This window comes from Saccharothrix carnea (assembly GCF_003014735.1).
GTDB lineage: Bacteria > Actinomycetota > Actinomycetes > Mycobacteriales > Pseudonocardiaceae > Actinosynnema > Actinosynnema carneum.
This window is the reverse complement of record NZ_PYAX01000019.1, coordinates 57,672-114,297: the sequence shown is the minus strand read 5'-3', so window position 1 is coordinate 114,297 and position 56,626 is coordinate 57,672. Positions and strand designations below refer to the sequence as shown.

The following is a 56,626-nucleotide window of genomic DNA, read 5'->3' as shown; positions in this document are numbered from 1 at the left end:
CACGACCGGGATCGCCTCGCCCTTCGGTCCGGTGACCACGACCAGCTCGTTCAGCTCGCCGATCCGGCCCAGCAGGACGTCCTCGACCTCCAGGCTGCTCTGCACGCCCGGGATCATGTCCACCTCGCGGTCGAGCATGTGCAGGCAGCCGAGCTTGGTGAAGTAGCCGACGTCGCCGGTGCGCCACCACTTGCCGCGCAGGTTCTCGTCGAACCGCTCCTGCTCGCCGAAGTAGGTCTGGGCGTTGCCCTTCCAGCGGACCTCGATGAAGCCGGGGTTGTCCTTGGACGGGCGCTTGCCGTCCCGGCTCACCACGCGGACCCGCGCGCAGCCCGGCATGGCCCAGCCGACGCACCGCCCGTCTGCCTTGTGCGCCGACCGCAGGAAGTACGGCCTGCCGACGGCCGGGCCGACCTCGCTCTGGCCGTAGATCTGGAAGAACAGCGGCGAGCGCCGTTCGGACGACTTGAGCAGCCTGCTGATCGTGCGCGGGTGGATCGCGTCGAAGGTGGTGCTGAAGTACTTGATCGACGCGAACGGCTTGCGCTCGTCCTCGGCGAGGTCCTCCCACTCCATCAACGAGTTGGGCAGCACCTCCAGGAACCCGGGCCGGTGCTCGCGGAACAGGTCGGTGACGGCGTCCGGGTCGGACTGCTTGACCAGCAGCACGGGCATCGCCCGCACCAGCGCCAGCGCCATCGCGGCGAACATCCGCGAGTGCACGAACGGGATGTGGATCGCGACCGTCTCCCGGTTGCGCATCAACGCCAGCAGCCACTGCTGCGGCCGCAACCGCAGGCGCATGCTCTGCGGCGTGTGCACGACGAGCTTGGGCAGGCCGGTGGTGCCGGAGGTGTGCGTGATGAGCGCGGGTTCCTCCGGGACGCGGAACACCGGTCGCACGCGCGGCGACCCGGCCAGCTCGGACAGCGACGCCGTGCCCGGCCTGCTCCCGGCGACGATGATCACGCTCGCGGTGCGCTCCGCCAGCGGCACCTCGGCCAGGGGCCCGTCGAGCTTGGGCACGTCGGTGAGCAGGTGCGGCCGTTCCAGCCGGTCGAGCAGGGCGCCCACGGTCGGGCCCTTCAGGGCGGGCGACAGCATCACCGGCACCGCCCCGATCCGGGACGTCGCGCTGGCGAGCACCCACGCGTCGAAGTTGGCGGTCTTGTAGATCGCGACGTGCTCCGCGGGCCGGACACCGGCCGCCCACAGGCGCCCGGCCAGGTCGTCCACGTGACCGGCCAGGTCGGCCACGGTCATCCGCCGACCGGCCTCGGGCAGCACGTCCAGGTCGTGGTCGAGGGTGAGCGGCGTCGAACCGTTCCTGGCGGCGGCCACCTCCGGCACGATGCCGGGGTAGAGACCGCGCTTCCACATCGAGTCGTGGATCATGGACCCCTTCATCCAGACTTGCTCCTTCCGGGTGTTCGACGAGGAGTCGGGCCGTCACCGGCTCGGCGGAGCGCGAGGGCACGCGCGGGCGAGCGCCGAGGTGCGGCCGCACCGCTCGCCGAGAACCGGGCACGACGTGATCGCGGCGACCTGGCCTTCGCGCTGCCCGCCCTAGCATCGACACCCGGACTTGGCCGGGACTGTCGAACGGGTTGGCCCCGACTTGGCGGCACCTTGGCGCAGCGGCCGCGACCGGCCGAACGGATCACCGCGCACGGTCCCCGGCGGCCCTGCGGCGCACCGGAAAGCCTTGGTGGCGCGAGAAGCCCGCGCCAAGTCGATCACAAGCGCGATGGGGGACAGTCAGGGCGTATGCCCGAGCCGACCCTCGAACCGCGCCGTCGCAGCCGCACCACGCTGTTCCGCAGACGGGTGGCGTCGGGGTTTCGAGGACCACTCTTACGTGCAGGGGGTTGCGGCCAGACATGCCCATCTTGTGCAAGCCGTCGGTGCGCGTGCCGGAACACGTGATCACCATGGAACAGACCCTGGAGTTCGCCGAGAGGGTGCACGCAGGGAAGCCGCAGCTCCCGCTGGCGCTGAGGTTGATCCAGAACACGGGCGTGCTGAAGCGGCACATCGTGCAGCCCATCGAGGAGACCCTGCGCCACCCCGGTTTCGAGGAGCGCAACCGCATCTACGAGATCGAGTCCAAGAAGCGCTGCCCCGAGGTCATCGAGGAGGCCCTGGCCAACGCCGGCATCGTGGCGCACGACGTGGACGCCATCATCTACGTGTCGTGCACCGGTTTCCTGATGCCGTCGCTGACCGCGTGGCTGATCAACACCATGGGCTTCCGGTCCAACACCCGCCAGATCCCCATCGCGCAGCTGGGTTGCGCGGCCGGTGGCGCGGCGATCGGCCGGGCCCACGACTTCTGCACCGCCTACCCCGAGGCCAACGTCCTGATCGTCTCCTGCGAGCTGTGCTCGCTGTGCTACCAGCCGGATGACGACGGCGTGGGTTCGCTGTTGTCCGATGGGTTGTTCGGCGACGCGGTCGCGGCGGCCGTGGTGCGGGGCAGCGGTGGCACCGGTGTGTCGCTGGAGCGCAACGCCTCCTACCTCATCCCGAACACCGAGGAGTGGATCTCCTACGCGGTGCGGTCCACCGGCTTCCACTTCCAGCTCGACCGCCGGGTGCCCGGGACGATGGAACCGCTCGCCCCCGTGCTGCGCGAGCTGGCCTCCGACCACGGCTGGGACGTCGCCGACCTCGACTTCTACATCATCCACGCGGGCGGGCCGCGGATCCTGGACGACCTGAGCAAGTTCCTCGGCGTCGACCGCACCGCGTTCCGGCACAGCTGGGCGACGTTGACCGAGCACGGGAACATCGCCAGCGCGGTCGTCCTGGACGCGCTGCGCAGGCTGTTCGAGGAAGACCTGGTCACGCCCGGGGCCACCGGCGTGATCGCGGGGTTCGGCCCGGGCATCACCGCGGAGATGGCGGTGGGCCGCTGGGCCGTCGACATCCCGGGCCGACGTGGTGCGTCGGCGATCCACTCCGAGCGGGACTTCGCGCACGACGCAGGGAGGCAAGCCACATGGACGGCCTGATCGTCCCACCAGGCCAGGGTCGGAAGCTGACCACGAAGGCGCAGGACGTCACCTTCAAGGTCACCGGCGCGGACGGCTCCGCCGTGTCGACCTTCGAGGTGGTGGTGCCGCCCGGGTTCGACGTCGGCGCGCACGTCCACGAGCGCACCGGCGAGTTCTTCTACATCCTCGACGGCGAGCTCGAGCTCCTGGCGTTCGAACCGGTCGAGCGCAAGGGGGACCGTTGGCAGGACTGGGAATCGCCGAACGGCGACCGGGTCGTCCGGGCCGGCACGGGTAGCTGCATGTTCGTCCCGACCGGCACGCCGCACGCGTTCCGCAACCCCACCGACAAGCCGACGCGCATGCTGTTCCAGAGCTACCCGGCACCCGACCACGAGCGGTACTTCGAGGAGATCTGCGAGATCTTCGCGGCCGGTGACGACGTGGACCCCGAGGCCGTGCAACGGCTGCGCGACCGCTACGACGTCAAGCAGATCACGCCGCTGCGCTACGAACCGCCCGCACTCGAGCACGTAGGCGCGCCACTGGTGAGCGAGAGGTGACCGCGGTGGACCCGATCCCCCTCGTCAAGGCGAGCCTGGGCGAGCAGGAGCTGGCGGCCGTCGCGGAGGTGTTCGCCTCCGGCTGGCAGGCCGGTCAGGGCCCGAAGGGCAAGGCGCTGGAGGCAGCGCTGATCGAGCGCTACGGCGTCGGTGACGCGGTCGCGCTGAACAACTGCGGCTCCGCGCTCCACCTGGCCCTGCTCGAACTCGGCGTGGAGCCGGGCGACGAGGTGATCGTCGCCGACTACACGTTCCCGGCCCCGGCCCACGCGGTGCACTACGTCGGCGGGGTGCCCGTCTTCGCCGACGTGCGCGCCGACACCGGCACGGTGGACCCGGCGGCGGTGGAGGCACTCATCACCCCGCGCACGGTCGGCGTGATCGCGGTGGACACCGTGGGGCTGCCCGCCGACTACGCGGAGCTGAACGCGATCACGGAACGCCACGGGCTGTTCCTCGTCGAGGACGCCGCCTGTGCCGTCGGCGCGACGTACCGGGGACAGGAGGCGGGCGCGCTGGCGCCGGTGGCCTGCCTGTCGTTCCACGGGCGCAAGGGCATCACCAGCGGCGAGGGCGGTGCGCTGCTCACGGCCGACCCGGCGCTCGCGGCCGGTGCGCGGCTGCGGTCGTCGTTCGGCATCGGCAGCATCTTCGACAAGGCGCAGGTGGTCGGCCTGCCGATCCCCGAGTTCACCGGGATCGGCTACAACTACAAGCTGTCCGACATCGCCGCCGCGATCCTGCTGGTGCAGCTGGGCCGCATCGGCGAGCTGCTGGAACGCAGGCGCGCGGTCGCGGCCCGGTACGCCGAGCTGCTCGCCGACGAGGATCTCGTCACCCTGCCGCACGTGCCCTCGGACCGCACCCACGCCTGGCAGTCCTACCTGCTGACGCTGGACCCGGACGTGGACCGCGCCGGGGTCGCCGCCGACCTGCGTGCCCAGGGGATCGGCTGCGGGCACGGCACCTGGGCCAGCCACCTGCAGCCCGTGTACGAGGCGAAGCAGCAGTGCCCGACCTCGGCGGACCTCTTCCGGCGCCAGTTCGCCGTCCCGATGCACGCCGAGCTGAGCCTGGACCAGGTCGAACGCGTCGTGGCGAGCTTGCGCGTCGCGCTCCGCGCCCACGCCTCGACCCGGGTGTAGTGCCGCGGCCGGTGCCCGTGCCTCGCACGGGCACCGGCCGCGTGGTCAGCAGGGTGCGGAGATCACCTCGAACCGGCGGGCCAGCTCGACCGCGCCACGCACCTTCGCCAGCCACGGCACGGCGCCGATCCGCCGGATCGTGTCGGTGGCGACGGCGAGGTCGGCCAGGGCCGCGTCCGGGTCGCCGAGGGCCAGGGCCGCCTCGGCGGTGAAGTAGGCCACCGACCCGCTGATCACCAGATCCGGCGCCGAGCACGTCAGGTGGCGGTAGGGCAGCAGCCGGGCCCGCCACCGGGCCACCAGTTCGGTCTCGCCGAGCCGTGCCGCGGCCAGCAGCGCCCAGCAGCGGCCGTAGAGCCACAGGTGGTCCTCTTCCGGCCCGCGCGGGAAGCGGTGCAGGGCGATGCGGGCGTCCCGCATCCGGCCCGCCTCCACCAGCGCCATCACCAGCACGGCCTGCAACGCGGGCCGGCCGGACGATTCCGCGGTGGCGCGCAGCTCGTCGACCAGGTGCCGTCCCTCACCGGTGAGGTACGCGGCCTCCCAGCGCTGGATCGCGCGGTTGAACCGGGCGTCGGCCCAGGACATCCGGGCACACCGGTCGTAGGTCGTCAGGCTCAACTCGTCGGCTTCCGCCCAACGACCGCCGAGCAGCAGCAAACCGGCCCGGGACCAGCGCAGCCGGGTCGCCAGGGCCGGGCTGCGCCGCTCCGCGTACTCGGCCGCTCGGTCCAGTTCGGCGGCGGCCTCGCCGACCCGGCCGAGGGCGACGAGCACCTGGGCCCGGATCCGCCTGGCCCGCGCCTCGGTCGACGGCGGCAGGTCCGGCAGCGCCAGCAGCTCGGTGGCCGCTTGGAGGCGCTGGTCGAGGTGGTCGGGCCCGTCCAGCGCCACGGCGCGCAGGTGCAGGAGCTGGGCCAGCTCCGCGTTCTCGGTCGAGAGCCACGCGATGGCCAGGGCTTCGTCCGACAGCGCGGCCCGGCCCGCCGCGTCACCGTCGTGGCGGCGGGCGACGGCCAGGCAGGACAGCAGGAGCGCGTGCTGGACGGGGTCCGTGACGTGCGGCCGTGCGCGTTGCAGCACGTCGACGAGCCGTTGGTCGACCTCACCCCGGCCGGTGGACCCCAGGTCGAACTCGGCCACGGCCGCGAGCGCGGTGGTGACGAGCCGGGACGTGTCCGGTGCGCCGGGTGCCGCGAGGAGGTCCTCCATCGCCTGGCTGAACACCGCCAGCCCGTCGCGGAAGTCCTCGGCCCGGTACAGGGCCGCGCCCAGGCCGACGAGCAGCGGGTGCCGGTCCACGTCGTCCTGGCCGGCCAGGTCGGCGGCGGCCACGGCCTGCCGCCACAGCCGTGCCGCGTCCTCGGGTGCGAGCTCGGTGTCGGCGACGCGGGCCGCGGTGGCGGCGTGGGCGGCGGCCTGCGCGGCGGCGGACGGGTCGAGTTCGGCGGCGGGCAGCCAGTGCCGGGCGATCTCGGCCGCCCGCTCGGTGCTGTCGGTCCACGCCTTGGCCGCCGCCGCGCCGATCCGCCGGTGCACCAGCGCACGGCGCAGCCGCCCGGTCGTCCCGTACAGCACCTCGGCGGTCAGGGCGTGGGTGAACCGGAACCAGCCCAGCCGTTGCTGCTCCTCCACCACCAGCCCCGCCGCGACCGCCGTGTCGAGGGCTTCCAGCGCCGCCTCGACGTCGACCGACGCGACCTCGGCGACGACCTCGATGTCGAACTGCCGACCGGCGATGGCCGCCACCGTCAACAGCTCGGCCGCCGTCCGGGGCAGCCGGGCGACGCGTCGCAGCACCACTTCGCGCACCGGCACGGGCACCGGCACCGTGTGCGGCTGGTCCAGGCGCTGCTCACTGGTCAACAGCTTGACGAGTTCCCGCAGGAAGAACGGGTTGCCCTCGGTGCGGGCCCACAGCTCCTGCGCGGTGCGCCCGCCGACCTCGCGGCCGAGGACGGCGCACGCCAGGCTCCGGGTCTGGCGCAGGTCGAGGCCGGTGAGCTCGATCCGGGTCATCTCCGCGCGGGCCAACGCGGCCAACGTCCGGGACAGGACCGCCGCCTCCTCCGACCGGTAGGACACGACCAGCAGCAGCCGGCTCGCCGGCACGGACTCCGCCAGGTGCGCCAGCAACCGCAGCGAGCACGGGTCCGCCCGGTGCAGGTGGTCGAGCACCACCGCGAACGGCGCCGCGTCCGACGCGGCGGTGAGGTAGTGGACGATCGCCTCGAACCGGCGCAGCTCGGCACCGGCCACGTCGGCGTCGTCCGCCGGCCGCCGGTCACCGTCCAGCAGCCGTGCGACCGGTTCCGGCGTCGAGGCCGGCGGGAAGTGGGTGACCGCGGCGCGCAGCACCTGCTCCCACGGCCACAGCGGCGGTGCGTCGACATGCTCCGGGCAGGTGCCCCAGAGCACCGGTACGCCCGCTCGTTCGGCGAACCGCCGCAGCAGGCTGGTCTTGCCGATCTCCGGCTCGCCGGACACCGTGACCACCCGACCGCTTCCGGTCGCGGCCGCGGCCAGCGCGTCGGCCAGTTGCCGCAGTTCCGCCTCGCGGCCGACGAAGACCTCACCGTCCGCGACCGGCGGCGGGGATGCGCTGGTCGTGACGATCGCGACCGGCGCGGGCGGGGCGTCGTCGTGTGTGACGACGGGCTCGTCGGTGGCCACGAGCGTCGGGGTCGGCTGCCAGTCCAGCGTCGGCGACTGGTTCAGGATCTCGTGCTCGAGCTGCTTCAGCGCGGGCCGGGGATCGACGCCCAGTTCCTCCGCCAGCCGCATCTGGATGGTCCGCAGCACCTTCAGCGCGTCGGCCTGCCGCCCGGCGCGGTACAACGCCAGGGTGAGCAGTTCGCAGCCGTATTCGCGCAGTGGGTGCGCCTGCACGAAGGCTTCCAATTCGGCCACCGCGACTTCGTGCGCGCCCACCGCGAGCAGTGCCGCGCAACGCGCTTCGACCACTGATAATCGCAATTCGTCCAGTCGCGCCACCTCGGGCGCGACCCAGGTGGCGCCGGCGACTTCCGAGTAGGGCCGCCCCCGCCACAGCGCCAACCCCGCCTCGAACTCGCGCAACGCCTGCCGGGAATCACCCCGTTCCAATGCCTGCCAGCCCGCTGTGGCGTGTTCGCCGAACCGGTGGACGTCGACGTCCACGGCGTGGCCGTCCAGCACATAGCCCTGGGAACAGGTGCGTAAAACGGTCGCCGGTGTCCGCGGCGCCCGCTGCGGTTCCAGCACCTTGCGCAGATTCGCCACGTACGCCTGCAACGAGGTGATGGCCGAGGGCGGCGGGTGGCCCGCCCACAGCGCTTCCAGCATCACGTCCACCGCCACCGGCTGGCCGACCCGGCTGACCAGCAGTGCGAGCAGCGCGCGTTGCTTGGGCGTGCCCAGGTCCACCGGCTGTTCGGCGACCACCGCTTCGAGCGGGCCCAACGCGCGCAGCTCCACCGCCGCGCGTGCGGCACCGGGTCGGCCCGGCGGCGGTGCCTCGGTCCACCGGACGGAGCCGGGCAGCGTGCCGGGGGTCGTGGCGGTCACTGTCGCTTCGGTCGTGCGCCGGGTCCTCATGCAAATTCCGGGGCGTTTCGGAAGAGCGGTCGGGTTGTCGCGTCTGAGTGCACGGAATTGGTCCTACCTTTCCCATGACTCCACAACTCGTCGTCAACGACACAGCCGGGGCGACTGCGGCAAGGAGCGAGCCGCCTGATTTGGACTCACCTACATCTATAGCACCACCTCGGCGACGGCGTATACGACGTGCCGAACCTGCCTGAGCCTCGTCAATGCCGATCCGGGCGCCATTCGACGATTCGAATGGGCCGTGCGTGCGACCGGGACCGCAGCACCCGCCGATTGGCGTGGTGATGTGCACGTCGCGCGCGAATCACCCGCGATCGGTCGGTTCGGCGCAAGCGTCGATGCCTGGCTCACCGCGCCGTCGGCGGGTTTCCGTTCGGGTCCGGACGTGCGTCGGTTCGGCGCCGCGAAGGGTGCCCTACCACCGCCCGGTCGGGCTCGTCGGTCTGCCGGAACGGGTGCGATACGCCCGGTGGCCCAGGGCGCACCCGCCCGTGTCATCCGCTTCGCCCGTCCGCTTGGCTGTCACCAGGACCTACCCCCAGCAGGTGTTCACAGAGCCGAAACGTGCGGGCCAAGGATTTCAACTCGGTTACCGGATCGCAAGCCCTGGCACAGCACTGTGCCAAGGCCTGGGCACGCACGGTAATCGGGCGGGAGTGCGGTCGTGGGTGGGGGCGGGGTGGGTTCGGCTGGCCCGGGGCGGTCGGGCGGGTGATGCTGGGGGGTGATGGCAGTCCAGCGGGATCCGACCGGTTCGGCGCTGGCCGATCTTGTCGCACGCCAGCGTGACGAGATCGACCGGCTGAGGGCGGCTGCCCGCAGGCAGGCGGTGGTCGAGCAGGCGAAGGGCGTGCTGGCCGAGCGGCTCTCCTGCCGTCCCGACGAGGCGTTCGAGGACATGGTCCGGCTCGCCCAGGCGACGGGCAGCGACCTGGCCGTCATCGCGGCGGGGGTGCTCGGCGTGCCGGCGCCGCCCGGGCCGCCGTCCGACTCGCCCACCGAGCCCACCGACGCCCTCTTCGTCCCGGACCGGTCCCTGCGGCAGGTCGACATCCCGAAACCCTCGCCGGCGCCCCTGCGCGAACGCACGCCGCAGCCGGTGGCGCTCGCGGCGATCGGCACCGCGGCCGACCCCGAGGACCTGGCCGACCTCGTCCGCGAGCACGTCGGCTGCGACGGCGTGCTCGTCTACCTGCTCGAACCCGATGGCGGGCTGCGGTTGGAAGCCGTCGCGAACGTGCCCGCCAAGGTGCGGCTGGAATGGGAGCGCGTGCCGTTGCGGCTCGAGACGGGCGCGCTCGCCTCGGTCCTCAGCGGCCTGCCGCAGTGGTTGCCGGACCTGGAGGACGCTCGTCGGCGGTACGTCCTGATCGGTGAACCGGCCACGGTGTGGAGGTCGCGCGCGTGGCTGCCGTTCCAGGACCAGACGCGCGTCGCCGGTGTCATCGGGCTGTTGTGGTCGGTGGACCACGACTTCTCGGCCGAGGAGCGGTGGGAGCTGGAGGTGCTGGTCCGGGCCGCGGGGTCCACGCTCTTGGCGCTGGTGAGCGCGGAAGCCGCCAGGCAGGGCCGCAACTGGACGCTCTGGGTGCAGCACCTGCTGGACGTGCTGCCCGGCTCGGTGGCGCTGCTGGGCGCGGTGCACGGCGCGGACGGGGAGGTGGTCGACTTCCGGTTCGAGGCGGCCAGCCCCGACGCCACGGACTTCTCCGGCCGCCGGTACCAGCAGCTGGTCGGGCGGACCGTCCTCACCAGCTACCCGACCGTCGCGGGCACCGAGCTGTGGGACGCCTACCACCGCGTCCTGCGCACCGGGGTCCGGGAGGTGGTCAGCATCTTCGACTACGAGGAGAACACGCCCGGCCTGCCGCAGCACGGCCGCTACACGTTGACCATCGGCAAGTTCGGCGACGGACTGATCCTGGCCTGGCACGAGCACGAGGACCCGTTGCAGCTCGAACGGCTGCGCAGCGTCCAGCGCCTGGGCAACATCGGCTGGGGCGAGTGGAACCTGGTGACCAACGAGATCGACTGGTCCGACCAGCTCTACGTCATCTTCGACCGCGACCCGGCGCTGGGACCCATGTCGCTGGACGAGATCCGCGCGTCCGTCCTCCGCGAGGACCTGCCGATCCTGCAGAACGCCGTGCGGCGGATGCTGGAACGGGGCGAGGGCGCCGACTCCGAGCTGCGCCTGATGGCGGGCGACCAGATCAGGTGCGGCCGGTTCATCGGCGAACCGGTGCTGGACGTCGAGGGCCGTCCCGTGCGGCTGGACGTGGTGCTGCAGGACGTGACCGCGATGCGGCGGGCGGAGAAGCGGGTGTTCGACCTCAGCGAGCAGTTCGCGCAGGAGCACCAGGTGGCGGACCACCTGCGCTCCGCCGTGCTGCCGCTGCCGAGCCGTCCGCTCGACCTGCCGGGGATGAAGGTCGCCGTGCGCTACCTCGCGGCCGAGCAGTGGGCGGAGGTCGGCGGCGACTGGTACCACGCGTTCCCGATCGACGACGGCAGCACGCTGCTGGCCATCGGTGACGTCGCCGGTCACGGCCTGGCGACCGCGGCGGCGATGGCGAAGCTGAGGTACGCGGCCACCGGTGCCGCGCTGACCAACCCCGACCCGGCCGGTGTCCTCGACGTGCTCAACCGCATGCTGACCGGCGGTGGGGGAGTGACGCTGGCCTCGGCGATCGTCGGCAGGTTCGAGCCGACCACCCGCCGGCTGTCGTGGGCACAGGCGGGCCACCCCGCGCCGCTGCTGCTTCGGTCGCACGAAGTGCACCGGCTGGACCGTCCGGACGGCCCGATCCTCGGTGCCGTGCGGGGAGCGGTGTACGCGACGGCGCGGATGCTGCTGGCGCCCGGTGACACGGTGCTGATGTTCACCGATGGCCTGATCGAGCGCCGTCCGTCCGCGGGCGCCCGCGGTGACGACCTGGAACGCCTGATGGACGAGATCCGGGGGTTCATCGCGGACCTCGACCCGGAGGAGATGCCCGAGGCGCTGACCTCGCGCCTGGTGCCCGCGACCCCGTTGGACGACACGTGCATCGTGGCCGCGACGATCACGGCCTGATCGTGCGGGGCCGATTGCGGCCGGCCGGAACGGGTACACGTCCGGTATGAGCACGGAGGACCTGAACTCGTACGCGGAACCGCAGGCCACCGGGTCGCCCGACGCGGTCGAGACCGATCCGGCGGGCCTGAACAGCGCCGAGGACCTGGACGAGGACCGGATCAGGAAGGACCCGCTGGAGTCCGGGATGGACCCGCCGGAGGGGTGGTCCGGGGTCACGAAGTACGGCATGACGCCGTGGGAGGAGTCCCATCCCCGGCCGCTGGCGGACCGGCTCGCCGAGGAGCAGCCCGAGGTGTCGGTGGACCGGCCGGCCGGCGAACCGGTCGACCCGGGCGAGGGTGTCATCAGCCGTGACGCCGACGACCAACCGGGAGCGGAGATCCGCAGCGAGGCCGAACGGCGTGGTCAGGCGGCGGATGACAGCTGAGCCGCGGTGGTACGTGGAGTCCCGGCGCCGCTGCGGGGTGCCGGGTCTTCACCGTGCCGGTGGCTCACTGGTGCGCCACGCGTCGTCTCTGGGGCAGGTCGTCCGCCCGCACCGCAGCGATCGCGTCGGCCAGCGTCGGGTGGACGTCCACGACCTCGCGCACGAGGGTGATCTCCAGGGGACGCAGCACGGCCCGGCGGTCGGTGGCGACGGCCAGCGCGACACCGCGGCGCTCTGCCCGTTCGATGGCCTCCACCAGCAGCTGGATACCGGCCGAGCCGAAGAAGTCGACCTCGGTCAGGTCCACCACCAGCCCGGCGGGCCGCTGGTCCAGCTGGGTGACGAGCGCGGTGCGGACCGGCGTCTCGCAGGCCATGTCGATCTCGCCGACGACCTCGACCACGGCGACGTCGTCGTGGTGGTGGACGCGGGTGGTGGTCGCGGGGGTATCGGTGCGGGTGTCGCCCACAGGGCACTCCTCGGTTGGTACGAGAACCAACAACCGAGCTTCTGCTCAACCCGAATCGTCGTTCCGCGCAGCTGATCGTGGCGGCTGGACACCTCAACGTTACGACGCTCACCGCGGTTCCACAACCACGGCGGCCCGCACGCGGCGTCACGCCTGGTGAGAGGGCTGACAAGTGCCACCGGTCGTCCCGCCGGTGGCACGTGGCGTGATCCGCGCCCCGACCGGCGTGCGGCGGCGCGGTACCCGAACCGACCGACGAGTCGCGGCCGGGCGGCAGTGGGTCGAGGCGGGGCCACGACCCCTCGATGACGGGCCATCAGCGCCGCAGCCGTTCGGCGGCGAGCCTGCCGGAGACGAGCACGGGCGGGATGCCCACGCCGGGCGTGGTGCCGCTGCCCGCGAGCACGACGTTGCCCTCGCGGAACGGCAGGTTGCGCGGCCGGAACGGGCCGGTCTGGGTGAACGTGTGCGCCGCCGAGAACGGGGTGCCCGCCGCCTGGCCCGCGGCGGCCCAGTCGTCGGGCGTGACGACGGCCAGCACGTCGACGCCCGGGTCGAGCAGCTTCCGGCAGACCAGCTCACCGACGATCTCCTCGGCGTACCGCGGGCCGACCCGGTCCCACCGGATTGGCGCCACGTCCAGGTTCGGGCACGGCGCCAGCGCGTACTGCAGGTGCCGTCCCGGGGGCGCGAGCCCGGGATCGGTGAGGGTCGGGGTGGTGAGCAGCAGGGACGGGTCGCTCATCAGCCTGCCCCGGCGGATGATCTCGTCGAACGTGCCCTCCCACGCCGAGCCGAACGAGATGGTGTGGTGGCCCAGCCCGGCCACCACGCGTGGGGCGCTGAGGTGCACCACCACGGCGGACGGCGACCACCGCAGCGGACGTGGTCGACGCGGCGCGCCGCCGAGCAGTCGGGTGCTCCCCGCCGGACCCGTGGCGAGCACGACCGCGTCGCACGGGAAGCGGTCGGTCGCGGTGCGGACGGCGGTCACCCGCGAGCCTGCGCGTTCCAGCCCGACTACCTCGATGTCGTAGTGGAACCGCACGCCCGCGGCGGTCGCGGCGTCGGCGAGCGCCCGGGGCACGGCACGCATGCCGCCGCGCGGGAACCACACCCCGGCGACGGTGTCCATGTAGGCGATCACGGCGTAGGCGGCGAGCGCGTCGGCGGGCGCCACCCCGGCGTACAGGGCCTGGAAGGTGAACACCCGCCGCAGCCGGTCGTCGCGCAGGAACCGGCCGACCGCCCGCGCCAGCGAGCCGAAGCCGCCGAGCCGCGCGAGGGTGACGAGGTCGCGGCCCAGCAGGTCCAGCGGCGAGTCGAAGCTCGCGCCGAGGAACCGGTCGCGCTCGACCTCGTGCAGCCGGGTCAGCCAGGCGCGCAGCGCGAGGTAGCCCTCGGCTTCCCGGCGGCCCGCGAACTCGGCCACCTCCTGCCGCATCGCGGCGGCGTCGGTGTGCACGTCGAGCCCGCTGCCGTCGGCGAACTCGGCGCGGTAGGCCGGGTGCAGCGGCACGAGGTCCAGGTGGTCGGCGAGCCGCGCACCCACCGCCGCGAACGCGTCCTCCAGCAGTTCCGGCATGGTGAGCACGGTCGGTCCGGTGTCGACGAGGTGCCCGGCGACGTCGAGCCTGCCCGCCAGGCCGCCGGGGTGCGCCCGCTGCTCCAGCACCGTCACCTCGTGCCCGGCCCCGCGCAGGTGCAGCGCGGCGGACAGCCCGGCCAAGCCCGCACCGACCACGACGACCGAGTCGGTTCGGCCCTTCACGACGCGCGCCACGGTGTTCCCCTCGTCAGTCGCGGCGGTGGACGGCCCGGGCCGCCAACCGCTTCAGGTGCGTGCGGGCGACCTCGTCGACGGCCGCGCGGTCCAGTGCGGCGAGCCCGCTCGCGGTCAGTGTGTCGATGAGCCGCTCGACGGCCTCGACCGCGCCGAGGTCGACCAGCAGCGCCCGCACGGCGGCCACGGTCTCGTCCGTGATCGGCACGCCGGTGAGGCAGCGCAGCAGCGTCCGCCGCGCGGCGTGGTCGCCCGCCGCGGTGGCCCGGGCGACCGCGATCGCCATCAACGGGGTGCGCTTGCCCTCGCGCAGGTCCTCTCCGACCGGCTTGCCCGTCACCGCGCCGTCGCCGAACACGCCGATCAGGTCGTCGCGGAGCTGGAACGCCACTCCGATGTCACGGCCGAACTCGCGCAGGCACCCGATCAGGTCGGCCGGCGCGTCGGCGAGCGCGGCGCCCAGGTGCAGCGGGCGTTCGACGGTGTACGCGGCGGTCTTCAGCGACGCGACGCGCAACGCGGCTTCCAGCGACCCCTCGCGGCGTGCCGTCGCGAGCAGGTCGAGGTGCTGACCGGCCATCATCTCCGTCCGCATCTCCTGCCACGGCCGCCACGCGCGCCGCAGCGCCGCGGCGGGCAACCCGGCCGTGACGAGCGCGTCGTCGGCCCACGCCAGGGCGAGGTCGCCGACCAGGATCGCGGCGCAGTCGCCGTGGTGGCGCGCGCTGCCCGACCACCGGTGCCGCCGGTGCCGCGCGGCGAACGCCTCGTGCACGGCGGGTCTGCCGCGCCGGGTCGCCGAGCGGTCCATCACGTCGTCGTGCACCAGCGCGCAGCACTGCAGCAGTTCCAACGAGACCAGCGCCCGCACGGTGGCCTCCGCCGCGTCTCCGCACGCCTCGCCACCCGCCGCGCGCCAGCCCCACCACGCGAACGCGGGCCGCATCCGCTTGCCGCCGGCCAGGACCAGCGCGCGCACCTCCCCGGCGAGCTCCCGGGCGGCGTCGACGTCCGGGCGGGTGCGGAAGAAGTCGTCCAGCGCGACGCCGAACCGGGCCGCGAACTCCTCCGTCGCCTGCGGAGCGGGCGTGCGGGTGTCCGTGCCGGCCAACAGCGACATCGTCGCCCCCTCGCGTGTCGTCGGACTTGCGGTGGATCGAGCTAAGCAGCGCCGCCCGCGCCGTGCATGACGAGCGCGTTGGTTGTGCGGAGCCCGGCGGGCCGACTTAGCGTGGGTGCACAGCCGGCGCCGGAAGGGATCACCCACGAGATGTCCGCAGACCGGGAGTTGGACGCCGCAGGCATCACCGGGCAGCTGCTGCGCGAGGCGTATCGACGGTGCCGCGCGCTCAACGCCGAACACGGACGCACGTACTTCCTCGCGACGAGGATGCTCAGCCCGGAGCAACGGCCCGCGGTGCACGCGCTGTACGGGTTCGCCCGGTGGGTCGACGACATCGTGGACGACGTGCACGGCGATCCGGTGCGGAAGGCGGAACGGCTGGCGGCGGTCGAGGTCGCCCTCGCGTCCGCACTGGACCGGCGCACCACCTCCGACCCCGTCCTGACCGCGCTGCTGGACACCGCGCGCCGGTACGACATCCCCGACGTCCACTTCCGCGACTTCATGGCCTCGATGCGGATGGACCTGACCGTCACGGACTACGCGACGCGCGCCGAGCTGCTGCGGTACGTGCACGGTTCGGCGGCTGTGATCGGCTTGCAGGTGCTCCCGGTGCTCGGGACCGTCGTGCCGGCGGAGGAGGCGGAACCGGCCGCCGCCGCGCTCGGCATCGCCTTTCAGCTCACCAACTTCATCCGGGACGTGGGCGAGGACCTCGACCGAGGCCGGGTGTACCTGCCCGCCGACGAGCTCGCGGAGTTCGATGTGGACCGCGACCGGCTGGTGTGGGCGCGTGCCGCGGGTCGGGCCGACGACCGGGTCCGGGCGGCGCTGCGCGACCAGGTCGGGCATGCCCGCCGCGCGTACGCGCAGGCCCGGCCGGGCATCGCGATGCTGGCGCCGCGGTCGCGGCCGTGCGTCGCCACCGCGTACCGGCTCTACGGCCGGATCCTCGACCTGGTCGAGGAAGCGGGCTGCGACGTGCTGTCCCGGCGCGTCGCGGTGTCGAACGGCAGGCGGCTGGCCGTCGCGCTGCCCGCGTTCGCCAGGGCCGTGCTCGCCCGCACGGCCTGAGCACGAAGGAGAGACATGCCGAACCGCCTGCCGCTGCGGACGTTCACCAGCCCGCCGTGGTCCCAGCAGGAACCGACGTGGCGGGACGCGAAGCCCGCGCTCATCGAGGCGGCGCTGAAACGCGCCACCGCCCGGCCGTCCGGCAACTGGTTCGTGGTCGGTGCGAGCCGCGACGTGGTGCGCGGCAGGCCGTTCGGCCGCACGGTCGCCGGTCGCGAGCTGGTGCTGTGGCGCGGGCGGGGTGACGAGCTCGAAGCGGGCCCCGGCTCCTGTCCCCATCTGGGCGCGCCGTTGTGCGACGGCGCGGTCTCCGAGGGGAAGCTGGTCTGCCGCTGGCACGGGCTCGCGCTGGGCGGTGAGCGGTTCGGCGGGTGGAGCCCGTTGCCCGCGCACGACGACGGCGTGCTCGTGTGGGTGCGCCTGGACGACGTGGGCGGTGAGGAGCCGCTGCCCGCGCCGGTGGTGCCCCGGCGCCCGCCCGCCGGATCGCTCGACGCGGTCGCGACGCTGATCGGCCGGTGCGAACCCGAGGACGTGGTCGCCAACCGGCTCGACCCCTGGCACGGCGCGTGGTTCCACCCGTACTCGTTCGCGAACCTGCGCGTGCTGGAGACGCCCACCGAGGAGCGGGACCGCTTCCTGGTGGAGGTGACGTTCCGGGTGGCCGGTCGGTTCGGCGTGCCGGTCACCGCCGAGTTCGCGTGTCCCGAGCCGCGGACGGTGGTGATGCGCATCGTGTCCGGCGAGGGGGAGGGCAGCGTGGTCGAGACGCACGCCACACCGCTGGACAACGGGCGGACCGCGGTGGTCGAGGCCACCATCGCGCAGTCCGACCGGCGGGGGTTCGCGCTGGTCAGGCGACTGGCCCCGGCGATCCGGCCGATCATGCGCCAGGCCGCCGCCCGGCTCTGGCGCGACGACCTGGCCTACGCCGAGCGCCGGTACGCGCTCCGGTCGAAGGGCACGTTCCCCGGTTGAGGCAGGTCAACTTGCATCGGTTCTGAGTCGATTTTAAGGTGGAGTCCGTCACCGCTCCGACTCGCCGAGGACGTGCGCCATGCCCGAGCTCTCCCGCCTGCCCATCCCGGTCACCGAGTCCTGGGACTGGCAGCTGTCCGGTCTGTGCCGCGGCATGGACAGCACCTACTTCTTCCACACGCCCAACGAGCGCGGCGCGGCCCGTGAGCGGCGGGAGGCGATGGCCAAGGCCATCTGCCAGCGGTGCCCGGTCATGCGGCAGTGCCGCGAACACGCGCTGGAAGTGCACGAGACGTTCGGCATCTGGGGAGGGCTCGGCGAGAGCGAGTTGCGGTCTATGCTCTCCGAACGCGCCAGGAAGTGAGAGCCGGGAGTCGATGAGCTGGACACCCCGCGCGGTCGCGGCGATGCTCGGCATCTCGCCCACCACGCTGCGCACGTGGGACCAGCGCTACGGGCTGGGACCGACCGGCCGCACCGCCGGCGGTCACCGCCGCTACCGCGACGACGAGGTCGACCGGTTGCGGCGCATGGTCGCGTTGACCGCGAGGGGCGTGGCACCGGCGGAGGCCGCCCGGCAGGCGGTCGAGCCCGCGCCGGAGCACCCGCGACGGGTCGGGGACGCGCTGACGGCCGACGCCGCGCGGGCCGCCAGGCGGGGGTTCTTCACCGCCGCCGACCGGCTCGACGAGCCGCGGGTGCGGCGGCTCGCGGCCGACCTGATCGCCGGGCACGGTGTCGTGGCGTCGTGGCAGTCGGTGCTGGCGCCGTTCCTGATCGAGCTCGGCGACCGGGTGTCCCGGCGCGGCACGGGCGTGGAGGTGGAGCACCTGGCCAGCGCCGGGCTGCTGCACGCGCTGCGCGGCGTGCCGTACCCGGACGGCGACGGCACGCTGGCCGCGTTGCTGTCGTGCGCCCCGGACGAGCAGCACACGCTCGCACTGGACGCCCTCGGCGCCGCGCTGTCCGAAGAGGACTGCCGGTGGCGGAGCCTCGGCGCGCGCGTGCCGGCAGCGGCGCTGTGCGACGCGCTGGAACGACTGCGGCCCGCCGTGGTCGTGGTCTGGGCGCACCTCGCCGACCTCGCCGACGCGGTGCCGATCGAGGACCTGTGCCGCCGTGCCGACACCGTCGTGGTGGCGGCCGGACCCGGCTGGGACGGGCTCGCACTGCCCGACGCCGTGCGGCGGCCCGCCACGCTGGCCGATGCCGTGCGGCTGATCGTGGACCAGGTCCGCGTCTAGCGGGGCGTCCGACCCCAGCGGCGGGCCACGGCGCGCAGCACCGGGCCCCGGCCCTCGGTGGGCACGGTCCACAGGTCCGTCCCGGCCACGCCCCACCGGCGCAGCAGCCGGTTCGCCGCGGCGAACCCCGTGGTCGCCGCGCGTTCCATCAGCGCGACGGGCAGGTCGATCCGCACCAGGTCGCCCGCCAGCACGAGGAAGTCGTCCGGGGTGCGCACGGACGGTCGGCCGGCGAACCCGCCCGCGGGGAACAGCGGGCAGTCCGACCGCAGCTCGTGGCGCTCGTCCACCACACCGGCACGCTTGGTCTCCGGGTAGACCTCGGTCAGCTGCTCCCACAGCCGCGCGCGGGGGTCCGGCTCGTCGGCGGGCAGCGCGTACCCGTGCAGCTCCACCACCGAACCGCCGGTGCGCGCGGCCCACGCCCGCGCCTCGTGCTCGTAGTGGTCGAGCACGGTCACGTTGTCGAGCAGGCCGTACCCGCTCGTGCCGAGGAAACCGGGGCGGTCCGGATCCACCGGCCGGTCCAGCCAGTACCGCGACACCAGGAACGGCGGCGCGGTCCGCAGGTCCGCGATCCGCTCGCGCCACGCCGCGTCACCCAGGCGCGGTGACGCGGCCACCAGCCGGCGCAGACCCGGCACGTCGGCGGCCAGCACGACGGCGTCCGCGTCGAGCACGTCGTCGGCGACGCGCACCGCGAACCGCTTGGCCCCGCCGGGCTCCACCGACCGCACCTCGACGCCCCGCCGCACGTCCGCGCCCAGCTCGGCGAGGTGCCGCGCGAGCGGCTCCCACAGGCCGTGCGGGAACGGGTCGGCGGCCACGTCGAACAGCAGCCCTTCCGCCGAGCCGAGGAAGTAGACGTGGAACATCAGCGCGAGCTCGGCCGCCGACATCCGGCTCGGGTGGGCGAAGAAGCTGCGGGAGAACACCTCGAACGCCAGCGCGTGCGCGGGCCGGGGGAAGCGGATCCGGGCCAGGTACGTGGCCGCGTCGAGGTGGTCCAGCTCCCGGTAGACCTCCGGCACGGACACGTCCAGCAGCGGCAGCGCGGCCCGCGCGTCCACCGAGGGCAGGTCGGCCCAGCGGAACGTCGGACTGCGGCGCAGGAAGGCCAGCGCGTTCCACGGCAGCGCTCTGGGCAGCCCGGCGAACCCGTCCCGGTGCCCGTCGGTGTGCCACAGCGGGTAGTCCGGCAGGCCGACCAGGGCCATGCAGCCGGGGTCGACGCGGCGCAGCAACGCGCGCAGGTTGTAGTACTGCCGGAAGAACGCGTGGAAGCCGCGGGTCATCGTGACCTCGCTGCCATCGGCGAGCCGGGTCGGCCACCCGCCCACCCGGCCGCCGAGGTGGTGCTCGCGCTCGCACACCACGACCCGCGCGCCGCGCTCGGCGAGGATCGTCGCGGCGGCCAGCCCGGCGATGCCCGCGCCGACCACGACCACGGTCGGCTCGTCCTCGTCGAACCGCCCCCGCCCGCCGGGGCCGGCGATGCGCACCGCCTTGCGATCACGAGGCTTCACAGGTTCTCCTGTCGTGGTGCCCGGCCGGTGAACGTGTGCACGACACCGAGTTGCAGACCCGGTGCGGGACGGCTCCGCACAGCGAGGAAACCGTTGCGCCGCATGCGGTCGCGCAGCGCGCTCGCGCCGTCGAATCGCACCACGCTGCGCCACAGGTAGGTGTAGAGCGCGCGGTCCCCGGTGAGCAGCCACCCGGCGGGCACCACCACCAGCCCGCACATCGCCGTCCAGATCGCCGTGCGGAGCACCGAGTCGCGCACCGAGTACTCGTGCAGGACCAGGGGCGCCCCGGGTTTCATCAGCCCGCGGACGACGCGCAGACCGGCGTCGGGATCGTGCAGGTTGCGCACCAGGTAGGCGGCGAACACCGCGTCGAACGGCCCGCGCAGGTCCAGGTCCTCGACGCGGCCGCGCACGAACGTGACGGTGTCCGGCCACCGCTTGGCCCGCGCCCGCGCGAGCATCCCGGCGGAGGCGTCCACCGCGACGACCTCGGCGTCCGGCGCCACGTCCAGCACCGCCGCGGTCGACGCGCCCGTGCCGCAGCCCAGGTCGAGCACACGCAGGCCGGCGCCGCGCCGCGGCAGGCCGAGCGCCCGCGCGGAGGCCCGCAACGCGCGGTGGTAACCGGGGTTCAGGCCGACCAGCAGGTCGTAGTCCTTCGCCGCCACGTCGAACGATCCCGGCACCTCAGCCGCGGTCAACCGCGCCATGCACGTTCCTCCTCCGTTCCCACAGCAACAGCACCGCGGTCACCATCGCGAAGCCGTACAGGAAGTCCTCGACGGGGATGTCCCACGGAACGCGCACGCCGCTGATCGCCCAGTCCGCGTACAGCACGACGGGCGCGTCGAGCTTGGTCAGCCACCCGTCCACCGGTACCTGGAAGCCGAGCACGATCACCATCGTGATCCAGTAGGCGCGACGGCGGAACAGCCCTGTGCGCAGGGCGAGGAGTTCCAGCAGCACCACCAGGACCGCCGCGGTCACCGCGGCCAGCAGGTACTCCCTAGCCATCGCGCAGCATCCGGCGGACGGTCTCGTAGGTCAGCAACGCGCACAGTGGGACGGCCACGAAGAACAGCACCTCCTCGATCGGCAGGACACCGCCCAGCACCACGCCGGTCGTGCTCTCCTCGTGGAAGCTCCAGTGCCCGCGCACGATCGCCACCACGTCCCAGACGACCAGCACCAGCAGCACCGGCAGCACCGCGCGGGCGACGTCCGCCGCACGCCGGTACACGCGACCGACGTACTCCAGCGGCGCGGTGACGAGCAGGCACGCGGCCAGCACGGCCAGGTACTCGTACCGGCTCTGCATCGGCACCTCCGCACGTCGGTTCTCCCGACCGTAAGAGCACGCCGTCCGGTTCGCATGATGAGCCGCCGACCGGCGGGTTTGGGCTGAACGGCGGCTGGGCGGCGGTCGACGCGGCTGCCTATAGTCCGGGCGAGATGTTCTGGGAGCGCTCCCAGAACGCGTCCGACGGAAGAGGGATTCTCGATGAGGAGAGTTCTCGCCGGTGTGCTCGCGACCTCGGTCGTGGCCGGCCTGGTCACGTTGGCGGCGCACGCGAGCCCACGGGCCGCCGCCGACGAACCCGTGGTCGTCGTCTCCAGCACGTTCGACGACGGCACGGCGCAGGGCTGGACGCCCCGCGCGAGCGAGGTGGTCGCACCCAGCACCGCGGTGGCCCGCAGCGGCACCCACAGCCTCGCGGTCACCGGTCGTGACCAGTCCTGGCAGGGGCCGACGCTCAACCTGCTGGAGAAGGCGCAGAAGGGCGTCCGCTACGACCTGTCGGTGTGGGTGCGCCTGGCGGCGGGCGAAGCGGCGACGCAGGCGCGGCTGTCCGTCGAACGCCGCACCGCGGGCACGCCGAGCTACGACCAGGTCGTCGGCGACACCGCGGTCACCGCGGACAACTGGGTCAACCTGCGCGGCAGCTACACGTTGGCCGCCGACGTCGACTTCCTCAGCACGTACGTCGAGCTGGGCAGCGCCACCGCGTCCCTGCACATCGACGACTTCTCCCTCTCCTACACGCCGTTGCCGCCGATCCAGACCGACATCCCCTCGGTCAAGGACGTGCTGGCCGACCACTTCGCGGTGGGCGCGGCGGTCGGGACCGCGGAACTGCTCAACAACCACGGCCAGTTGCTCGCCAAGCACTTCGACTCGATCACGCCCGGCAACACGCTGAAGTGGGACGCGACCGAGCCGACCGAGGGCACGTTCCGCTTCACCGACGCGGAAACCCTGGTCGCCTGGGCGAAGGCGAACGGCGCGGCCGTGCGCGGTCACACGCTGGTGTGGCACCAGCAGACCCCGGCGTGGGTGTTCAAGGACGCGGCGGGCAACGACATGACCGCGACGCCGGAGAACAAGGCGCTGCTGCTCTCCCGCCTGGAAGCGCACATCCGCGGCGTGGTGGGCCACTTCGGCGCCGACATCCCGGTGTGGGACGTGGTGAACGAGGTCGTCGACGAGAACCAGGCGGACGGCCTGCGCCGCAGCAAGTGGTTCGAGATCACCGGGCTGGACTACCTGCGCACGGCGTTCCGGGTGGCCCGCGAGGTCGCGCCGGACGCCCAGCTGGTGATCAACGACTACAACACCAACGTCCCGTCCAAGCGCGACAAGCTCTACGACCTGGTGGTCAAGCTGCGGGCCGAGGGTGTGCCGATCGACGCGGTGGGCCACCAGATGCACGTCAACGTGCAGTGGCCGTCCGTGGCGGAGACCGAGGCGATGCTGGCGAAGTTCGTGCCGCTGGGCGTCGACCAGCAGATCACCGAGATGGACATCTCGATCTACACCGACAACAGCCAGTCCTACCCGACGCCGCCGGCCGAGGTGCTGCTCACGCAGGCCTACCGGTACCGGGACTTCTTCGAGCTGTACAAGAGGTACTCGCAGCACATCAGCTCGGTGACGGTGTGGGGCCTGGCGGACGACAACACGTGGCTGGACAGCTTCCCGGTGACCCGCAAGGACCACCCGCTGCTGTTCGACACGCGGCTGCAGGCCAAGGGCGCGTACTGGGGCATCGTCGACCCGAGTCGGATCACGACCACGACCACTACAACCACCACCACTACGACGACCACCACCACCACGACCACGACGATGCCGCCGGTGTTGTGCACGGTCGAGTACAAGGTCGGCAGCCAGTGGCAGGGCGGGTTCCAGGCCGAGGTCCGGATCACCAACCGGACCACCACGCCCGTCAACGCCTGGACGCTGGCCTGGTCGTTCCCGGACGGTCAGCGGATCACCCAGCTCTGGGGCGGCGTCCACACCCAGGCCGGCGCGGCGGTGAGCGTGAAGCACGCGTCGTGGAACAGCATGCTGCCGCCGGGCGGTTCGGTGTCGTTCGGGTTCCTCGGCAGCTGGACGGGGTCGAACGGCAAGCCGAGCCCGTTCACGCTGAACGGGACGCGCTGCGCGGGCTGACGCGTCAGCCCTCGGTCACCCGGTAGTACCTGATGGGGGTGTAGGCGCTCGCCGTCTGCGCCGTCCACTTCCGCTCCACCGGTGGCGCGCCGTCGGGGCCGGTCTGCTCGCGCACGACCGGCTCCGACTGCGCCTCGTCGGCCCAGCGCACGAACAGCGCGGCGTGGTACGAGGCGAGGAGGGCGTCACCGGGGCGCAGGTCGGCGCGGGGGATCTCGGTGGCGACGTCGCGCAGCGTGGCCGTGGTGCGGGAGTGGGTCAGGCCCCACGCCATCGAGACGTAGCCGGAGCAGTCGGTGCGGTAGCTGCCGTACTCGTTCTCGTGGCACGCCTGCTGGCTGTACGGCACCTGTGCGTCCAACCAGGACTGTGAGCGGACCAGCGCGTCGCCGCGCGACGTCACGCGGTCCTCGGCGGTCGTACCGCAGGCGATCAACACGCCCGGGTCGTCGGCCGCGTGCGCGACGGGCGCCTGGAACGCGGCCGTGCACGCGAGTGCGGCGATCAGGGTGCGCGTCTTCATCGAACCCCCTCGGGTCGCGGTGTCCCGCCGCCTCGCGCGGCGGAGTGGCACCAGGAGGGTTCCCGGCGTCCGGCGCACCAGCGCCGGACCACCCGGCCGGGTGGTCCGCCACGCGCGCGGTTTCACCCGGAGCGGCGAGGGTAGTCGGGCGGTGATCGCAGCGGACGTGTGGAGGGGGACCGGCATGCGCGTCGTCATCGTCGTGGCCGTGCTGTGCGCCGCGGTGGCGTGCGGCGAGGACCTCGGGCCTGGTGACGCCCAGTCGTCCGCGGACGAGGTGAGCACTCGGGAGATCGGCGTGCTGGCACCGCCCGAGGCGGCGGACTCGGCGTTCACCTACGACCAGGAGGCCGCGCCCGCCGGTGCCGAGCTGCAGCTGGAGGTGCTCGAGGGCGACGGCGCGACGACCGTGCGGCTGTCCGCCGAGCTGCTCCAGCCCGACCGCGGTTACGCCGTCCACGCGCACACCGACCCGTGCGGCCGCAACGGCACCGACGCCGGTCCCCACTACCAGCACGAGGTCGATCCCGCCGCGACGCCCGAGCGGCCGTCCGTCGACCCGGCCTACGCCAACCCCCAGAACGAGATCTGGCTGGAGCTGACCACCGACGGGCAGGGCAACGGCCTGGCCGAGACCACGGTGCCGTTCACGTTCGACGACCGCGTGCCCGCCTCGATCGTCCTGCACGAACAGCCGACCACCGCGACCGGGCACGGCCGGGCGGGCAGCGCCGGCGCCCGCCTCGCCTGCTTCACCGCCCCGTTCCGCTGACGGCTCGATCGACCGGGTCAGCGCAGCACCACCGCCCAGTCGCCGCTGGTGCGCTCGGCGATGACGGTGATCTCCACGGCGGCACCCACCTCGGCCTTCGCCCCGGAGTCCTTCTCCCACAAGTCCTGCGGCAGGGACAACCCGGTGGTGGCTTCGTAGGTCCACTTCACGTGGTCGTACACCCGGACGCCGTTGGCCAGCACCTGGATGCGGCCGGGGGTGTTGGACGCGACCTGGATCCGGACCGGACGGTCCGGCAGGTCCACGGTGGTCCGCCACGTGCCGTTCGGCTGGTCCCGGTCGGCCCGCCGCAGGTCGATCCTCGGGGCCGGCGCGCTCAGCAGCGGGTCCACGGGCGACAACGACTCCGGCCGAGGCGGGAACCGGTAGTCCTCCACCGGCACCTCCTCGCCGATCGCGAGGGCGAACGCGGTGCCGGCCGGAATCGGCCCCGCAGTCGGCTGGGTGACGTCCGACTCGCCCACCGACATGCCGAACGTCACCGGCGAGCCGACCGGGAAGCTCTCCGCGGTCCAGCTCACCACCCCGTCTGCCGGTTGGTGGCCGCACGTGGTCTCGTGCGAGTACATGCCGTTGACGGTCACCCTGACGCGCAGCTCCCGGCCACCCGCCTCGCAGCGGGTGAACACGCGCAGGTCGCGCCTGGTGGGCACGACCTGGACCGAGACCTCGTGCGCGGGCGCGCGATCCGCCGCCTGCGCCACGATCCGGGTGCCCGCGTGGTACGCCGGGAACGTGGTCGGCACCGCGGGCTCGGACTCGCGCTGAGCCGGGGCGGTCAACGCGAAGGTCACACCCAGCACGGCGACGAGCGACACGGCGGCGGCGATCACTCCTCGTCGCCGGGAGGCCCGGACCTTGGCCCGGATACCGGACATGCGCGGGCCGTGCGCGGCGTCGGGCGGCGGTCCGGCGTGGTCGCGCAGCACGTCGGTGAGGTCGGTCAGGTTCATCGCCACACCTCTTCCCTGGTGATGGTGTCGTCCAGCCGCAACCGGGCCAGCGCCTTGCTGGTCTGGCTCTTCACCGTGCCGACCGAGACGCCGAGGGCGTGTGCCGCCTGCGCCTCGGTCAGGTCCTCGTAGAACCGCAGCACGATCACCGCGCGTTGCCTGCGGGGCAGGCGGCCCAGTGCCCGCCACAGCCAGTCCCGCTGGTCGACGGCGGCTTCCGGGGACGCGCCGCCGGCGTCGGGCAGCACGTCGGTGGGGTGCTCGGCTCGCCACTTGCGGCGCCACCAGGTGGCGTAGGTGTTCACCATGATCCGGCGCACGTACGGCTCCGGATCGCCCTGCACCCGCCGCCACGCCCGCCACGCCCGCGCCAACGCGGTCTGCACCAGGTCTTCGGCGTGCCCCCGGTCCCTGGTCAACAGGAAAGCGGTGCGCAGCAGCCGCGGTGACGCGCCGGCCACGAACTCCTCGAACCCCTCAGGTACTCCCACCGCGGCCCCTCGCCCTCGTCCGACGCAGGTACTACCACTCGGCGGATGCGGATGGTTGCCTTCGGCCCGCCGCGAAATCGGTACGCCCGCGCGACGTGATCGGGCAGGCTGTCGCGATGGGGTATGCGGTGCGCGACTACGTCGCCGAGGACGAGCCGTCGTGGTTGAGGTGCCGGGTGCTGTCGTTCCTGGGTACCGCCGTGCACGACGACGCGGTCCCGGCGAAACCCGAGGTCGGCGGTGCCGAGCTCGTGGCGGTGGACGGTGACGTGGTCATCGGCATCCTCGACCTGGCCCTCCACGGCGACCTGGCCACCATCGAGACCATCGCCGTCCACCCCGACCACCAGCACCGGGGTATCGGCGGCGCGCTGCTGTCACGGGCGAAGAGCCGGGCCCGGGCGCTCGGCGCGACCACGCTGGACGCGTGGACCCGGGACTACCCGCCGACGTTGCGCTGGTACCGCGCCATGGGCTTCAGCGAGAGCGACCACTACCTGCACGTGATCGCCGATCAGCGCACGTCGGCCGACGAACCGGCGCGCGCCGTCGTCCCGCGTCCGGGACTGCGCGTGGTGAGGGCGTTCCTGCACGCGGAACCGGCGGAGGAGGCTGGGCTGCGGCGCGAGTTCGCGCGGGTGCACGGGTGCCGGCGGTTCGCGATGCCGTTACGCGGTCAGCTCGGTGGGCGTGGCGATCACGTCGACCATCGCGCCGTTGCGCAGGACGGTCACCGGCAGCGGTAGGCCGATGGCCTCGGCGAACAGCTGCCGCTGGATGCCCTGGGCGTCGCTGACCCGGGTGCGGGCCACACTGAGCACCAGGTCGCCGTCGCGCAGGCCCGCCCGTTCGGCCGGACCGCCGGGCACGACCTGCACCAGCCGCACGCCCGCGCGTTGGCCGGTGCGCTCGGCGACGGCGTCCGGCAGGGGCGCGGGCGCGCCGACCACCCCCAGGTACGCCCGCCGCACCCGGCCCTCGACCATCAGCGTCGACAGGATCCGCCGGGTGGTGCTGTTCATCGGGATCGCCAGTCCCAGTCCGATGCCCGCCAACGCGGTGTTGATGCCGACCACCTCGCCGGCGGAGTTCGCCAGCGCGCCGCCGGAGTTGCCCGGGTTGAGCGCCGCGTCGGTCTGGATCACGTCCTCGATCACCCGCCCGGCCCGGCCGTTGCTCACCGGCACGGCCCGGCCCAGCGCGCTGACCACACCCGCGGTCACCGAGCCCGCCAGGCCCAGCGGGTTGCCGACCGCGATCACGAGCTGACCGACCTGCAGGCGGTCGGCGTCGCCGAACTCCGCCGCGCCCGGCGCGTCCGCCGACACCTTGAGCACGGCCAGGTCCGCCAGGGGATCGGCGCCGACGACGGTGAACGGCGACTCGGCGCCGTCCGCGAACACCGCCGTGCCCTCACGGCTGCTGTCGACGACGTGCGCGTTGGTCAACAGGTAGCCGTCGTCGGTGAACACGACCGCCGATCCCGTGCCGCGCGGCATCCGCACGCTGGCCACGTGCGGCGTGACCGACTTCGCCACCGCGATCACGGCCTGCGAGTACGCGTCCAGCGGGTCCATCGGCGCCTCCCGGTCACACGATCACACCCCGATCGTGCCCTTCGGGAGCCGTGCTGTCCGGGGCGTTCGCCGACAGCGCACCCGCCCCGGACAGCGGTGCGGGTCAGCGGTCGAGCAGCATCGCCAGGTCGACCGCGTTCGCCATGGCTTCCGTGCCCGCGTCGTTCGGGTGCAGGTGGTCGCCGCTGTCGTAGGCCGGGTTCAACGTGGCCGGGTCGCCGGGCACGGCGGTCGCGGCGGCGAAGTCGACCACGCCGTCGAACTCGCCGGACGTGCGGATCCAGTCGTTGAGCGTCCGCCAGGTCGCCTCGCGCTCCTCGGTCCAGATGAACGACCCCTTGAACGGCAGGATCGTGCCGCCGTAGACCTTCACGCCCTTGGCGCGCGCCTGCGCGATCACCGCGCGGTGCCCGGCGATCAGGTCCTCGGCCGACGCGCTGTAGCCGATGTCGTTGACCGCCTCCAGCAGGATCATCGCCTTGACGCCGGTCTGCGACAGCACGTCGCGCTGCACCCGGGTCACGCCCGCCACGCCCCAGAACGGCTCGTCGCGGTCGGCGATGAGGCGGTTGCCGCCCAGGCCCGCGTTCACCACGGACAGCGTGCGGCCCGGCACCGCGTTCAGCCGCCTGGCCAGGAAGTCCGGCCAGCGGCGGTTGGCGTTGCCGGTGGTGTTGGCGGTGTCGGTGATCGAGTCGCCGAACGCCACCACCGTGCCCGCGACCCGCTTGGCGGGTGCGACGTCGACGCCGTTGACGACCATCCAGCACGGGGTGTCCTGGAACCCGCCGGACAGCACGCCGGTCCGGTCACCGGCGGCCAGGTAGTTGCCCTGCGCGGTGAACGGGTGGTTGGTCAGCGGACCGGTGGCCTCCGGCACGTACGCGCTCACCAGCAGCGTGGACAGCGCCTTGACGTCCAGCCGGACCGGGTCGCTGAACAGCTCCCGGCCGGGCGGCACCGTGACGGACCGCCTGCCCTGGAACGTCAACGTGCGCACCGTGCCGGGCACCGCCGCGTCACCCGAGGCCTGCACCGCGACCGTCGCCCGACCCACCCGCAGCGGCGTGCCGCCGAACGCGTTGGTCAGCCGCACCCGCACCGACTCGCCGCCCGCGCTGAGGAACACCACGTTGCGCACGGTCTGGTCGCGCAGCCCCTCGCCCGCCGGGCAGTCGCTCCACGGGATCTCGCTGCCCACCACGGGACTCGCCGCCCAGCCGGCCACCCAGGGCTTGCCGTGCGCGGTCGCGGTCGGCTGCGTCACCGCCGTCGCCACGAGCGCGGCGATCACGGCCAGTGTCCCCACGTGTCTTGCCATGAAGGTCTCCCAACGCCAGTCGTCTTTGGTGGCGTCGCCGACGTTGGCAGTGGTCAAATTAACCGGTCAAGCACGCCACGACGAGCGGCGCGATAGTTGCGCTGAGTGGCCTGTGCTTACGCGTTAAGCAACGGTGCGGGGGCGCACCGCCTGACCGCGACCCCGGGTGGCACGGTCAGCCGGTGCGCGCGGGTGTTCAGGCGTAGTCGGGCAGGGTGCGGGCCACGTCGTGCGGCGACGGCATGGCGGCCACCTCGTCGGCGATCGCGCGCGCCGCGCCCCGCACGGCCTCGTCGGCGAGCAGGTGCCGCGCCCGGTCGGTGATCGCCTCGGCCGTCACGTCCTCGCCGAGCAACCGGTCGCCCAGCCCGGCCTCGGCCACCGCCTCGGCGTTGCCGAACTGGTCGGCGCCCTGCGGCAGGACCAGCTGCGGCACGCCCGCGCCGAACGTGCCCAGCGTCGTGCCGCTGCCGCCGTGGTGCACGACGAGGTCCACGTGCGGCAGCAGGTCGGCCTGCGGTACCCACTCCAGCACCGCGACGTTGTCCGGCAGCCCGCCGATCGCGTCGGCGTCGATGGTGGGCCCGGCGGCCACGAGCACCCTGGCGTCCACCGCGGCCAGGCCGTCGATGGCCGTGCGCAGCACACCCACCTCGCCGAACGCCGTGCCCAGCGTCAGGTACACCAGCGGTTCCCGGTGGTCGAGCACCCACTGCGGCAGCTCGCCCGGCTCGGCGAACGGCACCGGCCGCAGCGGGATCCGGTCCACCGCCTCGGCCAGGAACGCCGGCTCCTGCACGGACGGCGGGCAGATGTCCAGGTACGGGTTGCCCAACGCCATCACGTCGCCCTCGGGCAGTTCGACGCCGAGGTCCGCGGCGACCTCCCGCAGGTGAGCCTGCACGACGTCGGCGAGTTCGTGGCTCCGCAACACTCGCCCGAACGAGTGGCACAGGGCGGGTACGCCGGCGATCTTCGCGGCCAGGCCCGCGCCGGGGTTGCCGAACTCGTGCACGACCAGGTCGGGCTTGCGGTCGGCGATGACCGGCGCCACGTCCGCGGCGAAGCGGCGCGGCAGCACCGAGCCGAAGACGTAGGAGATGAGCTCGGGGGAGACGTCTTGCGCCCGCTGCGGGTCGGCACCCGCCTCCGCGGCCGCCGCGCGCAAGTCCAGGCCGCCGGTGACGTGCTCGATGCCGTGCGGGGTCAAGGCGTTCGCGAACGCCTCGCTCGTGACGTAGGTGACGTCGTGGCCCTGCTCGCGAGCGGCGATCGCGAGCGGCAGCAAGGGATACGTGTGTCCGTGTGAGCCGAGGCTCGAGAAGAGGATTCGCACTGGTTCGAGCGTAGCGAGATTTTTTCTACGACGGGTGAATTTCGTCCGTTCAGGGCGTTTCCGGCGACGAGGCGAAGATCACTCCGGGCGGGCGGGCGACGCCAGGCCCGCCCGCACGGACACGGTGGCGTCGATGCTCGCGCTCAGGAACCGGGCGATGACCTCCTTGTCGGCGTCGCTGAACTGCTCCCACGCCCGGGTGAACGCGCCGTCGAGCGGTTGGAAGAAGCCTCGGCCCAGCTCCAGCGCCTTGTCCGACGTGCGCAGCTCGACCTTGCGCCGGTCGTGCGGGTTGCGCGCGCGTTCGACGTGCCCGGACGCCTCCAGCCGGTCGAGCACGGACGTGGTCGCGGACGCGCTCAGGTGCAGTGCCTCGGCCAGCCTGGAGGGCGACATCGGCTCGCCGCTCCACCGCGCGTCCATGATCACCGCGAGGGCGTTGAGGTCCGTGCGGTGCATCCGCTGCTTCTCGCCGAACAGCTCCACGAAGCGGTCGGTTTCGACCGTGAGCTGCCGGAGCAACCTGACCAGGGCCGAGTTGTCGGCCATGCGCCCTCCCGTTATTCTTTCGACGGCCGAACTATTGGACCGTCGAACCAAGTGACCTCGGAGGTCATTCTCCCGTGCACGCGACCCGCTCCCGCACCCGCTGGTTGTTGCCCGCCCTCGTGGCGGTCGCGTGGCTCGCGCTCGGCGGCTTCTCCGGCCCGTTCGCGGGCAAGCTGAGCGAGGTCGCGGTCAACGACAGCACCGCGTTCCTGCCCGCGTCGGCCGAGGCGACGGAGGTGTCCGAGCAGGTCAAGGCGTTCGGTGAGGCGCGCGGCCTGCCCGCGGTCGTGGTGGCCGAACGCGCCTCCGGCCTCACCCCCGCAGACCGTGAGTACCTGGGCGGCCGGGGGTTCGCCGGCGAGGCGTCACCGGTGATCCCGTCGCCGCGCGACGACCAGGCCGCGCAGGTCGTCATCGCGGTCGACCCGGCCGACCCGGCGGGCGCGGTGGAGGCCATCCGGGCGAAGGTGGCCGACCCGCCGGACGGGCTCACCGTGCTGGTGACCGGTCCGGCCGCGCAGGTCGCCGACCTGAAGGAGGCGTTCAGCGGCATCGACGGCCTGCTGCTCCTGGTCGCCGGCGCGGTGGTGGCGCTGATCCTCGTGCTGGTCTACCGCAGCCCGCTGCTGCCGCTGGTGGTGCTGCTGTCCGGGGTGTTCGCGCTCGGCCTGGCCAGCCTCGCCGTGTACCTGCTCGCGGACGCCGACGTCATCGACCTCAACGGCCAGAGCCAGGGCATCCTGTTCATCCTGGTGTTCGGCGCGGCCACGGACTACGCGTTGCTGCTGGTGTCGCGGTTCCGGGAGGAGCTGCGCGACACCGAGGACCGCTACCAGGCGATGCGGGTGGCGTGGCGGGCCACGATCGAGCCGATCGCCGCGTCCGCGGGCACGGTCGTGCTCGGCGTGCTGTGCCTGCTGTTCAGCGACCTCAACTCCAACAAGGGCCTCGGGCCGGTGGCCGCGATCGGGATCGGCGCGGCGCTGCTGGCCTCGGTGACGTTCCTGCCCGCGGTGCTCGTGCTGCTCGGCCGGTCGGCGTTCTGGCCGCTGCGCCCGAAGCTCGGCTCGCCGCACCCGGAGGCGAGCGGGCTGTGGGCGCGGGTGGCCGGGCTGATCTCCGCCCGGCCGCGGGCCACGTGGGTGCTGACCACGCTGGTGCTGCTGGTGGGCGTGGCGTTCGTGCCACAGCTCAAGGCGTCCGGCACGGCCCAGTCGGACGTGTTCCTCACCGAGGTCGACTCGGTGGCCGGGCAGGAGGTGCTGTCCCGGCACTTCCCCGGCGGCAGCGGCGCGCCGACCGTCGTGCTCGCGCGTGCCGGGCAGGCGGAGGCGGTGGCCGGGGCGGCGGACGTGGAGGGCGTGTCGGAGGTGCGGCCGGCGGGTGAGGCGTCGGGGCTGGTGCGGCTGGACGTCGTGCTGGAGGACCCGGCGGACTCCGAGGCGGCGCTGGCGACCGTGCAACGCCTGCGTGACGCCGTGCGGGCGGTGCCGGACGCCGAGGCCAAGGTCGGCGGGCCCACCGCCACCCAGCTGGACACCCAGACCACGTCCGAGCGCGACCGGCTGGTGATCATCCCGATCGTGCTGCTGGTGATCTTCCTGGTGCTGGCGCTGCTGCTGCGGTCGCTGCTGGCGCCGTTGCTGCTGATCGCCACGGTGGTGCTGTCGTTCGCCGCGACCATGGGCGTGGCGGCGCTGGTGTTCAACGGGATCTTCGGCTTCCCGGGCGCCGACCCGGTGGTGCCGCTGTTCGGGTTCGTGTTCCTGGTGGCGTTGGGGATCGACTACAACATCTTCCTGATGACGCGGGTGCGCGAGGAGTCCGGGGCGCTGGGCACGCGGGCCGGGGTGCTGCGCGGGTTGACCATCACGGGCGGGGTGATCACGTCGGCGGGGGTGGTGCTCGCGGCGACGTTCTCGGCGTTGGCGGTGCTGCCCATCCTGTTCCTGGCGCAGATCGCGTTCATCGTGGCGTTCGGCGTGGTGCTGGACACGTTCGTGGTCCGGTCGTTGCTGGTGCCGGCGCTGGGGGTGGACGTGGGCAGGCGCATCTGGTGGCCGTCGCGCCTGGCCCGGGGGAAGGACTGAGCCGGGGGTCGTGGGCGGGTACGGGTTCGGCGAGGCGTCTGTGGATCCACGATCAGTGACCAGCACACCGCGCAGCGGAATCCCGCCCGCTCTTCCCGGTCGGACCGGTCCGAAATAGTGGTTTCCGGGCATGGCGCCGGGCCCGATCGTGAAGTAGAAATAGCCAACTCCACACCGCCAACGCCTGACCTCGCCTAACCTGAGAGAGCGCTCTCACGTTCGGTGGTCGGCGTCACTACCCTCAGAGGCATGTCAATGACGATCATGCGCCACGCCAGACGTGAGAGCGCTCCCGCGAGGCTGCGCCGGGTGTTCGTGCTCGGTCTCGCCCTGGCCGCCGCCGCCACGGCCGCGGCACCGGCCGTGAGTGCCGACCCGCCCCGGCGCACGCAGGACCTCGGCGTGAACGTGACGGTGTTCGACCCGTCCATGCCGGTCGCCGAGATCCAGGCCGCGCTCGACGCCACGCACGCCGCCCAGGTCGACAACGAGATGGGCACCCAGCGGTACGCGTACCTGTTCAAGCCGGGGCAGTACGGCACCGCCGAGCAGCCGCTGCAGCTCAAGGTCGGCTACTACACCGAGATCGCCGGCCTCGGCGCCTCGCCCACCGACGTGGTGATCAACGGCAAGGTCGAGGTCTACAACCGCTGCCTGACCGAGGGCGGCACGGCCAACTGCCTGGCGCTGGTGAACTTCTGGCGCACCCTCGGCAACCTGACGATCAACATCGACGGCAAGGGCCAGGACGGCTGCCGTGCCGGCGCCAACTTCTGGGCCGTCTCGCAGGCCGTGTCGCTGCGCCGGCTCAACGTCACCAGCGGCACGTTCACGCTGATGGACTACTGCACCGCCGGCCCGCAGTACGCCAGCGGCGGTTTCATCGCCGACTCGCGGCTGCCGTCCGTCGTCAACGGCTCGCAGCAGCAGTGGCTGACCCGCAACAGCGAGCTGGGCAGCTGGTCGAACGGCGTGTGGAACCAGGTGTTCTCCGGTGTCTCGGGCGCTCCCGACGACGCGGCGTTCCCGAACCCGCCGTACACCACGCTCGACACCACCCCGGTGAGCCGCGAGAAGCCGTACCTGTTCGTCGACGACAAGGGCCGATACAACGTCCGGGTTCCGTCCGCGCGGAAGAACACCAGCGGCGTGTCGTGGGCGAACGGCCAGACGCCGGGCCGCACCATCCCGCTGTCCGACTTCTTCGTCGCCAAGCCCGGTGACTCGGTGCGCGACATCAACAACCAGCTCGCCCGCGGCAAGCACCTGCTGCTCACCCCGGGCGTGTACGACATCGCCCGCAGCATCGAGGTCAAGCGCCGCGACACCGTGGTCCTCGGCATCGGGCACGCCACGCTGACCGCCGTGAACGGCTCGACCCCGCTGGACATCGCGGACGCGCCCGGCATCGTCGTCGCCGGCGTCACGGTCGACGCGGGTACCGAGCTGTCCCCGGTGCTGGTGCGCGTGGGCAAGAAGCACGGCGACCGGCCGAGCGACCCGGGCAACCCCACCACGCTGTCGGACGTGTACTTCCGCGTCGGCGGGCCGCACGTGGGCAAGACCGACACCGCGCTGGAGGTCAACAGCGACCACGTGCTCATCGACCACACCTGGGTGTGGCGTGCCGACCACGGCGTCGAGGGCTTCACCGACACCCAGCGCTGGAACACCAACACCGGCCTCACCGGCGTGGTCGTCAACGGTGACGACGTGACCGCGACCGGCCTGTTCGTGGAGCACTTCCAGCGGCACAACACCGTCTGGAACGGCGAGCGCGGCACCGTCGTGCTGTACCAGAACGAGCTGCCCTACGACCCGCCGACGCAGGCGGACTGGATGAAGGGAGACGTCGAGGGCTGGGCCGGCTACAAGGTCGGCGACCACGTGCGCACGCACACCCTGCACGGTGGTGGCGTGTACGTGTTCAACCAGAACAACCCGCAGATCCACACCGAGAACGGCTTCGAGGTGCCCGTGACGCCGGGCGTGAAGCTGCACCACATCATGACCGTCAACCTCAGCGCGGGCGTGATCGACCACGTCGTCAACGGCGTGGGCGACGCGGCCGACATGACCAAGATCGGTGTTCCGGTCTACATCACGGAGTACCCCGCACCTTAAGAGCGCCCCGAAGCGGCGCCCGACCCCGACGCGAGGGGGCCGGGCGCCGTTCGCTTGTCCGCGGGCCGTGCCGCCGCGGTGCGTCCTGCGGGCGGTGGCGCCCGACCTCGTCTCCCGAGGCCGGGCGCCGTTCGCCTATCCGCAGACCGCGCCGCCCGAGGCCGAGCCGACGAGCTTGGCGTACTTCGCCAGCACGCCGCGCTCGTAGCGGGCGGGCAGCGGTGCCCAGCCCTCGCGGCGGGCGGCCAGTTCGGCCGGGTCCACGCCCAGGTCCAGCGTGCCGTTGGCGACGTCGAGCGTGATCGGGTCACCGTCGCGGACGAACGCGATCGGACCGCCGTCCACCGCCTCCGGCGCGACGTGGCCGACGCACAGGCCGGTCGTGCCGCCGGAGAACCGGCCATCGGTGAGCAGCAGGACGTCCTTGCCCAGCCCCGCGCCCTTGATCGCCGCGGTGATGGCGAGCATCTCCCGCATGCCCGGCCCGCCCTTGGGGCCTTCGTAGCGGATGACGACCACGTCGCCCGCGGTGATCGTGCCGTCCTCCAGCGCGTCCATCGCCGCGCGCTCGCGGTCGAACACGCGGGCGGTGCCGGTGAACACGTCGGAGTCGAAACCGGCGGACTTCACCACCGCGCCGTCCGGCGCGAGCGAGCCGCGCAGGATCGTGATGCCGCCGGTGCGGTGGATCGGCTCGTTCATCGCCCGCAGCACCGTGCCGTCCGGGTCCGGGGGCGCGATGTCGGCCAGGTTCTCGGCGACCGTGCGGCCGGTGACGGTCAGGCAGTCGCCGTGCAGCAGGCCCGCGTCCAGCAGCGCCTTCATCACCACGGGCACGCCGCCGATGCGGTCGACGTCGGTCATCACGTGCCTGCCGAACGGCTTGACGTCGGCCAGGTGCGGCACCTTCGCGCCGATCCGGGTGAAGTCGTCCAGGCTCAGCTCGACCTCGGCCTCGTGCGCGATGGCCAGCAGGTGCAGCACGGCGTTGGTGGACCCGCCGAACGCCATCACCACGGCGATCGCGTTCTCGAACGCCTCCCGCGTCATGATCTGCCGCGCGGTGATCCCCTTGCGGAGCATCTCCACCACGGCCTGGCCGGACTTGCGGGCGAACCCGTCGCGCCGCCGGTCGGTGGCGGGCGGCGCCGCGCTGCCCGGCAGGGACATGCCCAGCGCCTCGGCCGCGCTCGCCATCGTGTTCGCCGTGTACATGCCGCCGCACGCACCCTCGCCGGGGCAGATGGCGCGTTCGATCAGGTCGACGTCCTCGCGGCTCATCAGACCCCGGGCGCACGCCCCGACCGCCTCGAACGCGTCGATGATCGTCACCTCGCGCTCGCTGCCGTCCGTCAGCGTGACCCGGCCGGGCAGGATCGAGCCCGCGTAGAGGAACACGCTGGCCAGGTCGAGCCGTGCGGCGGCCATGAGCATGCCGGGCAGCGACTTGTCGCAGCCCGCGAGCAGCACGGACCCGTCCAGCCGCTCGGCCTGCATGACCGTCTCCACGCTGTCGGCGATGACCTCGCGCGACACCAGGGAGAAGTGCATGCCCTCGTGGCCCATCGAGATGCCGTCCGACACCGAGATCGTGCCGAACTCCAGCGGGTAGCCGCCGGCCGCGTGCACGCCGTCCTTGCTCGCCTTCGCGAGCCGGTCCAGCGGCAGGTTGCACGGCGTGATCTCGTTCCACGACGAGGCGACGCCGATCTGGGGCTTGACCCAGTCGTCGTCACCCATCCCGACCGCCCGCAGCATCCCGCGCGCAGCGGTCCTCTCCAGGCCGTCGGTGACGTCGCGACTGCGCGGCTTGATGTCCGGGGTCTCGTTCATGGTTCGAAACCTAACGTCCCGGCGCCGGCGACGCACCGGCGACCGGCTGGAGCGGTCCCGGGGCCGGGTCGCCCGTCACAGCTCGGTGTAGCTCTTCAGCCCGACCAGGGTGGTGAGCCTCATCGAGTTCGCGCCGGCGGGGGAGGGCAGGCCGAACTTCCGGTCCACCAACCGGTCCAGGCCGCCGCAGCCGCGGGCCGCGGGCACGGCGAACGCGGTGTCCTCGATGGTGAACCCGAGCACCGGCGGGTCGGCGGAGATCCGGTCGGGCCCGCTGGTCCTGACCGGGCGGAACACGACCGGGTCGGTGTCGTCGCCGATCGCGCAAGTGTCCGGCACGAGGCCGTTGAGCAGTCGCAGCTTCAGGTGCTGCACGCCCATCCGGTCGCCATCGGAGAGGAAGTCGGCGAATCCGGCGTACTCGATCCGCAGGTCCGCGCGCAGCAGCGGGTGGTTCCCGGGAACGCCGAGCAGGCCACCCGGCACGGGGGCGGGCTCGGCCCGCAGCGCGCCGAAGACCTGCGCGAACTTCCCGTCCAGCTGCCCTTCGGCGAACGTCAGCCGCAGGGCACCGGTGTCCTGCTCGGCCCGGTTGCCGAACTTGATCGTGCCGCTGGACACCAGCACCTCGCAGCGCCACCGCGCGGGGTCGGCACCGGCGGGGATCGCGGGGCAGTCGGCGAAGTCGAACGCGGGCACCGGCGAGGGCTGCGCGGCGGCCTGCTGGGGCAGCGCCGCGGCGAGCCCGATCATCGCGGTGCTCGCCAGTGCCGCGACGGCGGCGCGGCGGGAGGTTCTCGTCATGCCGCAGAGCCTTCCGCCCCGCGCCGCGTTCATGATCCGGTGGATCCCCGGGATCGACCCCGGCCGGACCCCGAGGACCCGGCCGGGGTCACCCGAGCAGGAACAGCACGCCCGCCAGCCCGAAGCCCATCAGGCTGATCGTGGTCTCCATGACCGTCCACGTCATCAACGTGGTCCGCACGTCCATCCCCATCAGGTTGCCGACCAGCCAGAAGCCGGAGTCGTTGACGTGGCTCGCGATCACCGACCCGGCCGCCAGCGCGAGCACGATCGCGGCCAGCTCGACCGCGCTGAACCCGCCCGCCTGCACGACCGGCTGCACCAGGCCCGCCGCGGTGGTCAGCGCGACCGTGGCCGAACCCTGCGCCACCCGCAGCGCGGCGGCGATGACGAACCCGGCCACGAACACCGGCAGGCCGAGGTCGGCCAGCCCGTCCGACAGCGCGTCGCCGATACCGCCTGCCCGCAGCACCGCGCCGAACATGCCGCCCGCGCCGGTGATCAGGATGACCGCGCACACCGGCGCGAGGGCCGAGTCGACCAGCTTCTCGATCACCTCCTTGCGCTGCCCGAGGACGAAGGAGGCGACGAGCACGGCCACCAGCAGCGCCACCGGTGTGGAGCCGAGCGCGCGGGCGATCTGGAACCAGGTCGCCTCGCCGTCGACCCACCCGGCGGCACGGGCCGCGTCCAGCCCGGTGTTGGTGAAGATCATGACCAGCGGGAGCAGCAGGAGCGCGACGACGGTGCCCGGGCTCGGCGGGTCCTCCCGGTCCTCCGCCTGCGGGCCGCCGCTGAGCAGCGTCGGCACGGGCAGCACGAGCTGCTTGCCCACCGACAGCCCGAACAGGTAGCTGGTCACGTACCAGGTGGGGATGGCGATCAGCAGGCCGAACGCGATCACCAGGCCGACGTCCGCGCCCAGCAGCTCGGTCGCCGCGACGGGACCGGGGTGGGGCGGGACGAACACGTGCATCACCGAGAACGCGCCCGCGGCGGGCAGGCCGTAGCGCAGCACGCCGCCGCCCAGCCGCCGGGCCACCGCGAACACGATCGGCAGCATCACGACCAGGCCCGCGTCGAAGAAGATGGGGAAGCCGAAGACCAGCGAGCTGACGCCGAGCGCGAGCGGTGCGCGCCGCTCGCCGAACCGGCGGATCAGCGCGTCGGTCAACGACTGCGCGCCGCCGCTGACCTCCACGAGCCTGCCGAGGATCGCGCCGAGGCCGACCAGCAGCGCGACGCTGCCGAGCGTGGTGCCGAACCCGCCGATGAGGGTGGGCACCACCGAGTCCGCCGGGATGCGCGCGGCGAACGCGGTGAGCAGGCTGATGACCACCAGCGCCAGGAACGCGTGCACCCGCAGGTACATGATGAGGAACAGCAGGAGGGCGATCGCGCCACCGGCGATGCCGAGCAGGGCGCCCGCGCCGAGGGTCTGGACCCAGTCGTCGTTGGTGGTCATCGGCAGCTCCGTTGCTTTCGAGGTGTCCGCGTGGGTGTCAGGGGGTGGCCGGGTTCCCGACGGGCAGGTCGAGCCGGGTCACGGCGTGCTCGGCGATCAGCTCGGGCGGGTCCGCCACGCCGACCGCGGCGCCGTCCTCGTCGGGCCGCAGCGGTTCGAGCGCGTCGAACTGCGACCGGAGCAGGGACGGCGGCATGAAGTGGCCGGACCGGTGCCGCAGCCGGTCGCCGATCACGTCGGCGGTGCCGTCCAGGTGCAGGAAGCGGACCCGCGCGCCCGCCTCGCGCAGCACGTCCCGGTAAGTGCGCTTGAGCGCCGAGCACGTGACGACCGTGCTCTCGCCCGCCGCGGCACGTGCGGTGATCCAGTCGCGGATCGCGGCCAGCCAGGGCGCCCGGTCGGCGTCGGTGAGCGGTGTGCCCGCGGACATCTTCGCGATGTTCGCGGGCGGGTGGAACTCGTCGGCCTCGGCCAGCGGCCAGGCGAGCCGGTCGGCCAGTGCCCGGGCCACCGTGCTCTTGCCCGCTCCGGACACGCCCATCACGACCACGCAGGTCGGTTCGGCGCTCGTGGTCATGGGTGACACCTCTCGGCTGCGACGACGAGACGATCAAAAGTAGTACCTTTGGCGGCGAAAGGTATCACCTTTGCTGCGGCTGAGGAAGGCCCGCCGGGATACGCTGCTGCCGTGCCGGTACAACGTCGGGAGAGCGGTCCGGGCGGCGACGCCCTGCACGCCTCCGTGCTCGACACCCTGGGGCTGCGGATCACCAGCGGAGACCTCGCGGAAGGTCGGGTCCTGACGCTCGACGGCATCCAGGAGCAGTTCGGGGTGTCCCGGACCGTCGCCCGCGAAACCATGCGGGTGCTGGAGTCGATGGGCCTGGTGACGTCCCGGCGGCGGGTCGGCATCACCGTGCAGCCCCAGTCGTCCTGGCAGGTCTACGACCCGCGGCTGATCTGGTGGCGGCTGGCCGGCCCGCACCGCGACGCCCAGCTGCGCGCGCTCACCGAACTGCGGATCGCGGTCGAGCCGGTGGCGGCGGCGCGGGCCGCGTGGAACGCGTCGGCGAGGGAACGCGACCGCCTGCTCGACCTCGCCGGCCGGATGCGGCGGCTCGGTGAGGCCGGTGAGCTGGAGGAGTTCCTCGAGCTGGACGTCGCCTTCCACGCGCTGCTGCTGGAATCGGGTGGCAACGAGATGTTCGCCGCGCTCCGAGAGGTGGTGGCGGTGGTGCTGCGCGGGCGGACGAGCCTGGGGCTGATGCCCGAGAAGCCCGTGCGCAGCGCGTTGGACCTGCACGAGGAGGTGGCGCGAGCGATCGCGTCCCGGCACCCCGAGGCTGCCGAACTGGCCATGCGCGCGCTGGTCACCGAGGTGCGCGACGCGGTGGTGCCCATCGACGGGCCTCACGTCGCGCCGCGGTGAGCCCGGCGCGCGGTCACCGCCCACGTCGCCGTTGATCTGGAGGAACGCGCGGCACCCGTTCGCCGTCGAAGGCGCGAATGGACGAACGGGGAGGCACCGTGAACTACCCACAGCAACCGCCGAGCGGTCAGGACCCGTACGGGCAACCGGGCCAGTACGGTCAGCCGGGCCAGCCCGGCCAGTACGGTCAGCCGGGCCAGTACGACGGCTACCAGTACGGCGGTTTCGCCCAGCAGCCACCGTTCGCCCCGCAGCCGCCTCCCGCGCCGAAGAAGCGGACCGGCGTGATCGTGGGCGCGGTGGTGGCGGTCGTGCTGGTGCTGGGCGGTCTCGCGTTCACCGGGTTCGTCCAGCCCGGGTTCTTCATGGGCGCGGCGGACCCCACGACCACCACCACCGCGCCACCGAGCACCACGTCCTCGACGTCGGCGAAGGGCGGTGACGCCGAGGAGCTGGTCAAGTCGCTGGTGGCCGGTTTGGACTCGCAGGACGCCGCCGCCCTCGAGAAGCTGAAGTGCGCGGGCGCGAAGTCGGTCGTGGACAGCGCCATCGAGGACGTGTCGTCGCTGAAGACGGCCGAGCTGGTCGACACGGTGGAGGTGTCCGAGACCAAGGTCGAGGCGGTCGTGGAGGTCACCACCACCAAGTCGCGCACCTCGAAGGTCGAGGCGACGGTCGTCCGCAAGGACGGCGACTGGTGCTGGCAGGACATCGCGCGGGCCGAGGGCGAGCCGACGACCAGCGGGCGGCCGTCGCCGACCGGGACCACCCCGACCACCGACCGCGAACCCACCGCCGGTGGCAAGCCCGTCGACCCGAAGGCGCTGGACGCCATGCGGTCCTTCCTGGACAGCGTGAACGCCGGTGACGCGGCGGCCGCCACCGGGCTGCTGTGCGCGGACAGCATCCAGAAGGCGGCGGACGTGGAGAAGCTGGTGGGGTACGACCCGGAGCTGGCCATCGACCCGGCGATGGACGGCCGCACCACGGGCGAGGACTCCGTCCAGCTCTACCTCAAGGGCACGGCCAAGGGGCAGAAGCTGGAGGGCTACTCCACGAACCTCTGGGTGACCAGCTACGAGGGCCCGTGGTGCGTGCACGCGTTCCGGGCGGTCGTCATCTGATCGCGGGTTCAGCAGGACTTGGTCCAACTGCACTCCCACCGCGGGTCCGGGGCCTGCTCCGGCGCGACCCGGACCGCGGGTGGGGTCGCGCCGCCCCGGTGGCCGGCCAGCCGCACCGCGACGGCGTCCTCGAACGGCTTCGCCGACGTGAGGGTGTCGTTGCTGATCATGGCGAACACCAGCGGGGTGCCGTCGGCGGTGGTCACGTAGCCGGAGAGGGCGCTGACCCCGGTCAGGGTGCCGGTCTTGGCCCGCACGTTGCCCTCGGCCGGGGTGCCGCGCATCCGGTTGCGCAGGGTGCCGCCGACCATCCGGTCGCTCTTCCCGGCCACGGGCAGCGAGTCGTACCAGGGCTGGAACCACGGCTCGTGCCGGACCGCGAGCAGCAGCGCGGCGAGCTGGTCCGGGGACACCTGGTCCATCCTGGACAGACCGGAACCGTCCCGCAGCGACAGCGCCGCCGCGTCCACGCCCCACTCGCCGAGCTCGGCCGTCATCGCGCGCAGGCCCGCCTGCCAGCTGCCCTCGCCGAACACGGCCCGGCCCGCGGTCTTCACCAGGATCTCGGCGTGCATGTTGTTGCTGAGCTTCATGAACGGCACCACCAGTTGCGACAGCGGCATCGACAGGTGTTCGCCGAGGACCCGGGCGTCGGCCGGGGTCGTGCCGGTGGCCGTGCCGCCGAGCACCCGCACGCCGTGGCGGGTGAGCGCGTCGTGGAACAGGGACGTGACCAGCCCGGTGGGCTCCCAGACCGTGCTCCACTCGCTCTCCGCGGCACCGCCGGCGGGGACGCTGCCGCGCACATCGATCACGTTGGTGCCGTGCCGCCGTTCGACGGTCACGCTCGACGCCGAGCCGGGCGCGCCGGTGACGGCGGAGTTGGCGATCGTGACGTAGTCGGTGGGCGGGTCGGTGGTCACGGTGGCCGGCTGGCCCGCGGTGCCGGGCGCGACCCGGACGATGACGGTCCCGGCGTCGTAGTCGGTGTCGGGTGAGACGGTCAGCGCCGAGATCTGGGCGTTGTAGTAGTACGGCTCGTCGTCCCACGCCCAGCCGGTGCCCAGGCGCACCGGGTCGAACCAGCTGTCGTCGGCGACGAGCCTGCCGCGGACCAGCTTGACGCCGCTCCGCGCGACCTCCGCGGCCAGCGCGTCGTAGTCGGCGGCGAGCACGGTCGGGTCGCCGGTGCCGCGCAGGTGCAGGTCACCGGTCAGGACACCGGCGCGCAGCCGGCCGCTCGCGGCGGCGGTGGTGCGGAACCGGTGGTCGGGGCCGAGCAGTTCGAGCGCCGCGGCGGAGCTGATCAGCTTGGCGTTGGACGCCGGTTGGCCGCGCCGGTCGCCGTCCCGGGAGAACACGACGGCGCCCGTCCCGGCGTGGCGGACCACGAGCCCGACGTCCGCGCCGTCGAGCGCCGGGCTGGTGATGATCGCGTCGAGGTCGCGGCTGAGCGCGTCGTCGGCCTGCGCGGACGCGGGTGTGGCCAGGTCGGCGGCCGGTACCGCGGCGAGCGCGACCGCGGCGAGGACGAGCGCGAACGACCGTGATCTGGGCATGGGAGCTCCTCCTGGACGCCGACGTTGGTCAAGGATTGTCCACGTGTGGAGATGGCGTGTGAAGATCCGACAGCAGGTGGCACCCGTGCGGACGAAGGGCCGCTCGCGAGCCTGGAACTGCTCGAGCCGGGTGTCGTCTACCTGACCGAGTGGCGGCCGGAGCCCGGTGACGAGGACCCGGACCCGAAGCGGATGTCGACGTTCGCCGCCGTGGGTCACAAGACCGGCTGATCGCGGACCGGGCCGGGCGCGGCGGTGGCGTGCCCGGCCCGCGACCGGACCCCGGCCGGGTGCCGTCGAGGGCACGATTCGCGCGATCGCGTTCGGGATAGGATCGTGGTGACGTCGTCACGGGTGTGGCGCGTGCTGTTGGTAAGGGGTTGCGGTGGTGGTGAAGGGCAAGGTCGTCAGGTTCGACGAGGTGCGCGGGTACGGGTTCGTGTCACCCGAGGAGGGTGGCGAGGACGTCTTCATCCACGTCAACGACATCGACTTCGACAAGCGGCTGATGGCGCCGGGCGCCTTGGTCGAGTTCCTGGTGGAGATGGGCGATCGCGGCCCGAAGGCCTCCCGGGTGAGCCTGGTGCGGGAAGCGTCGGTGCGCTCGGGGGCGTCGTCCTACCACTCGGGTGACGATGTCAACGGCAACGACATGTTCTGCGAGGTCGTGTCGACCAAGAGGTACCTGCAGGAGGTCACCGAGACGCTGCTCGCCGCGGCGCCCGGGATGACGGCCGAGCAGATCCTCAACGTGCGCAAGAACCTCGTCGGCATGGCGCGCAAGTACAACTGGATCGAGGACTAGGGCCGGGGGTCCACTCCGGACCGGACCGGGTACGACGTGCAGGCTCACGTCGTGAACGCGACCGTGACGGCAAGCCCGCCGTCCGGCCTGGCCGTCACGTCGACCGCCGCGTCGTGCGCGGTGGCGATGGCCTGCACGATCGACAGCCCCAAGCCCACGCCGTGCCCCGTCCGGGCGGGCCCGAGCCGGTGGAACGGCTGGAGGATGCGCCGCACCTCGTCCGGCGGCACGACGGGGCCGGAGTTGGTCACGGTCAGCACGCCGGACGCGCACGTCACCTCGACCCACCCGGCGGGCACGTTGTGCCGGATCGCGTTGTCCACCAGGTTCACGACCAGGCGCTCGGCCAGCGCGCGGTGCCCGGAGACCACGCACGGCTCGACCGCCACCCGCAGCCGCACGTCCGGCGCGCGGCGGACGTCGACCACCTCGGTGACCACCTCGCCGAGGTCGAACGGGTGGCGCACGTCGATGCCGGCGTGACCCCGGGCGAGGGTGAGCATGGCCTCGATCAACCGTTCCTGCTGCACGCCCGCCGCGAGCACCCGCTCGTGCGCCGCGCGCAGTGACGCCGTGGTCGCGTCCGGGTCGTCCAGCGCCACCTGCCCGATCGCCCGCTGGCGGGCCAGCGGGGTGCGCAGCTCGTGCGAGGCGTTCGCGACGAACCGGCGCTGCGCCTGGAACGACGCCTCCAACCGGCCGAGCAGCTCGTCGAACGTGTCGCCCAGCTCCTTGAGCTCGTCCTCGGGCCCGGTCAGGGCGAGGCGCCGGTGCAGGTTGGTCGCCGAGATCTGCCGCGCCGCCGCGGTGATCGTGCGCAGCCTGCGCAGCACGCGGCCCGCCACCCACCAGCCCAGCGCGAGCGCGAGCACCATCGTCAGGCCGAGCGCGACCACCGACTGGACCAGCAGCTGGCGCAGCACGTCCTGCCGCTGCTCGGTCAGCGCCTCCTCGGCCTGCGCGACGATCCGCGCCGCCATGCTGCCGGGCGGCGGCAGGAGCGGCTTGTCCGGCGGACCCGGCTCGACCGGCGCGCCGGGGTACCGGAACAGCGTCACGTCGTCCATCGGCGTCACGGCGTGCCGCACGAGGAAGAACGTGACCGTCAGCAGCCCCGCGCCGCAGAGCAGGAAGAGCCCGCCGTACAGCAGGGTGAGCCGCAGCCGCACGGTGCGGCGCGGCAGTGCGCGCCGCCCCATCAGACGCGGTACCCGCTGCGGGCCACGGTCTCGACCACCGGCGGGTCGCCGAGCTTGGCCCGCAGCCTGCTGACGGTGATCTTCACCGCGTTGGTGAACGGGTCGGCCGCCTCGTCCCACACCCGTTCCAGCAGCTCCTCCGCCGACACCGCCCGCCCCGCCGCGGCCAGCAGCACCTCCAGCACCCCGAACTCCTTCGGCGCGAGGTCCAGCGGCCGGTCGCCGCGCGAGGCACGGCGCCGCGCGGTGTCCACCACCAGGTCACCGTGCCGCAGCACGGGTGGCACGGCCGGGTGCGCCCGCCGCGCCAGCGCCCCGATCCGCGCCACCAGGGCCCGGAAGTCGAACGGCTTGGGCAGGTAGTCGTCGGCGCCGAGGCCGAGCCCGTCGACCAGGTCGTCGGTGGTGGCCGCCGCGGTCAGCATCAGGATCCGGCCGCGGCAGCCGGCCGCGACCAGCGCCGCGCACACGTCGTCGCCGTGCGTCCCGGGCAGGTCCCGGTCGAGCACGATCACGTCGTAGTCGGTGCCCAGCGCCCGTTCCAGGCCATCGGTCCCGTCGAACGCCACGTCGACGGCCAGGTGCGCGCGCCGCAGCCCGGCCGCCACCGTGAGCGCCATTTCCTCGTCGTCCTCGACCACCAGCACCCGCACGCGCACCAGTATCGGCGGCCACCGGTTTCGCCGAGGTCTCATCGGGACCGAAACCCCGCCGAAACCGCTCCTCCCGTAGAACTCGCCCTCACCAGAACCCGGAAACAGGCGACACCAAGGGGATTTCTCGTGACACTCAGATGGCGCCCGCTCGCCACCGCGGCCGCGCTGCTCGCCGTGACCGCCGCGCTCGTCGGCACGGGGGTCGGCACCTCCTCCGCGGGACCCGAACGGCCGGCGGCCTGTGCCCGGCCCACCCCGGAACAGCCGCCTCCCACGCCGAAACCGGCCACGTTCACCACCGTCGGCCAGGCGTACTACTGCATCTTCGACAACTACTACAGCGGGCCGGTGCTCGACAGCCGCTCCCTGCTGGTGCCCGCCTTCGCCGCGATCACCCAGGAGTTGCAGCGCCGCGGCCTCGACCGGGCCGACGCCACGCTCCCGGCGCTGACCGGGCGCAAGGACGCCGACTGGTCCGCGTTCGGCAAGGTCTACCGGCGGATCGCGGACGCGCTGCCGGACGACGACGCCCGCGCCGCCATCGCCGCGGCCGCGGTCCAGGCCATGGTCGACGCACTGGACGACAACCACGCCCGGTGGATGACCAGGTTCACGCCGAACCTGTACGGGCTGGACCTGTCGGTGACCGTGGGTCCCGGTGACGTCGACCCGGTGGCCGCCGAACCCGCCCACGTCAACCGGATCCTCGCCAACGGCCCGGCCGACGCCGCCGGTCTGGAGCTGGGTGACGAGGTGCTGGCGATCAACGACGTGCCGGTGTTCGTGAACGGGATCCTCAACACGGCCGTGCTGTCCTGGCTCACCGAAGGCCGTGTCGGCTCGACCGTGCGGCTCACCGTGCGCCGCCCGGTCACCGGTGAGACGTTCACCGCCACCGTGACCGCCGCGCAGGTCCCGTCCCAGCGGCCGAGCGTCGTGTCCCGGCTCGTGGACGGGAACATCGCCTACGTGACGCTGCCCGGCTTCGCGCCGCCGCTGGCCGACCAGGTGCTCGCGGCCATCGCCGACCTGCGTGCGGGCACCGCGCTGCGCGGCGTGGTCCTGGACCTGCGGGGCAACGGCGGCGGAAGCCCGGAGGCGGTCGCCAAGCTGCTCGGCGCGCTCGCGCACGGCAAGGTCACCAGCTACTGGTGCGATGTCCGCGACCGCTGCACGCCCAACCGCACCGACGACTCCGTCGCGCTGCTGAACCTGCCGTTCGTCGCGCTCACCGACCGGCGTTGCGCGTCGGCGTGCGACTCGTTCACCAGCGCGGTGAAGGACCTCAAGCTCGGCACGCTGGTCGGCACGCGCACCGCGGGCGCGGTGTCCGGGCCGGGGCAGCCGTACCTGCTGGACAACGGCACCGTTCTGGGGCTGCCCAAGCACCACGAGATCGCCGCGAACAAGGAGGTGGTGAACACCATCGGCGTCGCGCCGGACCACCACGTCCCGACGACGGCGGCCGACTTGTCCGCCGGTCGGGACCCGGCGTTGGACAAGGCGGTCTCACTGCTGTGACTACGCGGTGGCCGGGCCTCGAACGGCCCGGCCACCGTCAGCGGACCCGGGTGAGGTCGCGCGCCAGGGCGGTGAAGTTCGCGGCGACCGCGGAACGGCCCTTCACCGGCAACGCGATCGCCAGGTCGACCAGCCGCACGACGGGGCTCAGCGACAGGAACGCGACCTCCGGCCGCGGCTGCGCGGCGGACGACCCGGGCACGATGCCCACCCCGCAGCCCGCCGCCACCAAGCCGACGATGGTCGGCATCTGCACCGCCTCCTGCGCGACCCGCGGGGTGAACCCGCCGCGGCGGCACAGCGCGGTGATCTCGTCGTACAGGCCGGGGCCGAGGTGGCGCGGGAACAGCACGAACGGCTCACCGGCCAGCGACCGGACGTGCACGCGCCGCCGCCGGGCCAACCGGTGGTCGTCCGGGACCACGGCGACCAGCGGCTCGCGCGACACCGGCACCAGCTCCAGGTCGTCGGCCGGGCCGGGCAGCGGCGGGCGGAGCAGGCCGACGTCCAACTCCGCCGTGCGCAGCTGCTCGACCTGCAGCATCGTCGGCAGCACGGAGAAGGACAGGGTGACGGCCGGGTAGCGCGCCCGGAACTCGCGGATGATCAGCGGCAACGGGTGCAGGACCGACGAGCCGACCATGCCGATCGCCAGCGAGCCCTCCTCGCCCCGACCCGCCGCACGCGCCCGGCGGACCGCCGCGTCCACCTTGGACAGCACCTCGCGCGCGTCGGCGACGAACGCCGCACCCGCCTCGGTCAGGTCGACGTTCCTGGTGTCGCGGTGGAACAGCGTCACGCCCAGCTCGGTCTCCAGCGCCTTCACGGCCTGGCTCAACGGCGGCTGCGCGATGCCCAGCGCGGCGGCGGCCCGGCCGAAGTGCAGGTGGTCGGCGACCGCGACGGCGGCGCGCAGGTGCTTGAGATCCATATCAGCCCCGAATCAATCACCGCGGATCACGTGCACGATCAGACTAGGTGGCCGGTGCGGCGGCATCCTGGCCGCATGCTGAAGACCATCCTCACGCTCGCCCTGGCCGCGTCGATCGCACCGGCGCCGCCCGCGGAGCAGGTGGTGCGCAAGGACTGGAAGGTGCGTGGCGAGGCCGGGTACCTGGGCGTCCGCGAGGTGCGCCCGGACCGGGCGGCGCGCGGCCGGCCGGTGGTGCTGCTGCACGGCGCGCGGGTGCCCGGCGTCGCGTCGTTCGACCTGCCCGTGCCCGGCGGGTCGCTGGCGGCGGACCTCGCGAGGCAGGGCCACCGGGTGTTCGTCGTGGACGCGCGTGGCTACGGCGCCTCCGACCGTCCGCCCGCCCTCGACGCCCCACCATCGGCCAACCCGCCCGCGGTGACGGGGGAGCAGGTGGTGCGCGACATCGCGTCGGTGGTGGACTGGCTGCGCGCGACGACCCGCCACCACCGGGTCGACCTCGTCGGCTGGGCGACCGGCGGGCACTGGGCCGCCTGGTACGCGAGCGAGCACGCGGGCCGGGTCGAGCACCTGGTGGTGCTCAACAGCCTGTACGGCGCGATCGACGGCCACCCGGTGCTCGGCCGCGGCTCGGTCTACGAGGACCCGGCGCGGCCCGGCGAGTTCGACGACGCGCGGCACGGCGCGTACCGGCTCTCGACCGGGCCGGGCCTGCTCGGCGGCTGGGATTCCGGCATCCCGGTGGACGACAAGTCGCGGTGGCGCGACCCCCGCGTGGCGGCGGCCTACGTCGAGCACGCCTTGGCCGGCGACCCGACGTCGGCCGACCGCGAGCCGCCGAGCTTCCGCGCGCCGACCGGCGCGATGAAGGACAGCTTCCACCTCGCGACCGGCCGCCGGCTGTGGCACGCGGGGACGATCACCGCCCGGACGCTGGTCCTGCGCGGCGCGCTCGACTTCTGGTCACGGGAGGGCGACGTGACCACTCTGGTCGCCGACCTGCGGCGGGCGGAGGACGTGCGGGCGGTGCACCTGGACGGCGCGACCCACTTCGCCCACCTGGACCGGGCCGGGCACGGCCGCGACCGGCTCCTCGACGAGGTGCTGCGCTGGCTCCGGTAGCCCTCACGACCTCCGCGTGAGCAGGCGGGCGCGGAGCCGTTGCAGCGGCGGCATGAGCCCGTAGATGACGATCGGCACCGCGATCGTCGCCAGGACCAGGGTTCTCAGCACGGTCGGGGTGCCGTCGAGGAGGTCGCCGAGCAGCAGTTGCAGCGCGGTGAGCGTGGGGAAGACGGCCAGCCAGATCATCAGGGCCAGGTGGTGCCGGGGCGGCGGCCCCGGCCGGGCCGCCGCCGTCGCGTTGTTCTCGGTCATGGCACCAGGTTCGGCCGGCCGGGGCCGGATCGACAACTCTTGTTGCTGTTTCCGGGACGGCCGAGGGTGTCCGCCCCGGCGAACAGCTCCTCAAGCGCCGCGCTCGGACACCGTCCGCGGCCGGACCGGGTTCGGCGGCCGCATGGTCGGCAGGTTCGCGGCCGCGTGCCGGGCGGTCACCGCGCGGTAGACCTCCTCGTACCGGGCGGCCATCAGGGCGACGTCGAAGCGGCGGGCCGCCTCGGCCCGGCACCGGTCCGGCGACAGCTCGTCGACCCGGCGCAACGCGGCGACCAGCGACGCGTGGTCGTCGCACACGAAACCGGTCTCACCGTGCGCGACCACCTCCGGCACCGAACCGCGGCGGCAGGCGACCACCGGCGTGCCGCACGCCATCGCCTCGACCATCACCATCCCGAACGGCTCGTCCCAGCGGATCGGGAACAGCAGGCACTTCGCGGCGGCCAGCAGTTCGAGCTTCTCCTCCCGGCCCACCTCGCCGAGCCACTCGACGTCGGGGCCGAGCAGCGGCTTGACCACCTGGTCGAAGTACTCGTGCTCCTCCGGCTGGCGGCACTTGGCCGCGATGCGCAGCGGGAGACCGGCGTCGGCCGCGGCGGCGACCGCCTCGGGGATGCCCTTGCACGCCGCGGCACGGCCGAGGAACAGCGCGAAGTCCTGCTTGTCCCGCCGGAACGGGAAGCTGTCGACGGGGATGGCGTTGTGCACGGTGCCCGCCCAGTCGAGGTCCGGCGCCTGCCGTCGTTGCGCGTCCGAGATGGCCACGAGGTGCACGCTGTCGCTCAGCCGCCGGTAGTACCGACCGTGGTCGCCGATCACGGGCAGGTGCGCGGTGACGACGGTCGGCGTCGGACGGCCGCGGGCCAGCAGCGGTCCGGCGAAGCTGTGGTCGTGCACCACGTCCACGTCCAGCTCGGCCAGGATGGCGGGCAGCGCGGCGGCGTGCACCACGTCCGGCACGCTCTGCCCCACCCGGTCCGGCTCGGCGTGGTCGGCCGTGGCCCGGAACTCGGCGGTCGTGCCGTTGTGGCCGACACCGACCAGGACGACGTGGTTGCCGCGCGCCACCAACCGGTCCACCAGGTCGGCGCACATCGACTCGATGCCGCCGTACGCGGCGGGCGGCACCTCGAACCAAGGCGGCGCGATCATCGCGATGCGCAACGGTTCCACCGGGCTCACCCCCTGTCCAGGCCCGGGTGCACGCCCACCGGCGCCCGGACCAGCTCGACGTCGTCGGGCAGGCCGTGCACCCGGACGTCGGCACCGTCGACCTCCAGGCCGACCCTGGTGCCGAGCATCGGTATGCCGTCCAGGGCCAGCGGCTCGAACGACTCGGGCAGCACGGGGTCCAGCCACACCTTGCGGCGCGGCGCGTACGGCTCCACCCGCAGCAGCACGCGCAGCAGGTGCACGGGAGTGGCCGACGCCCACGCCTGCGGCGAGCACGACGTCGGGTACGGGATCGGGTCCGCGTACTCGGCCCGGTCGAAGCCGCACAGCAGCTCGGGCAGCCTCCCGCCGAACGCCTCGGCCGCTTCGAGGACCGCGGTCGCCACCCGCTGCGCCTGCTCCACGAAGCCGTACCGCATGAGCCCGTGCACGATGATGGCGTTGTCGTGCGGCCACACCGAACCGTTGTGGTAGCTCATCGGGTTGTACGCGCCCATGTCGGAGGCGAGCGTCCGCACGCCCCACCCGGTGAACATCTCCGGCGAGAGCAGGGACTCGACGACCCGCTCGGCCTTGTCCTCGTCCACGACACCGCTCCACAGGCAGTGCCCGATGTTCGACGTGAGCGCGTCCACGGGCTGCTTGTCGCCGTCCAGCGCGATGGCGTAGTAACCGCGGTCGGCCAGCCAGAAGCGCTCGTTGAACCGCTCCTTGAACAGCTCCGCGCGGTCGCGCCAGCGCCGGGCGCCGTCCCGGTCCTCGAAGTCCTCGCAGATGCAGGCCCGCGCCAGGTAGGCGTTGTAGACGTAACCCTGGACCTCGCACAGCGCGATCGGCCCGCGCGCGATGCGGCCGTCGGCGAAGTTCACCCCGTCCCACGAGTCCTTCCACCCCTGGTTGACCAGCCCGCGCTCGGTCGCCCGCTGGTACTCCACGAAACCGTCGCCGTCGCGGTCGCCGTAGTGCTCGACCCACTCCAGCGCGCGGTCGACGTGCGGGATCAGCGCCTCGACCTGCTCCCGGTCGATGCCCCAGCGGGACAGCTCGCCCAGGAGCATCACGAACAGCGGGGTGGCGTCCGCGGTGCCGTAGTAGACGTTGCTGCCGCCCAGCGCCAGCGACGCGTCCGCGCCGAACCGCATCTCGTGCAGGATCCGGCCGGGTTCCTCCTCGCTGTTCGGCTCGACCTTCGTGCCCTGGTGGTGGGCGAGGGTCCGGACGGTGCCGAGGGCGAGGCCGGGCTCGATGGGCAGCGACATCAGCGAGGCGAGGATCGAGTCGCGCCCGAACAGCGTCATGAACCAGGGCGCGCCGGCGGCGACCGCGGTGTCCGAAGGGCGGTCCGGGTCGAAGATCCGCAGCGCGCCCAGGTCCTGCCGGCTGCGCAGCAGCGTGGCGGCGAGCGACGGCTTGCCCGAGTACCTCAGCACGGGCGCGGTCTCACGCCACCGGCGGGCCCGCAGCACCGGCTCCGACTCGTCGATCGGGCGTTCGAGCGGGAACATCTCCTCGGTCGCCTGGTCGTCCACGACCGGACGCACGGTCACGCTGGTCGACCACTGGCCCTTGGGCGGGACGACGGCGCGGAAGGTCAATGTGGACGGCGAGTAGTCGGCGCCGTCCGCCGCCACCCGCACGCCCCGGCTCTGGCCGTCCAGCCACCGGGTCAGGCGCAGCTCGTCCGGTTCGACGTCGCAGTGGTGGCGGCCGCGTCGGCGGACCCGGCCCTCCTTGACCTCGAACACGTCGGCGAAGTCCGCCTCGACGTGGACCGAGACGACGTGCGAGGCGGCTTCCCGGCCGAAGTTGCGCAGCGTGATGTCCTCGCGCAGGCCGGAGCCGACGTACCGCTCGCGGCGCACGAGCAGGGTGCTCTCGGCGCTCTGGGCGTGCGACCGGCCACGGCCGACGAACGTCATCCGGAACGGGTCGCGGGTCAGCGTGGTGATGTGCTCGACGGGGGCACCGTCCACTCGCAACGCCCAGCCGGACACGATCCGGGTGTCCTGGAAGAACACGCCCTGGGCGGCGGCGCCGTTCACGTCGCCGTCGCTGCCGCACACGCAGAAGGAAGTGCCGTGGACGAGCGTCACGGTGTCGGGTGACAGCGTGACGGGCTCGCCGTCGTAAGCCCAACCACCCTGGGTCATGCCGCCTCCTCCGCCGGGGGGTTCCGCCCACCGATCAGGTCCACTACGGGTGCCACCCGGCCGGTCCGGCAAACACCACCCATCCCACCGGGGGACGCCGGCGCCCGGGTCCGCATGCGCCGTCGTGAGGCGGGGTAGTCCACGGCGAGTTCGACAACTGCCGCAACGGCGGCTACACCGAGCGCGGGATCGAGGAACTGGACGGGTACGCGGCCGACCGGTGGTGCGTGGAGCCGGAGTACGCGGTCATCACGCTCTGGATCGTGGCGGTACCGGTGGACCCACCGATGCGGATGTGATCACCGGCCGTCATGCTGGTCGGCATGGCTGTGGACCCGCGAGGCGCCGACCTGAAGCGACTGCTGGCCGAGGACCCGGGCGGTCCGGTCGTCATGCTCAACCTGCTGCGGTTCGCCGAAGGCGGGGTGGCGTCGTACGAGGAGTACGCGCGGCACCTGCGCGAGACGTTCCTGCCGCGTTACGGCGCGGAGATCCTCTACGCGGGCACCGGCTCGACCGTGCTGGCCGCCGAGGACGGGCAGAGCTGGGACGCGGTGGTGGTCGTGCGCTACCCCGACCGGGCCGCGTTCAGCCGCATGGTGGCCGATCCGGAGTACCAGCAGGTCACCCACCTGCGCACGGAAGCGCTGAGCGAGGCCGTGCTCCAGGCGACGATCCCGTGGACGTGACGGCTCACGTGCCGCTCGCGCTGGGCAGCCGGTGGCCGCGTACGACGGGTCGTGCCCGAAGTGCCACCGGGGTGGATGTCAGGTGAGGGTGTCCACGACGTACGCGGCGGCCTCGGCGAGCAGCGCCTGGTCGTACTCGGCGTCCGCGGTGGCTTTGCCGGACATGATCGAGACCACCAGCGGCGCGGCGTCCGGTGGCCACACCACGGCGATGTCGTTGACCGTGCCGTAGTCGCCGGTGCCGGTCTTGTCGGCCACGGTCCACCCCCGCGGCACGCCCGCGCGGACGCGCAGGGTGCCCGCCTTGGTGGCGTTGCGCTCCAGCAGGTCGCGCAGGAACGCGCGCCGGTCGGGCGGCAGCGCGTCACCGAGCAGGATCTCGCGGTAGTCGGTGCCGATGGCGCGCGGGGTGGTGGTGTCGCGCGGGTCGCCGGGGACGGCGGTGGTGAGGTGCGGCTCGAACCGGTCCGCCCGGGTGACGGTGTCGCCGAGCGTGCGCAGGTACGCGGTCAACCCGGCCGGGCCGCCGAGATCGCGCAGCAGCAGGTTGCCCGCCGTGCCGTCGCTGTGGCGGACCGCCGCGTCGCACACCTGGCGGACCGACATCCCGGTCGCCACGTGCTGCCGGGTGATGGCGGAACTCGCCATCAGGTCGGCCTCGGTGTACGTGACGACGGTGTCCAGGTGCGACAGCGGGTGCCGGGCCACCACCGCGGCCGCCGCCAACCCCTTGAACGTCGAGCAGAACGCGAACCGCTCGTCGGCCCGGTGCTCGACGGTCGTCCCGGTGCCCGTGGCGACGGCGTACACGCCCAGCCGGGCGTCGAACTTCCGTTCCAGCCCGGCCAGGTGATCGTGCCGCGCGACGGACGGGGTGGGCGTGCTCGCGCTGACCGGCTCGGAGGACCGCGCGGGTGGCGGTGCGGGTTCCCGGGCGCAGCCGGCCACCGGGAGCAGCGCTACCGCACCCAGGATCGCGCGGCGGCTGACGGTTCGGTACGGCGGTGTCACGTGGGGAATCTTCACAGCCAGCGGTGGATGCTGTCCAAGACACTGACGTGCGCATCCATGCCGATCTGGCATAGTCGCGGCTCGTGGACGTGGTCGAGGCGTGCAAGGCGTTCGTGGCGGTCAGCGGGCACGGCAGCTTCACCGTGGGCGCCGCCGCCGCGCGGATACCGCAGTCGGTGGCCAGCCGGCGCGTCGCGGCGCTGGAGAGGCACTTCGGGGCCAGGCTGCTCACCCGGAACTCGCGGAGCGTGACGCTGACGCCGTTCGGCCGGGAGATGCTGCCCTCGGCCCGGCGGCTGGTCGACCTCGCCGAGGCGATGGAGCACGACGCCGAGCGCGCCAAGCTGCGGCCGTTCCGGCTGGCCGTGCCCGAGGTCTGCGCGCCGCGCCCGTTGGCCCGGCTCGTCTCCGACGCCCGCCGCCACGACCTGGACCTGGACCCGCGTCCCGCCGGCCCCGCCGAGCGCGCCGAGCAGGCGCGGACCCTGGACGTCCGGGCCGCGCTGGTCGCCGTGCCGCCCGACGAGGGCGTCTGGCGGGTGCCGCTGGGCCTGGCGGGCCGGGCCGACCCGGGCGCCGCCGCGGTGATCCACGTGGAGACCCTGCGCGCCGGCCGGGCCGAGCGGGACAGCCGTCGTCGGCGCGTGCTGATCCAGCCGGAGGACGACGTGCCGCACGTCCGCGACCGCGTCACCCGGCTGCGGGACGCCGTCGGCCTGCAACCCGCCCAGGTCGTCGTGGCACCGTCACTGGTCGCCGCCACGGCCGACGTGCTCGGCTCCGCCGACCTGCTGCTCTGCTCACCGGGCCAGGCCGACGACCTCGGCCTGCACTGGCGGCCGGTCGGGGAGCTGGACCTGGCCCGCGGCTACGACGTCACGGCCGGCCTGCGCGAGGACGCCCGGCGGATCCGCGACCTGCCGCCCGCCGCGATCGGGTGCTGCCTCGGCGTCGCGGAACGCGAGGCGTGATGGGGACGACCAAGGTCCTGCGCGACGCGCGGGAGGCGCTGGACGACGCGGGCCTGCGCGGCTCGTTCCTCGTGCGCGACCTCGACACCGGCGACGAGCTCGGCCTGGACGCCGACCTGGAGTACCCGGTCGCGTCGCTGGTCAAGGTGCCGCTCGCGGTCGCCACGCTGGAACGCGTCGAGCGGGGTGAACTCGACGCCGCCACCCCGGTCGTGGTGCCGCCCGCCCGGGTCGCCGCACGCGGGCCGATCGGGCTGCCCAAGTTCCGCCACCCCGCCACGATCGCCGTGGACGACCTGCTCTACCTGAGCGTGGCGATCAGCGACAGCACCGCCGCCGACGCCCTGTTCGCCCTGACCCCGCCCGCCGCGGTGGCCGGCGAGCTGCGCCGGCTCGGCTACGACGGCATCGCCGTCCGCCACCTCATGCGCGACCTGGTCGACACGCCCGCCGAGCGGTTCACCCCGGCCGAAGGGCACCTCGCCCACTCGCTGGCCATCGCGGCGGCGACCGAGGGGCGCGGGCACCCGGTGACCCAGCTGGACATCAGCAGGGCGAACGCCGGATCCGCCCGCGCGTTCGTGGACCTCCTGCACGGCCTGTGGCGGCCGACCACGATCCGGCCCGCGGTCGCCGCCCGGGTCCGCGAGCTGATGGGCGACAACGCGTTGCGGCACCGGCTGGCACCCGACTTCAGCT

52 protein-coding genes (2 of these 52 only partly in view) are annotated in these 56,626 nt (G+C 73.1%); 23 read left to right on the top strand and 29 right to left on the bottom strand.

Going from position 1 to position 56,626, the window contains the following annotated elements:
• On the bottom strand, nt 1-1,407 hold the 5' portion of the coding sequence (locus B0I31_RS35440) for a class I adenylate-forming enzyme family protein (protein ID WP_106619765.1). 180 nt of this gene lie to the left of the window's left edge; only the first 1,407 of its 1,587 coding nucleotides appear in the window; its start codon is at nt 1,405-1,407; the stop codon falls past the left edge of the window.
• 473 nt (nt 1,408-1,880) lie between these two features.
• Between B0I31_RS35440 and B0I31_RS35435 the strand changes: the two genes are divergently transcribed.
• From B0I31_RS35435 to B0I31_RS35425, 3 genes are read left to right on the top strand one after another with little or no spacing between them, the layout of a single operon-like run.
• Entirely contained in the window at nt 1,881-3,014 is a 1,134-nt protein-coding gene (locus B0I31_RS35435; protein ID WP_106619764.1) for a type III polyketide synthase, read from the top strand.
• Nucleotides 3,002-3,559 carry a cupin domain-containing protein gene (locus B0I31_RS35430; RefSeq protein ID WP_106619763.1) on the top strand — a complete coding sequence of 186 codons (558 nt, stop codon included), beginning with the start codon at nt 3,002-3,004 and terminating at the stop codon, nt 3,557-3,559. Before B0I31_RS35435 ends, B0I31_RS35430 begins: the two co-directional genes overlap by 13 nt.
• A gap of 5 nt (nt 3,560-3,564) precedes the next feature.
• The gene (locus B0I31_RS35425) at nt 3,565-4,704 is read left to right on the top strand and encodes a DegT/DnrJ/EryC1/StrS family aminotransferase (RefSeq protein ID WP_106619798.1); all 1,140 of its coding nucleotides are present in this window, start codon (nt 3,565-3,567) and stop codon (nt 4,702-4,704) included.
• A gap of 45 nt (nt 4,705-4,749) precedes the next feature.
• Here B0I31_RS35425 and B0I31_RS40975 read toward each other — a convergent pair whose 3' ends face one another.
• The gene (locus B0I31_RS40975; RefSeq protein ID WP_219910957.1) at nt 4,750-8,250 is read right to left on the bottom strand and encodes an ATP-binding protein; all 3,501 of its coding nucleotides are present in this window, start codon (nt 8,248-8,250) and stop codon (nt 4,750-4,752) included.
• 769 nt (nt 8,251-9,019) lie between these two features.
• Between B0I31_RS40975 and B0I31_RS35415 the strand changes: the two genes are divergently transcribed.
• The gene (locus B0I31_RS35415; protein WP_106619762.1) at nt 9,020-11,368 is read left to right on the top strand and encodes a SpoIIE family protein phosphatase; all 2,349 of its coding nucleotides are present in this window, start codon (nt 9,020-9,022) and stop codon (nt 11,366-11,368) included.
• A 46-nt stretch (nt 11,369-11,414) separates the two neighbouring features.
• Nucleotides 11,415-11,798, top strand: a complete 384-nt coding sequence (locus tag B0I31_RS35410; protein ID WP_106619761.1) for a hypothetical protein — start codon at nt 11,415-11,417, stop codon at nt 11,796-11,798.
• A 64-nt stretch (nt 11,799-11,862) separates the two neighbouring features.
• Here the strand turns inward: B0I31_RS35410 and B0I31_RS35405 are convergent, their stop codons facing one another.
• The 3 genes from B0I31_RS35405 to B0I31_RS35395 form a co-directional block, all read right to left on the bottom strand.
• Nucleotides 11,863-12,267, bottom strand: coding sequence for an STAS domain-containing protein (locus tag B0I31_RS35405; RefSeq protein ID WP_181320701.1), 405 nt, complete (start codon nt 12,265-12,267; stop codon nt 11,863-11,865).
• Nucleotides 12,268-12,583: 316 nt separating this feature from the next.
• Nucleotides 12,584-14,050: a phytoene desaturase family protein gene (gene crtI / locus B0I31_RS35400; RefSeq protein ID WP_106619759.1), complete on the bottom strand. Its 1,467-nt coding sequence runs from the start codon at nt 14,048-14,050 to the stop codon at nt 12,584-12,586.
• A 13-nt stretch (nt 14,051-14,063) separates the two neighbouring features.
• Entirely contained in the window at nt 14,064-15,170 is a 1,107-nt protein-coding gene (locus B0I31_RS35395) for a polyprenyl synthetase family protein (RefSeq protein WP_106619758.1), read from the bottom strand.
• 150 nt (nt 15,171-15,320) lie between these two features.
• On the opposite strand from B0I31_RS35395, the gene B0I31_RS35390 reads away from it, so the two are divergent.
• From B0I31_RS35390 to B0I31_RS35375, 4 genes are all read left to right on the top strand, one after another.
• Nucleotides 15,321-16,247: a phytoene/squalene synthase family protein gene (locus B0I31_RS35390; protein WP_106619797.1), complete on the top strand. Its 927-nt coding sequence runs from the start codon at nt 15,321-15,323 to the stop codon at nt 16,245-16,247.
• Between the two features lie 15 nt (nt 16,248-16,262).
• The gene (locus tag B0I31_RS35385) at nt 16,263-17,225 is read left to right on the top strand and encodes a Rieske (2Fe-2S) protein (RefSeq protein WP_106619757.1); all 963 of its coding nucleotides are present in this window, start codon (nt 16,263-16,265) and stop codon (nt 17,223-17,225) included.
• 79 nt (nt 17,226-17,304) lie between these two features.
• A complete protein-coding gene (locus B0I31_RS35380) occupies nt 17,305-17,589 on the top strand; it encodes a WhiB family transcriptional regulator (protein WP_106619756.1) in 285 nt (94 codons plus the stop codon).
• 13 nt (nt 17,590-17,602) lie between these two features.
• Complete coding sequence (locus B0I31_RS35375) at nt 17,603-18,469, top strand: MerR family transcriptional regulator (RefSeq protein ID WP_106619755.1); 867 nt, start codon at nt 17,603-17,605, stop codon at nt 18,467-18,469.
• Here B0I31_RS35375 and B0I31_RS35370 read toward each other — a convergent pair.
• Genes B0I31_RS35370 through B0I31_RS35355 form a run of 4 tightly spaced genes read right to left on the bottom strand, consistent with a single transcriptional unit; the run spans nt 18,466 to nt 21,316 of the window.
• A complete protein-coding gene (locus B0I31_RS35370; RefSeq protein WP_219910956.1) occupies nt 18,466-19,995 on the bottom strand; it encodes an FAD-dependent oxidoreductase in 1,530 nt (509 codons plus the stop codon). The two genes, B0I31_RS35375 and B0I31_RS35370, sit on opposite strands and share 4 nt — an antisense overlap.
• Complete coding sequence (locus B0I31_RS35365; RefSeq protein ID WP_106619754.1) at nt 19,992-20,708, bottom strand: class I SAM-dependent methyltransferase; 717 nt, start codon at nt 20,706-20,708, stop codon at nt 19,992-19,994. Before B0I31_RS35365 ends, B0I31_RS35370 begins: the two co-directional genes overlap by 4 nt.
• Nucleotides 20,686-21,012, bottom strand: a complete 327-nt coding sequence (locus B0I31_RS35360) for a lycopene cyclase domain-containing protein (RefSeq protein ID WP_106619794.1) — start codon at nt 21,010-21,012, stop codon at nt 20,686-20,688. The genes B0I31_RS35365 and B0I31_RS35360 overlap by 23 nt, the downstream gene beginning before the upstream one ends.
• Entirely contained in the window at nt 21,005-21,316 is a 312-nt protein-coding gene (locus B0I31_RS35355; RefSeq protein WP_106619795.1) for a lycopene cyclase domain-containing protein, read from the bottom strand. Before B0I31_RS35355 ends, B0I31_RS35360 begins: the two co-directional genes overlap by 8 nt.
• Before the next feature lie 183 nt (nt 21,317-21,499).
• On the opposite strand from B0I31_RS35355, the gene B0I31_RS35350 reads away from it, so the two are divergent.
• A complete protein-coding gene (locus B0I31_RS35350) occupies nt 21,500-23,452 on the top strand; it encodes an endo-1,4-beta-xylanase (RefSeq protein WP_106619753.1) in 1,953 nt (650 codons plus the stop codon).
• A gap of 4 nt (nt 23,453-23,456) precedes the next feature.
• Here B0I31_RS35350 and B0I31_RS35345 read toward each other — a convergent pair whose 3' ends face one another.
• The gene (locus B0I31_RS35345) at nt 23,457-23,975 is read right to left on the bottom strand and encodes a hypothetical protein (protein WP_106619752.1); all 519 of its coding nucleotides are present in this window, start codon (nt 23,973-23,975) and stop codon (nt 23,457-23,459) included.
• Between the two features lie 184 nt (nt 23,976-24,159).
• Between B0I31_RS35345 and B0I31_RS35340 the strand changes: the two genes are divergently transcribed.
• The gene (locus B0I31_RS35340) at nt 24,160-24,747 is read left to right on the top strand and encodes a superoxide dismutase (RefSeq protein ID WP_106619751.1); all 588 of its coding nucleotides are present in this window, start codon (nt 24,160-24,162) and stop codon (nt 24,745-24,747) included.
• A gap of 17 nt (nt 24,748-24,764) precedes the next feature.
• Here B0I31_RS35340 and B0I31_RS35335 read toward each other — a convergent pair whose 3' ends face one another.
• Together B0I31_RS35335 and B0I31_RS35330 are read right to left on the bottom strand one after the other, a co-directional pair.
• Entirely contained in the window at nt 24,765-25,721 is a 957-nt protein-coding gene (locus tag B0I31_RS35335) for a hypothetical protein (RefSeq protein WP_106619750.1), read from the bottom strand.
• Nucleotides 25,718-26,212, bottom strand: a complete 495-nt coding sequence (locus tag B0I31_RS35330; RefSeq protein ID WP_106619749.1) for a SigE family RNA polymerase sigma factor — start codon at nt 26,210-26,212, stop codon at nt 25,718-25,720. Before B0I31_RS35330 ends, B0I31_RS35335 begins: the two co-directional genes overlap by 4 nt.
• A 95-nt stretch (nt 26,213-26,307) precedes the next feature.
• Between B0I31_RS35330 and B0I31_RS35325 the strand changes: the two genes are divergently transcribed.
• The gene (locus tag B0I31_RS35325) at nt 26,308-26,958 is read left to right on the top strand and encodes a GNAT family N-acetyltransferase (RefSeq protein WP_219910955.1); all 651 of its coding nucleotides are present in this window, start codon (nt 26,308-26,310) and stop codon (nt 26,956-26,958) included.
• Here the strand turns inward: B0I31_RS35325 and B0I31_RS35320 are convergent.
• From B0I31_RS35320 to B0I31_RS35305, 4 genes are all read right to left on the bottom strand, one after another.
• Nucleotides 26,881-27,789, bottom strand: coding sequence for a S1C family serine protease (locus B0I31_RS35320; protein WP_106619747.1), 909 nt, complete (start codon nt 27,787-27,789; stop codon nt 26,881-26,883). The two genes, B0I31_RS35325 and B0I31_RS35320, sit on opposite strands and share 78 nt — an antisense overlap.
• Nucleotides 27,790-27,892: 103 nt before the next feature.
• Nucleotides 27,893-29,110, bottom strand: a complete 1,218-nt coding sequence (locus tag B0I31_RS35315) for an SGNH/GDSL hydrolase family protein (protein ID WP_106619793.1) — start codon at nt 29,108-29,110, stop codon at nt 27,893-27,895.
• 196 nt (nt 29,111-29,306) lie between these two features.
• Nucleotides 29,307-30,446, bottom strand: coding sequence for a glycosyltransferase (locus tag B0I31_RS35310; RefSeq protein WP_106619746.1), 1,140 nt, complete (start codon nt 30,444-30,446; stop codon nt 29,307-29,309).
• A gap of 78 nt (nt 30,447-30,524) precedes the next feature.
• Nucleotides 30,525-30,995: a MarR family winged helix-turn-helix transcriptional regulator gene (locus tag B0I31_RS35305; protein WP_106619745.1), complete on the bottom strand. Its 471-nt coding sequence runs from the start codon at nt 30,993-30,995 to the stop codon at nt 30,525-30,527.
• A 74-nt stretch (nt 30,996-31,069) separates the two neighbouring features.
• Between B0I31_RS35305 and B0I31_RS35300 the strand changes: the two genes are divergently transcribed.
• Both B0I31_RS35300 and B0I31_RS35295 read left to right on the top strand, forming a co-directional pair.
• The gene (locus tag B0I31_RS35300; protein ID WP_106619744.1) at nt 31,070-33,085 is read left to right on the top strand and encodes an MMPL family transporter; all 2,016 of its coding nucleotides are present in this window, start codon (nt 31,070-31,072) and stop codon (nt 33,083-33,085) included.
• Between the two features lie 249 nt (nt 33,086-33,334).
• Complete coding sequence (locus B0I31_RS35295) at nt 33,335-35,209, top strand: hypothetical protein (protein WP_219910954.1); 1,875 nt, start codon at nt 33,335-33,337, stop codon at nt 35,207-35,209.
• Nucleotides 35,210-35,344: 135 nt separating this feature from the next.
• Here B0I31_RS35295 and ilvD read toward each other — a convergent pair whose 3' ends face one another.
• The 4 genes from ilvD to B0I31_RS35275 all read right to left on the bottom strand — a co-directional run bounded on the left by ilvD (nt 35,345) and on the right by B0I31_RS35275 (nt 39,888).
• Nucleotides 35,345-37,042, bottom strand: coding sequence for a dihydroxy-acid dehydratase (gene ilvD, locus B0I31_RS35290; RefSeq protein ID WP_106619743.1), 1,698 nt, complete (start codon nt 37,040-37,042; stop codon nt 35,345-35,347).
• Nucleotides 37,043-37,117: 75 nt separating this feature from the next.
• Nucleotides 37,118-37,846, bottom strand: coding sequence for a hypothetical protein (locus B0I31_RS35285; RefSeq protein ID WP_106619742.1), 729 nt, complete (start codon nt 37,844-37,846; stop codon nt 37,118-37,120).
• Between the two features lie 88 nt (nt 37,847-37,934).
• On the bottom strand, nt 37,935-39,311 hold the full coding sequence (locus B0I31_RS35280) for a GntP family permease (protein WP_106619741.1): 1,377 nt from the start codon (nt 39,309-39,311) through the stop codon (nt 37,935-37,937).
• Between the two features lie 37 nt (nt 39,312-39,348).
• Nucleotides 39,349-39,888, bottom strand: coding sequence for a gluconokinase (locus B0I31_RS35275; protein ID WP_106619740.1), 540 nt, complete (start codon nt 39,886-39,888; stop codon nt 39,349-39,351).
• A 111-nt stretch (nt 39,889-39,999) separates the two neighbouring features.
• Here B0I31_RS35275 and B0I31_RS35270 point away from each other — a divergent pair, with 111 nt between their 5' ends.
• Together B0I31_RS35270 and B0I31_RS35265 are read left to right on the top strand one after the other, a co-directional pair.
• Nucleotides 40,000-40,740, top strand: a complete 741-nt coding sequence (locus B0I31_RS35270; protein WP_106619739.1) for a FadR/GntR family transcriptional regulator — start codon at nt 40,000-40,002, stop codon at nt 40,738-40,740.
• A gap of 98 nt (nt 40,741-40,838) precedes the next feature.
• Entirely contained in the window at nt 40,839-41,864 is a 1,026-nt protein-coding gene (locus tag B0I31_RS35265) for a hypothetical protein (RefSeq protein ID WP_146174071.1), read from the top strand.
• A gap of 8 nt (nt 41,865-41,872) precedes the next feature.
• Here the strand turns inward: B0I31_RS35265 and dacB are convergent, their stop codons facing one another.
• Nucleotides 41,873-43,423 (bottom strand): D-alanyl-D-alanine carboxypeptidase/D-alanyl-D-alanine endopeptidase, encoded by a 1,551-nt coding sequence (gene dacB, locus B0I31_RS35260; RefSeq protein WP_106619737.1) that lies wholly within the window; start codon nt 43,421-43,423, stop codon nt 41,873-41,875.
• 51 nt (nt 43,424-43,474) lie between these two features.
• Between dacB and B0I31_RS35255 the strand changes: the two genes are divergently transcribed.
• Together B0I31_RS35255 and B0I31_RS35250 are read left to right on the top strand one after the other, a co-directional pair.
• Nucleotides 43,475-43,654 carry an SAM-dependent methyltransferase gene (locus B0I31_RS35255; protein ID WP_106619791.1) on the top strand — a complete coding sequence of 60 codons (180 nt, stop codon included), beginning with the start codon at nt 43,475-43,477 and terminating at the stop codon, nt 43,652-43,654.
• A 157-nt stretch (nt 43,655-43,811) separates the two neighbouring features.
• Entirely contained in the window at nt 43,812-44,228 is a 417-nt protein-coding gene (locus tag B0I31_RS35250; protein WP_106619790.1) for a cold-shock protein, read from the top strand.
• A gap of 44 nt (nt 44,229-44,272) precedes the next feature.
• Here the strand turns inward: B0I31_RS35250 and B0I31_RS35245 are convergent, their stop codons facing one another.
• Together B0I31_RS35245 and B0I31_RS35240 are read right to left on the bottom strand one after the other, a co-directional pair.
• Nucleotides 44,273-45,427, bottom strand: a complete 1,155-nt coding sequence (locus B0I31_RS35245; RefSeq protein ID WP_106619736.1) for a sensor histidine kinase — start codon at nt 45,425-45,427, stop codon at nt 44,273-44,275.
• Complete coding sequence (locus tag B0I31_RS35240; RefSeq protein WP_106619789.1) at nt 45,427-46,080, bottom strand: response regulator transcription factor; 654 nt, start codon at nt 46,078-46,080, stop codon at nt 45,427-45,429. Before B0I31_RS35240 ends, B0I31_RS35245 begins: the two co-directional genes overlap by 1 nt.
• A gap of 129 nt (nt 46,081-46,209) precedes the next feature.
• Between B0I31_RS35240 and B0I31_RS35235 the strand changes: the two genes are divergently transcribed.
• Entirely contained in the window at nt 46,210-47,604 is a 1,395-nt protein-coding gene (locus tag B0I31_RS35235; RefSeq protein ID WP_106619735.1) for a S41 family peptidase, read from the top strand.
• A gap of 37 nt (nt 47,605-47,641) precedes the next feature.
• On the opposite strand, the gene B0I31_RS35230 is transcribed toward B0I31_RS35235, so the two are convergent.
• Nucleotides 47,642-48,535, bottom strand: coding sequence for a LysR family transcriptional regulator (locus B0I31_RS35230; protein WP_106619734.1), 894 nt, complete (start codon nt 48,533-48,535; stop codon nt 47,642-47,644).
• A 75-nt stretch (nt 48,536-48,610) separates the two neighbouring features.
• Between B0I31_RS35230 and B0I31_RS35225 the strand changes: the two genes are divergently transcribed.
• Entirely contained in the window at nt 48,611-49,657 is a 1,047-nt protein-coding gene (locus B0I31_RS35225; protein WP_106619733.1) for an alpha/beta fold hydrolase, read from the top strand.
• Nucleotides 49,658-49,660: 3 nt separating this feature from the next.
• Here B0I31_RS35225 and B0I31_RS35220 read toward each other — a convergent pair whose 3' ends face one another.
• The 4 genes from B0I31_RS35220 to B0I31_RS40970 form a co-directional block, all read right to left on the bottom strand.
• A complete protein-coding gene (locus B0I31_RS35220) occupies nt 49,661-49,912 on the bottom strand; it encodes a putative antibiotic biosynthesis monooxygenase (protein ID WP_106619732.1) in 252 nt (83 codons plus the stop codon).
• Nucleotides 49,913-50,002: 90 nt separating this feature from the next.
• Entirely contained in the window at nt 50,003-51,106 is a 1,104-nt protein-coding gene (locus tag B0I31_RS35215) for a glycosyltransferase family 4 protein (protein ID WP_106619788.1), read from the bottom strand.
• 5 nt (nt 51,107-51,111) lie between these two features.
• On the bottom strand, nt 51,112-53,256 hold the full coding sequence (locus B0I31_RS35210) for an amylo-alpha-1,6-glucosidase (protein ID WP_106619731.1): 2,145 nt from the start codon (nt 53,254-53,256) through the stop codon (nt 51,112-51,114).
• Nucleotides 53,257-53,428: 172 nt separating this feature from the next.
• A complete protein-coding gene (locus tag B0I31_RS40970) occupies nt 53,429-53,581 on the bottom strand; it encodes a hypothetical protein (protein ID WP_181320700.1) in 153 nt (50 codons plus the stop codon).
• Here B0I31_RS40970 and B0I31_RS35205 point away from each other — a divergent pair.
• Nucleotides 53,580-53,945 (top strand): DUF1330 domain-containing protein, encoded by a 366-nt coding sequence (locus B0I31_RS35205; RefSeq protein WP_106619787.1) that lies wholly within the window; start codon nt 53,580-53,582, stop codon nt 53,943-53,945. The two genes, B0I31_RS40970 and B0I31_RS35205, sit on opposite strands and share 2 nt — an antisense overlap.
• A 78-nt stretch (nt 53,946-54,023) precedes the next feature.
• On the opposite strand, the gene bla is transcribed toward B0I31_RS35205, so the two are convergent.
• Complete coding sequence (gene bla, locus B0I31_RS35200) at nt 54,024-54,956, bottom strand: class A beta-lactamase (RefSeq protein ID WP_245950665.1); 933 nt, start codon at nt 54,954-54,956, stop codon at nt 54,024-54,026.
• 83 nt (nt 54,957-55,039) lie between these two features.
• Between bla and B0I31_RS35195 the strand changes: the two genes are divergently transcribed.
• Both B0I31_RS35195 and B0I31_RS35190 read left to right on the top strand, forming a co-directional pair.
• Nucleotides 55,040-55,927 (top strand): LysR family transcriptional regulator, encoded by an 888-nt coding sequence (locus B0I31_RS35195; protein WP_106619729.1) that lies wholly within the window; start codon nt 55,040-55,042, stop codon nt 55,925-55,927.
• Nucleotides 55,927-56,626 carry the 5' portion of a serine hydrolase gene (locus B0I31_RS35190; protein WP_106619728.1) on the top strand. It continues 203 nt past the right edge of the window, so only the first 700 of its 903 coding nucleotides appear in the window; its start codon is at nt 55,927-55,929; its stop codon lies off the right edge, out of view. The genes B0I31_RS35195 and B0I31_RS35190 overlap by 1 nt, the downstream gene beginning before the upstream one ends.

Coding starts and splice junctions, on each gene's coding strand:
- B0I31_RS35395 (WP_106619758.1), bottom strand. CDS start 15,170: ATGTCGCTGTTGGCCGGCACGGACACCCGCACGCCCGCTCCGCAGGCG.
- B0I31_RS35335 (WP_106619750.1), bottom strand. CDS start 25,721: ATGAACCTGACCGACCTCACCGACGTGCTGCGCGACCACGCCGGACCG.
- B0I31_RS35255 (WP_106619791.1), top strand. CDS start 43,475: ATGGCGTGTGAAGATCCGACAGCAGGTGGCACCCGTGCGGACGAAGGG.
- B0I31_RS35360 (WP_106619794.1), bottom strand. CDS start 21,012: ATGGCTAGGGAGTACCTGCTGGCCGCGGTGACCGCGGCGGTCCTGGTG.
- B0I31_RS35210 (WP_106619731.1), bottom strand. CDS start 53,256: ATGACCCAGGGTGGTTGGGCTTACGACGGCGAGCCCGTCACGCTGTCA.
- B0I31_RS35275 (WP_106619740.1), bottom strand. CDS start 39,888: ATGACCACGAGCGCCGAACCGACCTGCGTGGTCGTGATGGGCGTGTCC.
- B0I31_RS35435 (WP_106619764.1), top strand. CDS start 1,881: ATGCCCATCTTGTGCAAGCCGTCGGTGCGCGTGCCGGAACACGTGATC.
- B0I31_RS35285 (WP_106619742.1), bottom strand. CDS start 37,846: ATGACGAGAACCTCCCGCCGCGCCGCCGTCGCGGCACTGGCGAGCACC.
- B0I31_RS35225 (WP_106619733.1), top strand. CDS start 48,611: ATGCTGAAGACCATCCTCACGCTCGCCCTGGCCGCGTCGATCGCACCG.
- B0I31_RS40970 (WP_181320700.1), bottom strand. CDS start 53,581: ATGCCGACCAGCATGACGGCCGGTGATCACATCCGCATCGGTGGGTCC.
- ilvD (WP_106619743.1), bottom strand. CDS start 37,042: ATGAACGAGACCCCGGACATCAAGCCGCGCAGTCGCGACGTCACCGAC.
- B0I31_RS35345 (WP_106619752.1), bottom strand. CDS start 23,975: ATGAAGACGCGCACCCTGATCGCCGCACTCGCGTGCACGGCCGCGTTC.
- B0I31_RS35315 (WP_106619793.1), bottom strand. CDS start 29,110: ATGGCAAGACACGTGGGGACACTGGCCGTGATCGCCGCGCTCGTGGCG.
- B0I31_RS35305 (WP_106619745.1), bottom strand. CDS start 30,995: ATGGCCGACAACTCGGCCCTGGTCAGGTTGCTCCGGCAGCTCACGGTC.
- B0I31_RS35375 (WP_106619755.1), top strand. CDS start 17,603: ATGAGCTGGACACCCCGCGCGGTCGCGGCGATGCTCGGCATCTCGCCC.
- B0I31_RS35230 (WP_106619734.1), bottom strand. CDS start 48,535: ATGGATCTCAAGCACCTGCGCGCCGCCGTCGCGGTCGCCGACCACCTG.
- B0I31_RS35295 (WP_219910954.1), top strand. CDS start 33,335: ATGTCAATGACGATCATGCGCCACGCCAGACGTGAGAGCGCTCCCGCG.
- B0I31_RS35365 (WP_106619754.1), bottom strand. CDS start 20,708: ATGGCGCGGTTGACCGCGGCTGAGGTGCCGGGATCGTTCGACGTGGCG.
- B0I31_RS35410 (WP_106619761.1), top strand. CDS start 11,415: ATGAGCACGGAGGACCTGAACTCGTACGCGGAACCGCAGGCCACCGGG.
- B0I31_RS35385 (WP_106619757.1), top strand. CDS start 16,263: ATGCCGAACCGCCTGCCGCTGCGGACGTTCACCAGCCCGCCGTGGTCC.
- B0I31_RS35340 (WP_106619751.1), top strand. CDS start 24,160: ATGCGCGTCGTCATCGTCGTGGCCGTGCTGTGCGCCGCGGTGGCGTGC.
- B0I31_RS35245 (WP_106619736.1), bottom strand. CDS start 45,427: ATGGGGCGGCGCGCACTGCCGCGCCGCACCGTGCGGCTGCGGCTCACC.
- B0I31_RS35320 (WP_106619747.1), bottom strand. CDS start 27,789: ATGGACCCGCTGGACGCGTACTCGCAGGCCGTGATCGCGGTGGCGAAG.
- B0I31_RS35355 (WP_106619795.1), bottom strand. CDS start 21,316: ATGCAGAGCCGGTACGAGTACCTGGCCGTGCTGGCCGCGTGCCTGCTC.
- B0I31_RS35430 (WP_106619763.1), top strand. CDS start 3,002: ATGGACGGCCTGATCGTCCCACCAGGCCAGGGTCGGAAGCTGACCACG.
- B0I31_RS35205 (WP_106619787.1), top strand. CDS start 53,580: ATGGCTGTGGACCCGCGAGGCGCCGACCTGAAGCGACTGCTGGCCGAG.
- B0I31_RS35415 (WP_106619762.1), top strand. CDS start 9,020: ATGGCAGTCCAGCGGGATCCGACCGGTTCGGCGCTGGCCGATCTTGTC.
- B0I31_RS35280 (WP_106619741.1), bottom strand. CDS start 39,311: ATGACCACCAACGACGACTGGGTCCAGACCCTCGGCGCGGGCGCCCTG.
- B0I31_RS35350 (WP_106619753.1), top strand. CDS start 21,500: ATGAGGAGAGTTCTCGCCGGTGTGCTCGCGACCTCGGTCGTGGCCGGC.
- B0I31_RS35380 (WP_106619756.1), top strand. CDS start 17,305: ATGCCCGAGCTCTCCCGCCTGCCCATCCCGGTCACCGAGTCCTGGGAC.
- dacB (WP_106619737.1), bottom strand. CDS start 43,423: ATGCCCAGATCACGGTCGTTCGCGCTCGTCCTCGCCGCGGTCGCGCTC.
- B0I31_RS35390 (WP_106619797.1), top strand. CDS start 15,321: ATGTCCGCAGACCGGGAGTTGGACGCCGCAGGCATCACCGGGCAGCTG.
- B0I31_RS35220 (WP_106619732.1), bottom strand. CDS start 49,912: ATGACCGAGAACAACGCGACGGCGGCGGCCCGGCCGGGGCCGCCGCCC.